We start from the raw sequence: 48,102 nt of genomic DNA, 5'->3' as shown, positions 1-48,102 counted from the left end.
GAGCGAAGTCGAGAAACGATATGTCAGCTCTCCGCATTTCTCGACTTCGCCCGAAACGAACGGAGGCGGAAGATGAGGCAATTCTCCCAACTGCTCGACGGCCTCGTCTACACCCGTTCCCGCAACGGAAAGCTCGACCTTATCGCCAACTATATGGCGTCCGCGCCCGATCCGGATCGCGGCTGGGCGCTTGCCGCGCTCACCGGCAATCTTGATATCAAGGCGGTCAAGGCCTCCGCCATCGGAGAGATGATCCGCGCCCGCACCGATCCCGTCCTCTTCGAAATGAGCCGCGACTATGTCGGCGACCTTGCCGAAACCGTCGCCCTCCTCTGGCCCAAGCGGGAAGACCAGCCGGCCGAGATAGATGACGGATCGCTCACCCTGTCCGCCATCGTCGATCGCCTGCACGGCGTCAGCCGGGCGGCCGCCCCGGCGACGCTCGCTCAGATGATGGACCATCTCGACGCCTCCGGCCGCTTCGCCCTGCTGAAGCTCGCCACCGGCGGCCTGCGCGTCGGCATCTCCGCCCGCCTTGCCAAGACCGGCTTTGCCCAGGCCTTCAACCTGGACGTCGACGATGTGGAGGAATGCTGGCACGCCCTGACGCCGCCCTATGCCGCCCTGTTCGATTGGGCCGAGGGCAGGTCAGGCCGCCCCGATCCGGCTGGCACGCCCTTCTTCCGGCCGTTCATGCTCGCCCATCCGCTGGAGGCGGACAGCGTCGACCTGGCCGACTATGCCGCCGAATGGAAGTGGGACGGCATCCGCGTCCAGATCGTCGGCACCGGCCGCGAAACCCGCCTCTACAGCCGCGCCGGGGACGACATCACCGGCAGCTTCCCGGAGATCGCAGAGGCCTTCACCGCCCACGCGGTCCTTGACGGCGAACTGCTGGTCAGGGGCGAGTTCCAGGGCGGGGAAGCGGCCAGCTTCAACGCGCTTCAGCAGCGGCTGGGACGAAAGGCGGTGACGGCGAAGATGATGAGCGACTATCCCGCCTTCGTCCGCCTGTACGACATATTGCTCCACGCCGATGAAGACCTGCGCGCCCTGCCATGGGAACAGCGCCGCCCCCGTCTGGAGGCTTTGGTCCCAGCGCTAGACCCCGATCGCTTCGACCTTTCCGCCCTTATCGAAGCGACCGATTTCGAAACCCTCGCCGACATCCGCGCAGGGGCGCGCGACGCCGCGATCGAAGGCGTGATGCTCAAGCGGCGCGACAGCCCCTATGTGGCCGGGCGCAAGGCGGCGCTCTGGTACAAATGGAAACGTGATCCGCTGACGGCGGACTGCGTCATGATGTATGCCCAGCGCGGCCACGGCAAGCGTTCGTCCTTCTATTCGGACTATACCTTCGGCTGCTGGACGCCGGATGGCGAGTTGCTGCCGGTCGGCAAGGCCTATTCGGGCTTCACCGACGAGGAACTGAAATGGCTCGACCGCTTCGTGCGAACCAATACGGTCAACCGCTTCGGCCCCGTGCGAGAGGTGGAAAAGTCGCTGGTGCTGGAAGTCGCCTTCGACAGCATCCACGACAGCAAGCGGCACAAGTCCGGCCTCGCCATGCGCTTTCCCCGCATCGCGCGCATCCGCCGCGACAAGCCCGCCAGCGAAGCCGACACGGTGGAAGGATTGAAACGGCTCGTCAGTTGATGGGCCAGCCGGGTCAGATCTTCCCCACTTCCTTCCAGCTCAACAGCCGCGCGACGCTCGCCCGCCGGGGGAGCCATGCGCGCGCCTTGCGATCGCCGCCGGACGGCAGGCCCGCCTCCGCCCGTTTCCAGGACCGGCGGGCGGCAAGATATTGCGGGTCGAGCAGCGACAGCATCGTCAGCGGCAGCGCGATCCTGGGCCAGCGTATCTGCATCAACCGCCGCCGATATTGCAGCCTCGCACGCCTGTCGCAGACAACAGAACCGGGCACTTCCATCTTCAGCAGCCTGTGCGCGGTCAGCAGTTGCGTCCGCGCCGCCGCCCGTGCGTAGCCGGTTGCGAACAGCCGCTCCAGCCGCTCCCATTCGGCATCGCCGAACCCCGCCGCCAGCGCCTGCATGTCCAGCAGGTGCCGAAGGTCGATCCGTCCCCTCAGATAATCCCGGCCCTTCAACTGATCGTGCAGCAGCAGGATGGCCATGCTGGCGACCGGCGAGGGTAGGATCACGCCGCCGCGCTCCAGATGCCGGAGCGACCCGTCGGCAGCTACATCATCATGGCAGAAGCGCAGCGTCGTCGCCCCGCCATATTCGCCGTGCAGGTCGACCGTTCCCGCATCCTCCGGCCGCAGAAGCACAACGGGTATGCCGGAGCGCACCAACTGCGTGTCCAGCCTGTAGCCCGCGCAGGTCAATTGCTCCACCGCGCGGCCGAAATCGCGCGCCGGAACCATCAGGTCCAGGTCGGTGATCAGGCGGTCCGGGCGTTGCGCTGCATCCACGCTCGCCAGCCAGGCAGTTCCCTTGAGCAATGCGGGCTGCACGCCGATCGCATTCAAATGCGCCGCCGCCTCGTCCAGTTGCTCGAAAAGCCGCCGGTTCCTTTCCGCATTGCGCGACTGGATTTCCCGCAGGAAGCGTTGCAGGTCATCGGGCAGCGCGGAAAAAACTCCGGCCTGCTGCAACCGGCTCGCCACCATCGGCGTGCACAGCGCATGATTGGCGATCTGGATGATGCCCGTCCAATCCCGGCTTTCCGGCATCTCTCCATTCAGGCAGGCGAGCAGGCCGCGCAGATGATCAAGCCGGTTCATCGTCGCACATCAGCTTCAGCAGCCGCGACGCATCGTCAAGCCGTGTATAATGAAGTTCGCAGCACCGTGCTGCGGCGGCGGCCGCTATCATGACGTCGAGCGACGGACGGGCCATGCCCCGGCTGCGTGACGTCGCTTCGGCCAGAAGATGTTTCAGCGCCACCGCTGAAGGCATCTCCTCAAGCCGCGCGGGACCGGAGCGGGATCGGCGCAGCTTCACGATCCAGCCGATCCTGGCAGGCGCGCCGCCAGCCATTTCGCGCGGCGCCGGAAAGCGCACGCGCCTGCGGTCGGGGCGGACATGCACCGGCAGGCGCGACAGATCCTCGTAAACCGGGGCCAGCAGCTTCCACGCGCCAGACTTCACCGATGGCAGGAAGGGCAATCCCGTCACCCTGCCATCGTCACCGGCCACGGTGATGTCGTCGCCGCCATAAACGAAACCCTGCCCCGTCAACCACGAGGTAAGCGTCGTCTTCCCCGCCCCCGGTTCTCCCAGGATCAGCAGGGCCTTGCCGTTCCGGTGCAGGCAACCGGCATGAAGCGCCAGCAGCCAGACCGGGGATTTCAGGATATCATCGGCGATCCTGGCCTTGATGACGGGCGCGGCCTGCGCCACTTGCATGACGGATGCGGGCTCGCCATCGCGGCTGAGGCAGGCCATGCCGTCATCCTGCCACAGGTCATAGGTGATGGCGGCGGCGTCGCCGCCTGTTTCCAGATGGGTGAAAAGCGGGGCCACGCGCGCGGCGAGGACCCGGTCGTGATGGCGCAGCGCGAAACGCACGCCGCCAATAGCGATGCGCTGCACGGACAAGGGCCGGGACGATGGCGGCGGGTCGCACGCATTCACCAGCCCGCGCAGGGACCAGTTCGCCAGTACCGCGCGCAGCATCGCCCGTGGTTCGGCAAAGCCGCGTTCCAGCACCTCCTGCGCCAGTTGGGCGAAGGGAATGCCTTCCTCCAGCCGGCATCCCACATAGCCAGCAATCTGGTTCATCCCCAGCAGCGACTGGCTGCCGGAGGAAAAGATGAGCGGCTGGCCGTCGATGAAGACGATGGATGTGCCATGGGACAAACGCAGCATCATCCGCACCGGCCGTCGAACCAGGGGGTCATTCAGCGCTCAACCTGTTTGCGATTGCCGGGATTGCCGGGGCTGGTGCCCGGCCCGTCGTTGATCCGGGGGTTGCCGGGCGGCTGCGGGTCAGGGCCGTTGCCCAGGCCATTATTACCCTTCGGACCGCCCCCGCCGCCACCACCGCCGGACTTGGCGATCGCTTCGGAAGACAGCGACATCGACAGCAATATGGTGACGGCGGGCGGAAGGGTGACGGCAAAACGCCCGCAACTCTTCAGGAAATCGCGCCTGTCTTCTGCGCCTGAAATGGGAGTGGGTTCCTCTGACAAGGCGGCCTCCTTCGCACTGTGGAAGGCGAAGCTATCATGGCGCGGATCAGGGCCGCACTGCTATCAAGGGGTATATCCTTGGCCATAACCGGCCATTCCGGGGGAGCATAAGCCCTAAGCTGCACCGGCGAAAAAGGAAAAGCCGGACATTTCCCCCTTCTGGTCCCACGCGGCGCATCATTTCCCTTGATTGCCGCTGGCCCATGGCTCTCTATTCGCGTCCAGATATGAGAGGAGCTTATAAATGTCCTACGCCGGAAGCTGCCATTGCGGCGCTGTCACCTTCACCGTGACCGGTGACGCGCCGGACGAGGCGATGAGCTGCAACTGCTCGCACTGCCGCCGGAAGGGCTTTCTGCTGACCTTCGTGCCCGCCGATCAGTTCACCCTCGAAAGCGGCGGCGACGGGCTTACCAGCTATCAATTCTACAAGCACAAGATCACGCATCAATTCTGCGCCACCTGCGGCGCTCAGGCCTTTGCTTTGGCAGAATCCCCCAACGGCCCCATGCGCGCCATCAACCTGCGCTGCGTGCCGGACATCGACATCGATGCGCTCAGGATCAACAGGGTAGACGGCGCGAGCTTCTGACCGCTCAGCCATTCTTGTGCTTCACATCGCGCCGCACGCTGATTTCATATGATCGAACTGGCGCTGTAGAAAACGGCCGAACGACATGGAGTAGTTGGGCGTCAGCCGGTATGCTTCCTCCTGCGCGCTGGTGATATATCGCTGCACGAAGCCGCGCTCGATCATCATTTTCAGCATCGCCCGGCTTGTCTCGATCGACTCGTCGGCAAAGTCGATTACCCGTTCAAGGCCGGTTTCAACGCCATACTCATCATTGATGAACAAGCCGATCGAAATCCAGAACGGGCCGTCCCCGTCCACCAATTCTTCAAGATGATAGCGGCGGGATCGGACAAGCGTCAGCAACAACTCCGCGGCGACAAGCGGCCTGCGATCTGCGCCGGTATCCGCCTTTCCGGGATCAGAATGGATATCTGGCATCTTGCTGCACTCCACAGCTTCAATTCGCCGCTTGTCGAATCGTTCCGGGTTCCTCTGGCGTGCGGATTGATTGATTGATGGCGTTGATTTGCCCGGCGCGGGCGGATGGCCAGCTTCGCCTCATGTCTGACTTTGCGCTGTAACGCTGACTCCCTATATGGGCGCTTTCGCGCATCCGGCGCGGTGCAGCTATGGAGCAGGTAATTGAGCAAGGTTCTGGTCATTGGCGCGGGCGGCGTTGGTTCTGTCGCGGTTCACAAGATGGCGATGAACCCTGATATTTTCAGCCATATCACCCTCGCCAGCCGCCGCATCGTTTCCTGCGAGAAAGTCGCCGAATCGGTGAAGGCCCGCACCGGCGTCACCATCGATGTGGCCCAGGTCGATGCCGACAATGTCGAAGAAACCGTCGCCCTGATAGAAAAGGTCCAGCCCAGGCTGGTCGTGAACCTCGCCCTCCCCTATCAGGACCTGGCGATCATGGACGCCTGCCTTGCGACCAAGACGGACTATCTCGACACCGCCAATTACGAACCGCGCGACACCGCCAAGTTCGAATATAGCTGGCAATGGGCCTATCATGACCGCTTCAAGCAAGCGGGCATCATGGCGCTGCTGGGCTCCGGCTTCGACCCAGGCGTGACGAGCGTCTTCGCGAGCTACATCAAGAAGCATCTGCTCGACCGCATCGACACGCTCGACATTCTCGATTGCAACGGCGGCGACCATGGCCAGCATTTCGCCACCAACTTCAACCCGGAAATCAACATCCGCGAAGTCACCGCGCCTTCGCGCCACTGGGAAGGCGGCAAGTGGGTCGAAGGCCCCGCGCTCAAGCACAAGCAGGTCTTCGATTTCGATCAGGTGGGCGAGAAGAATATGTACCTCATGTATCATGAGGAACTGGAAAGCCTTGCAAAATTCTACCCTGAAATCAAACGCATACGCTTCTGGATGACCTTTGGCGACGCCTATCTCAAGCATCTGGAAGTTCTCCAGAATGTCGGCATGACCCGCATCGATCCAGTCATATACAACGGTCAGGAGATTATCCCCCTCCAGTTCCTCAAAACCGTCCTTCCTGAACCGTCGAGCCTGGGTTCCACGACCAAGGGCAAGACCAACATCGGCGACATCGCCACCGGCCAGAAGGACGGGCAGCAGAAGACCGTCTATGTCTACAATGTCTGCGATCATGAGGACGCCTATGCCGAAACCGGCAACCAGGCGGTCAGCTACACCACCGGCGTCCCCGCGATGATCGGCGCTGCGCTGATGCTGACCGGCGCATGGAAGGGCGAAGGCGTGTTCAACATCGAACAGTTCGATCCCGATCCCTTCATGGACATGCTGAACAAGCATGGCCTGCCCTGGCAGGTGAAGGAATTGGACAAGCCGCTCGATTTCTAGCTTGCGCCAAATCCGTTCGCCCTGAGCGAAGTCGAAGGGCCAGCCTGAGCCCCGGCTAAGGCATTTCACTTGCGTTCGATGAAGGGCTCGGCCCGGACGGAGATATTATGGAAACCAAAGCAGGCGATCCCGCCGCATTCGCGCATTTCGACCTGCACCGCGTGCCCTCGCCCGCCTTCGTGGTGGACGAGGCCGCGATACGCCGGAACCTCTCAATCCTGGCCGGCATCCGCGACCGGGCGGGCATCAAGGTGCTGGGCGCGCTCAAGGCTTTTTCCATGTGGTCCCTTGGCCCCGTGGTCGCGCAATATCTGGACGGCGTCTGCGCTTCCGGCATCTACGAAGCGCGTCTGGGCCGTGAGGAATATGGCGGGGAGGTCGCGACCTATTGCGCCGCCTACAAACCGGACGACCTCGCCGAAATCCTCACAATTTCCGACCATGTGATCTTCAACAGCCCCGGCCAGATCGCGCGCATGAGCGATGTGATCGAAGCCGCCCGCGCTGCTGGCCATGACTTCGACATCGGCCTGCGCATCAACCCCCTCCATGCCGAGGGAGAGGTCGCGAAATACGACCCCTGCCAGCCGCACAGCCGCCTGGGCTTTCCCATCGACCAGTTGCGGCCCGAACATCTGGACGGCGTTTCCGGCCTTCACATGCATTCCTTGTGCGAACAGGGTTTCCTTCCGCTCGAACGTACCTGGGCCGCGATCGAATCGCGCATCATGCCCCATGTAAGCGGCCTTAAATGGCTGAACTTCGGCGGCGGCCATCATGTCACGCGGGCGGATTACCAGCGTGATGACCTCATTGATTTCCTGAAGCGCGTCAGGGCCCGGACCGGCCTTACCCTCTATCTCGAACCGGGCGAAGCGATGGCGCTCGACGCTGGCATCCTGGTCGGAGAGATACTCGACGTTATCGACAACGGCATGGCCGTGGCGATCACCGACATTTCGGCGACCTGCCACATGCCTGACGTGATCGAGGCGCCCTACCGCCCGGCCATGCTCCATGAGCAGGCGGACGGCCCCGTCACCCGACTCGGCGGTCCGTCCTGCCTCGCCGGGGACATCATCGGCGACTATCGAGTCCCCGGCGGCGCGACTCCGGGACGGCGGATCGCCTTCCTCGACCAGGCGCATTATTCGATGGTGAAGACCAACACTTTCAACGGCGTACCCCTGCCCGGCATCTGGCTGTGGAATTCGGATACCGACGAACTCAAGGAAATCCGCCGCTTTTCCTACGCGGACTTCAAGTCCCGCCTCTCCTGACGCACGCTTTGTGCCCTTGCGCGCAACAAAATTTACACGCGCGCTTTACAGGGGGGACCCCTACGCATATATCGCCCTTCCGCTGCCCCATGGGACTTCCACCGCAAGGCAGCTTGATTGCCACGACTACACTGGAGGTCCCTTGAGTTGCACAAGCATCATAGCGCGCTGGGGGTAGCGACCGCCCTCAAACCGGCAGCACCGGTAACGCTTATTCGTCCCCAGGCAGCAGCCCGGGCCGCTCGATTCTTCGCTCAGAAGTTTCCGGGCCGCTCGCTCTATGCGGTCAAGGCGAACCCTTCGGCGGATCTTATTCGCACGCTGTGGGATAGCGGAATCACGCATTATGACGTTGCGTCGATCGCGGAGGTTCGCCTCGTCGCGGAAACGCTGCCCGATGCGAAGCTGTGCTTCATGCACCCGGTCAAGGCCGAGGAAGCGATCGCGGAAGCCTATCATGTGCATGGCGTGCGCACCTTTTCGCTCGACACCATGGACGAACTGGAAAAGATCGTGCGCGCCACCGGTGGAGCGGCCGACCTGGAACTGTGCGTCCGCCTGCGCGTCTCTTCGGAGCATTCCGAACTCAGCCTGGCGTCGAAGTTCGGCGTTGAACTGGGTGAAACCAGCGAACTGCTGATGGCGACCCGCCAGGCGGCCGACGCGCTGGGCATCTGCTTCCATGTCGGCAGCCAGGCGATGAGCCCGCAAGCCTATAGCGACGCCATCGAACGCGTCCGCGCCGCCATCGTCGATGCAGCGGTGACGGTGGACATCATCGATGTCGGCGGCGGCTTCCCGTCGGTCTATCCCGGAATGGAGCCGCCCGCGCTGGAAGCCTATTTCGACGCAATCCATCGCGGCTTCGAAAGCCTGCCGATCAGCTATTCGGCGGAACTGTGGTGCGAACCCGGCCGCGCGCTGTCGGCGGAATATAGCTCCGTCATCGTGCGGGTCGAACGCCGCCGGGGGACCGAACTCTACATCAACGACGGTGCTTATGGCGCGCTGTTCGACGCGGCGCATATCGGCTGGCGCTTCCCCGTGGCGCTGCTGCGCGAGGAAGAGAGCGAGGCGGAACTGACCGGCTTCTCCTTCTACGGCCCCACCTGCGACGACATGGACCATATGGCCGGCCCGTTCATGCTGCCCGGCGACGTGCAGGCGGGTGACTATATCGAAATCGGGATGCTGGGCGCTTATGGCGCGGCGATGCGGACCGGCTTCAACGGCTTTACATCGGAAGCGATCATCGAAGTGGAGGACGAGCCGATGACCAGCCTCTATGCCGATCCGGTTCCCGCACGCCGTCGCGCAACTGTCATCAAGCTGGGCTAATCAAGCTCAAGCTCCCCCCATGGAGAGGATGCCTGTCCCTCGCCGTAACAGCGGCGGGGGACAATTTTCATGAGCGCCGGAAAGTGCCCGCCAGTTCGACATGGGTCGACCAGCGGAACTGCCCCACCGGCTTGACGCTCGCCAGCCGATAGCCGCCCGCAATCAGATGCGCGGCGTCCCGTGCGAAGCTGGCCGGATTGCACGAGACATAGGCGATCACCGGCACTGACGAGGCGGCAAGTTGCATCACCTGCTCCCGCGCGCCCGCACGCGGCGGGTCAATCACGATGGCGGCAAAGCGGTTCAGTTCCTGCGGCGTGAGCGGGCGGCGGAACAGGTCGCGATGATCCACGGCCATCCGCCGCTGCGCCCGATTCGCGGCGCTCTTGAGCGACAGCACCAGATCGCGCGCCGCTTCGGCCGCATAGACGGGCCGCGCCTCTCCCAAAGCAAGGGCGAAGGTGCCAAGCCCGCAGAACAGATCCGCTATCGCGCCCTGGGGCGGTAGGGCCTGCCGCACTACCTCCACCAGAGCCGCTTCGCCATCGGGCGTGGCTTGCAGAAAGGCGAATGGCGGGAAAGCAACAGGAACGCCGCCGAAGCTGACCGTCACCGGCTCCGGCTCCCAGCGCGCTTGTTGCCCATCGCCCTCATCGATCGTCAACCGCGCGAGCTTATGCGCGGCGGCGAACTCCAGCAGCGCCTCGTCAGCGGCAAGGCCCTCCACCCGAACGCCTTCCAGCAGCAGGTCGACGCCCTGATCGGTCAGCGACATGCGGACATGGGCCGCACGCCTGTCCGGCAGGATCAGGTTGAGCAGCGGCCGCAGCGGGGCAACCAGCGCGAACAGCCGGGGGTCCAGAACTTCGCACATGGCAAGGTCGATCAGCACATGGCTGCCCGATTCGGCAAAACCGATGGTGACTTTCCGCCCCTGCCGCGCCGCACGCAGCGATGCGCGCCTTCTGGTGCGGGGTGGAGACAGATGCGGCGGCAGCAGTTCGGCGGCCTCCACGCCCTGACCCGCAAGCGCCCCGGCGACGCGCGCGCTGACGAAATCGGCCAGGCTAGCCTCATCGACATGCTGTAGCTCGCACCCGCCACAGGCCGGGAAGTGGACGCACGGAGATGCCGCATGATGCGGCCCATGGAGCAGCGCGCCATCAGCCGTCAGCCGGTCGCCCGGAGCGGCCAGGGCGACATGCCGTCCATCGGCGGTCACGCCATCGCCCTTCGCGGCGATGCGGACGATCAGGTCATTGTCAGCGGACGTCACAAGCGGCAGGCGATAGCGGCTGGCAGTCGCGCGATCAAATCGTCCGCGATGAAGGCGGGCCCCGCCCGGCGCGCGGCTTCGCCATGCAGCCATAGCGCCTCGCACGCCGCCCGGAACGGATCGCCCGTCACGGCCAGCCGCCCCGCCACGAGGCCCGCCAGCACGTCTCCGGTCCCCGCGGTGGAGAGCCAGGAGGACGCCCCGGATGCGATCGCAACCCGGCCATCAGGCGCGGCAATGACGCTATCGGCGCCCTTGTAGATGACGACAGCGCCACAGCGCCGCGCCGCTTCGGCCGCCCTGTCGATCTTGCTGCCGGGCAGATCGCCGAACAACCGGACGAACTCCCCTTCATGCGGCGTCAGGACCGAACCCGCAGGCACGGCAGGATCGCCCCCATCGCCCAGCAGCGTCAGCGCATCGGCATCCAGCACAAGCGGGCGGCCGCAGGCCAGCACCGCTTCCAGCCTTGCCCGTGCCCGGTCGTCCCTACCCAGTCCCGGCCCCGCAAGCACCGCCGCCAGACGCCGGTCACGCAGCAGTGCGGCCAGTTGATCAGGCGCTTCGCCCTTCAATTCCACAAGCGCATCGGGACCGCGTCCGGGCTGCCCCAGGCCGATATGACGCACCATGCCAGCGCCCGACCGCGCCGCTGCATGACTGGCAAGGCTGCTCGCCCCCGCCATGTCTCCGCCGGCCACCGCCACCAGCCCCCGGCTATATTTATGCGCGGACGGAACCGGGCTGCTCAGAACAGGAGCCGCAAGCCGGTGCACCTTATCGGGCGCGTCCACGCCGATATCGGCACAGACCAGCCGGTCGAAACAGGATGCGGCGGGATAGAGGAGATGCGCGGGCTTCAGCGCGCCCAATGCGATGCAAATGCCAAATCGCGGCACCTGCGAAAGCAGCGCCCCACTATCCGTTTCCACCCCGCTCGGCAGGTCGATCGCATAGCTGAAACTCGCCTGCCCGGTCAGCGCGGCCAGTCTGTCGGCAACATCCTTGTCCAATCCGCGTGTCAGGCCCGTGCCGAACAGGGCATCGACAATCTGCGTGGCGGGGGCAGCCGTTGCGAGCGGTTCGACAGGACCATCCCACGCCGCGCGCGCCGTGCGGCTGCATTCGGTGCGGCTCTCACCCAGCGCCGCCACACGCACCGGAACGCCGCGCGCGCGCAGCAGCCGCGCGGCGACGAAGCCGTCCCCGCCATTATTGCCCGGTCCGCACAGGACCAGCAGATCACGCTTGCCGCCCGCACGCCAGACGATCTCCGCTGCCGCAGCCCCCGCCCGTTCCATCAGCCTGTATTCGTCCACGCCAGCGGCGATCGCGGCCTGTTCGGCCCGGCGCATCTGCGCCGCCGTCACCACCGGGCAGGGTGTCACGGCTTGGCCGCTGCGGCGATCGTCGCGGGCAAACGATAGCGATCTTCGCCGATGCTGAGTTCGATCTGGTCCTTGCCCAGCACGGTGACCGCCGCCTGCTCCGACCCATCGGCCGCCACCAGCCCGCGCCCGTCCGTCACGACATGAAAACGGCGAAAGCCGCCGCCGGGATGGCGCAATGTCAGCAGATCGCCGGATCGCTCGACCGCACAGCTACGGCTCCACGCCGCCCTTGGCCCAATGGCGCAATCGGCCATGCCACCCGTGCCGTCCGATACCGCCGCCGTCTCGGGAAGAGCGGATGCGGGGTCCCTGCCACTGTCGCAGGCTGCAAGGGCGAGGCACAGAAGCCCCGCCCCCGCCAAGGTCTCAGATATCCGCATAGACATGGGTTTCGGCCTTTGCTCCGGGATGCGTTACCGCTCCCTTGTAGGCCGGTCCCACATTCTGCGCATAGCGCCAAAGCGCGCCGGACTGATAATCATTCTGGCGCGGCCTCCAGTTCTTCTGCCGTTCCGCCAGCACCGATTCGGAGACCTTCAGGTCGATCGTGCCCGCTTCCGCGTCGATCGCGATGATGTCGCCATTCTCCACCAGCGCGATCGGCCCACCCTCGGCCGCTTCGGGGCCGACATGGCCGATGCAGAAGCCGCGCGTCGCGCCGGAGAAGCGGCCGTCAGTGATCAACGCCACCTTCTCGCCCATGCCCTGCCCGTAAAGCGCCGCCGTGGTCGCCAGCATCTCCCGCATGCCGGGGCCGCCCTTTGGCCCTTCATAGCGGATGACGATCACGCAGCCTTCGGCGATATCCCGCGCCTCGACCGCCGCAAAAGCATCTTCCTCGCATTCGAAGACCCGCGCTGGCCCTTCGAACTGGAGCCGGTGCATGCCCGCGACCTTCACGATCGCGCCATTGGGCGCGAGCGTGCCTTTAAGGCCGACGACGCCGCCGGTCGGGGTGATCGGCGACTTGACGTCGTAAATGACCTTCTGGTCGGGATTCCAGGTCACTTCCTCAATATTCTCGGCAATGGTCTTGCCCGTCACCGTCATGCAGTCGCCATGCAGCAGGCCGTTGTCGAACAGTGTCTTCATCAGCATGTAGACGCCGCCTGCGTCATGCATGTCCTTGGCGACATATTTGCCACCGGGCTTGAGGTCGGCGATATAGGGCGTCGACTTGAAGATCTCGGCCACGTCGAACAGGTCGAAATCGATGCCGCACTCGTTCGCCATGGCGGGCAGGTGCAGCGCGCCATTGGTTGAACCGCCCGTCGCTGCAACGATGCGCGCGGCATTTTCGAAAGCCTCACGCGTGCAGATGTCGCGCGGACGGATGTTCTTCGCCAGCAATTCCATCACCTGGCGCCCCGCGGCAACAGCGACTTCTTCCCGGCTCTTGTACGGCGCGGGCGCCATGTTGCTGTTGGGCAGCGACAGGCCGATCGCCTCACCGACGCAGGCCATGGTATTGGCGGTGTACTGGCCGCCGCATGCGCCATGTCCGGGGCAGGCGACCTTTTCCAGCGCGATGACGTCCTTGAGCGGACAGGCCCCCGCCGCATATTTGCCCACCACTTCGAACACGTCGACAACGGTCACGTCGCGATTTTCGAACCGGCCCGGCAGGATCGACCCGCCATAGACGAAGATCGACGGCACATTGAGCCGCAGCATCGCCATCATCATGCCCGGCAGCGACTTGTCGCACCCGGCAAAGGTGACCAGCGCGTCATAGCAATGGCCCCGCACCGACAGCTCGACCGAATCCGCGATCACTTCGCGGCTGGCGAGCGAGCTTTTCATGCCCTGGTGGCCCATGGCGATGCCGTCCGTCACCGTGATGGTGTTGAACCGGCGCGGCATGCCGCCCGCCTCGTTCACGCCCTGGCGGCACCAGTCGGCCTGCATGTCCAGCGTCGTGTTGCACGGCGCGCTGTCATTGCCTGCGGACGCAATGCCTACGAAGGGGCGGCCAATCTCTTCCTCGGTAAGGCCCATCGCATAATAATAGCTGCGATGCGGAGCCCGCTCTGGACCGACCGAGACATGACGGCTCGGCAGTTTCGACTTGTCGAACGTGTGAGACATAAACCTACCCTTCTTGCGCGGGCCTCTTTTTCAAAAAGGCGCGAGTCACGCAAGGCTATTGCGGCATTCCAGCACCACGGGACCCAATATGTCCGCAAAGCGGCGCTGCCCAGCCTCGTCGGCGACCAGGTCCTGCCGCATCTCGATGCCCAGATAAGGGATGCCGTTCGCTTCGGCATGGCGGTTCATCGTCGCGTTGAGCAGCTTGCCGGAATAAGGCTGCTGGTCGCCGACGATCAGCCCGGCCTGCTCCAGCAACGGGATCGCGATGCACGCGGCACGGTCATCCTGATTGTAGAGGATGCCGATGTCCCATGGCCGATGCTGCTGCGGATCGCTGGCGAGCCGCGGGGTGAAGCTGTGCACGGACAGGATGAAGGCGTTCCCCATCCCCTCCAGAACGCGTTCGATATGATGATGATAGGGGTGATGGAAACGCATCATGCGATCGGCAAGGTCAGCATGGCGGTTGCCGGGGATGGCATGACCATCGCTCATCACCGGCAGCAGGCCCGGCGCGTCATCCTCCCGGTTGAGATCGATCACCAGCCGCGACACCCCGCCCAGGATGGCGGTGCATCCCAGCTGCCCGGCAAGCAGACGGCTGACCCCGGCCACGCCGATGTCCACGGCGATATGGTCCTTGAGCAGCGCCGGATCGATGCCAAGGTCGATATCCTCTGGAACATGCGCCGAAGCATGGTCCGCGATGATCAGCAGGTTGAGATCGCCGCCGTCAATCTGGGTGAAAGCCTCGCTCACGCCGCCCTGATCCTTGTTTCCATGACCCACCAGCCATCGCGCCGCCGCTTCAGGGCGGCAGCGGCGGCCTGCGCCTCCGCCTGCGTGCCGAAAAGGGCAAAGCATGTCGCGCCCGATCCCGACATGCGGGCAAGGCGGACGCCCGCGCATTGCCTCAGGTCCGCCAGCACATCCGCGATCACAGGCGCAATCCCCACGGCCGCCGGTTCCAGATCGTTGCGGCCGTCAGCAATCACGCCGTCCAGACTGCTGGCGTTCAACACGCCCCGATCCACCTGATCCCAATCGGCGAAGACCTGCGCCGTCGAAACCCCAACACCCGGATTGACGAGCAGCATGGGCGTGCCCGGCAGCCCCGCCAGATCTGCGCGCTCCAGCACCTCGCCGCGTCCGCGCACCATCTGCGCCGTGCTGGCGAGGCAGGCGGGCACGTCCGATCCGAGCGACAAGGCAATCCGCTCAAGCTCCGGCTGTGGGACACGCGCATCCCACAACCGGTCCAGCAGGCGCAAGGCGGCGGCGGCATCGGCCGATCCTCCGCCGATGCCGGACGCCACCGGCAGATTCTTGACCAGCCTCAACGCCGCGCCGCGTCCCTGCCCCACATGGTCCAGCATGGCGCGCGCGGCCTTCATGACCAGATTGCCTTCCCCCGCCTCCAGCCCCGCCGCAAAAGGGCCTTCGATGCTCAGGCTGAGCCCGTCGGCGATGCGCCCGGTCAGCACATCGCCATCCTGCGCGAACACGAACAGGCTTTCCAGCGCATGATAGCCATCTGCCCGCCGCTCCCGCACATGGAGCGCGAGGTTGACCTTCGCATAAGCGGTCTCGGTCAATTCTCCCACGCCGGGCGCGACGCCGGGCGGCATGTCCGCATCAAGGGGCGGCATATTCCGGTTTCAATCCTTCCCGTGTCTTGGCCTTGAGCCGCGCCGCCGCCTCGCCCTCCGCAAAAACGGCCGCCGCCTTCCAGGCATATCGCGCCTCGAACCGGCGGCCCGCCGTCCAGAGCGCATCGCCCAGATGCTCATTGATCGTCGCATCGCTTGGAGCGCCCGCCGCCGCACGCTCCAGCACGGGCACGGCTTCCGTCACATTGCCGGTCACGAACTGCGCCCACCCAAGCGAATCCATGATCGACGCATCTTCGGGCTTGAGCGCGCTCGCCTGTTTCAGCAGCGCCAGCGCCTCCTCCACATTCTGCCGCCGCTCGATCTGCGCATAGCCCAGATAGTTGAGCACCACCGCCTCGCCCGGCGCTGCCTTGGCGGCCCGCTCCAACACGGCCCGCGCCTCATCCCAGCGCCCCGCCTGTTCCAGCGCGCTGCCTTCGAACAGCAGCAGCGCCCAGGGCACGGCGCCGGGCGCATAGCCCGCCTGCGCCGCGCGAAACGCCTCGGCGGCCCCGCTGAAATCCCCGGCATTGGCCAGCAGGCGGCCCAGCCGGACATGGCGCTCCGCACTTGCGCCCGGCGCGGCGGCCAGGCTGCGCGCCAGGCGGATGGCCGCTTCCTTGTCGCCCGCCTGCGCCAGCGCATCGGCGAGGGCGGCCTGCCCCAGCACGCCGAACCAGCCATCGGCCGGAACCTTCCGCGCCTCATCGATGGCGTAGCGGGAATATCCCGCCTCGCTCAGCAACTGCGCAAGGACGATGCGGCCGTCCACGCCGGACGGATTGGCGAAGCTGCCGATCCGGGCAAGGCGGATGCCCAGAATGCGCGTCGCGTCATCCGTGCTCACATCCGTCGCAAGCCGCGTCAGAAGCCGCCCAAATCCCTGTGCCGGGGTGAGCGGCTTTCCGGCGTCACTCCGCCCTTTCCGGGCATTCAGATCATCGCGCGCCCTGGCATAGTTCGCCTCGCCAGCGGGAAGAAGGGCAAGCGCCTGTTCCTTTGCGCCGCGCGCCGCCAGTTGCGCGGCGAAAAACAGCCGCAATTCGGTGAGGTCGGCCGTGCGCAACGCCAGCGCGCGATTGACGGCTGGCCCGGCTTCCTTGACGTCGCCCCGCGCCAGCGCCTGCAACGCCGCATGCTCATCGGCATAGCGCTGCACCAGTGATGCGAACCGATCCGTCCCTTCCACTTCGGGAGCAGCGATCCTGCCCTCTCCCTGCGCGATCCAGCTGCGCAGGATGGGCGCGAGGAAGGCGAAATTGCCCTCCGAAACGAGGCGGTCGGTCCACTGGCGCGCGGCCTGCCAGTCCTTGCGGCTGAGCGCGCCGGAAAGGAACAGCAGGGCGCCGTCCCTCGGCAAGACGCCCTGTTGATCCAGCAAGGCGGCGGACCGCATCGCCAGCGCCATGTCCCCGCTGATCAAGGCATGGAAATAGGATCGCCGCGCGATATCCATCTGATCCGGGTCAGCGGCCAGCGCCTGGCGGTAATTTTCCAGCGCGATCGCCGCCGCCCCATTGCTGTCGGCCAGACGGCCCCGCGCATAGGCGTGGAGCGCGCTGGTCCGGTCGACCGATGCGCCGGCAATGCCCGGCAGCATCAGCAACGGAACGGAAGAAAGGAGGATCCGCCTACATATTGGGATAGTTCGGCCCTCCGCCGCCTTCCGGTACGACCCAGTTGATATTCTGGGTCGGGTCCTTGATGTCGCACGTCTTGCAATGGACGCAATTCTGGGCGTTGATCTGGAAGCGCGGCGCGCCTTCGTCCAATCCCACCACTTCATAGACGCCCGCCGGACAATAACGTTGCGCCGGTTCGTCATAAAGGGGCAGGTTATAGCTGATCGGGATCGACGGGTCCTTCAATTGCAGGTGGACCGGTTGATCCTCCTCATGATTGGTGTTCGACAGGAACACGGAGGACAGGCGGTCGAAGCTGATGACGCCATCGGGCTTGGGATAGTCGATCTTCGCGCACTGGCCCTTGCGCCAGATCTTCTCATTGTCGGGCTTGTGCTTCATCGTGAAGGGCAGGCCGATCTTGAGCGTGCGCATCCACATATCGATGCCCGCCAGCAGCGTGCCGATAGTGCCGCCAAACTTGGCCAGCAGCGGCTCGGCATTCTTCACGAGCTGCAACTCCTTGGCGACCCAGCTCGTCCGCAGATTATCCTCATAATCCTGCAACACGTCGCCGCCGCGCTCCGCCTTGATCGCCGCGAAGGCCGCTTCGGCCGCCAGCATGCCGGACTTCATGGCCGTATGCGTGCCCTTGATACGCGGCACGTTGACGAAGCCGGCCGAGCAGCCGATCAGCGCGCCGCCGGGGAAGGCCAGCTTCGGAATGGACTGCCACCCGCCCTCGTTGATCGCGCGCGCGCCGTAGGACACGCGACGGCCGCCCTCCAGATATTTGCGGATTTCCGGGTGCTGCTTCCACCGCTGGAATTCCTCGAACGGGTAGAGATAGGGATTGCGGTAGCCAAGGCCCACGACGAAGCCCAGCGCGACCTGGCCGTTGGACTGGTGATAGAGGAAACCGCCGCCATAGGCGTCCGTCAGCGGCCAGCCCTGAGTATGGATGACCAGGCCCGGCTTGTGCATGGCGGGATCGATGTCCCACAATTCCTTCATGCCGATGCCGTAGACCTGCGGCTCGCTATCGGCATCCAGATCGAATTGCCGTTTCAATATCTTGGTCAGGTGCCCGCGCGCGCCTTCGGCGAAGAAGGTATATTTGGCGTGCAGTTCAAGCCCCGGCTGATAATCGGGCTTGCGATTGCCCTCGCGGTCGATGCCCATGTCGCCGGTCGCGACGCCCTTTACCGAACCATCCTCATTGTAGAGGATTTCAGCGGCGGCGAAGCCGGGGAAGATTTCGACCCCCAGCCCCTCTGCCTGCTCGGCCAGCCAGCGGCACAGATTGCCAAGCGATCCCGTATAGGTGCCCTTGTTGTGCATCCAGCGGGGCAGAGCGATGTGCGGCATGGAAAATTTGCCGCGCTTCGTCAGGAACCAGTGCTGATTGTCCGTCACCCATGTTTCGGCAAGCGAACAGCCCATGTCCCGCCAGTCCGGCAGCAATTCGTCAAGCGCCTTGGGATCGATGACAGCGCCGGACAGGATGTGGGCGCCGATTTCCGACCCCTTTTCCAGCACGCATACCGCCAGTTCCTGCCCCGCGTCGTTCGCCAGTTGCTTCAGCCGGATCGCCGCTGACAGTCCCGCCGGGCCTCCGCCGACAATGACGATGTCATAAGGCATCGATTCCCGTTCGCTCATATGTCCTCCATCAGGCGTCCGGTGGTTCCCTCATCCTCAGTCCGGTCGCCGTATTACGTAAACGTTTTGCCATCCGTGCCGATGAAGATTCTTGACCACGGCGTCAACCTCTGGCCCTAGAAGATCGATGCGGGGAATATTGCAGGCAGATGCGGCGGCCGCCGCCAGCGCCTATCTGGCGTGGTGGGACCTTGCCGGCGTCGATTGCGCGACGGCGGAGGATCCGGTGGACTGGCTGCGGCCAGCGGGCCCGGCGCAACCGGCCGCGCCCGCCATTCAAGCGCCGCAACAGGAAAAACCCGCAAGCCTGGAAGGGTTCCACGACTGGCTGGCGAATGATCCTCACCAGCCGGAACGGCGCTGGCCCGGCGCGCCCATCCTCCCGCAGGGCAAGGCGCAGGCGTCGCTGATGGTCGTCACCGACATGCCGGACCCTGCCGACATGACGGCCGGGACCCTGCTCGCCGACCGGGCGGGGCAGCTTTTCGACGCGATGCTCGCCGCGATCGGGCTTGTCCGGGCCGACATTTATCTGGCGTCGCTCTTTCTATCGCGTCCGCCAGGCGGGATGGTCGAGGCTGCGGATCTGGGCGCCGCCGCTGTCCGCATGCGCACGCAGATCGCTCTGGCGGCGCCCCGGCGGCTGCTGATATTGGGCGACCGCACGGTGCGGACCTTGCTCCCTCCCCCGAATAGCATGACGGGCGAAGGAGCGCGCATGATAAAAGATTTGCAGTTTTTTAACCATGATGGCGGCAATGTGCCAGCCTTCGCCACTTTCCATCCGCGGCTGCTGCTGGGGCAGCCCGCGGCAAAAGCGGAATGCTGGCGGACCTTGCAGCGCCTGATCGAGGAAGAATAACGGTGATTCGCGTCCTGACCCGCTCGTCTTGCCTGGCTCTGGCTGCCATGGGTGCGCTCGCGGCCCTGCCTGCCTCGGCTGACACGACTTCGGCGGCGGCCATCCCGGCCAGCCTGTCCCGCTCCATCCTTGATCTCAGCGATGGAGACAAGGCGCGCTACGCCGCGATCTTTGCAGCGCTGTCGGATCAGAAATGGGCCGATGCCAAGGCGATGATCCTGGCGCTTGGCCCGGACGATCCGGTTCGCCCCGTGGCGCTGGCGCAACTCTATCTGGCGAAGGATTCGCCGCGCGTCGAACTGTTCGACCTTCTGGACCTCATCAACAAGGCAGCCTGGCTGCCCGACGCCGATCAGCTATCGCGCCTCGCCCAGAAGCGCGGCGCGACGATCCTGCCCGTCCTTCCGCAGGTGCAGAAGATGGTCTGGCTGGGCTCCGCTCCCCGCCGGGAATATGTGCCCACGGTCAAGACCGATCTGCTCGCGCAGGCGCTGGTGGCGCAGATCACCCCCTATATCAAGAATGACGATCCGGCGGGCGCGGAAGCGCTGCTCTCCAGCAGGGAAGCAGGCTTGTCGCCGGAGGGGCTGACGGAGGCGCGGCAACGCATCGCCTGGTCCTATTATATCGAAAATGACGACAGCAACGCCCGGCGCATGGCTGCGCGCGCGCTGGAAGTGCGCGCCGGTGGCGACTGGGCGGTGCAGGCGCATTGGACGACCGGCCTTGCATCATGGCGGCAGAATGACTGCACCACGGCGGCGCCCGCCTTCGCCAACGTGGCTGCGCTGGCGGGCAATGCTGACATGCGTGCGGCGGGCGCTTATTGGGCCGCGCGCGCCTATATGGTTTGCGGCCAGGCCGAAAAGGTCGAAAATCTGCTCAAGACCGCCGCGCGCAACGAAGACAGCTTTTATGGCCTGCTCGCCCGCGAAACGCTGGGCATGCCGCTCGGCGGCGCGCGCGTGGCCCCTCATTTCGGCGCGTCCGAATGGCGGCAGATCAAGGACAGCCCCAACATCCGCGCGGCCGTCGCCCTCGTGGCGATCGGGCAGAGCGGACGGGCCGAGGAGCTTATCCGGCATCAGGCGAAGCTTGGCGGCGCGGCTGAATATGATGCGCTGCTGAACCTCGCCGGAGCGCTCAACCTGCCCGCCACGCAGCTTTGGCTCGCCCATAACGGCCCTGCCGGAAAGAAGCCGGGCAGCTTCGCCCGCTTCCCCACGCCCGACTGGCGGCCCGATGGGGGCTGGCGCGTCGATCCCTCGCTCATCTTCGCCCATACCCTCCAGGAATCGGGCTTTCGCAGCGATGTCGTGAGCAGCGCGGGGGCGCGCGGCCTGATGCAGGTGCTGCCCGGAACAGGCGGCGACATGGGCCTTTCCTCCCCGGCGCAGCTATTCGTGCCGTCGACCAACATGGAATATGGCCAGCGCTATCTGGAAAGCCTGCGGGACATGAGCGCGACCGGCGGGCTGCTGCCCAAGGTGATGGCCGCCTATAATGCGGGTCCCGTGCCGGTCGAACGCTGGAACAGCGAGGTCAAGGACAATGGCGACCCGCTGCTTTTCATCGAATCCCTGCCTTATTATGAAACCCGCGCTTATGTGAACACTGTCATGCGCAACTATTGGATGTACCAGATCCAGGCCAAGGGCGAGGCGGAGTGCCTGACCGGCATGGCGCAGGGCATGTGGCCCGCCTTCCCTACGGCCAAGGGCGTTCGGATGGTCCGCCTGACGCAAAAGGGCCAGATCAACGCCCCGGTGATCGCGGGCGGCTCCGACTGATGCCCATTGATGAAAGCCGCCCTTTCCTGCCGGTGCGGATCGCCCTTCTGACCGTATCCGACAGCCGGGGCCTCGCGGAGGACAGGTCCGGCGACGCCTTGGCGGACAGGATAGAGGCCGCCGGGCACATATTGGCCGATCGCCGCATCGAAAAGGATGATCGTTCCGCGATCGTGGCGCGTCTTCATGCCTGGATCGACGATCCGCAGGTCGACTGCGTGATCACCACCGGCGGCACCGGAGTCACTGGCCGCGACGTGACACCCGAAGCCCTGGCGCAGGTGCAGGACAAGGAAATACCCGGCTTCGGCGAACTGTTCCGCTGGCTCAGCTATCAAAGCATCGGCACCTCCACCATCCAGTCCCGCGCCACCGCCTGCGTTGCGCGCGGCACCTATATCTTCGCCCTTCCCGGCTCGACCGGCGCGGTGAAGGATGCTTGGGACGGCATATTGGCAAGCCAGCTCGACAGCCGCTTTCGTCCCTGCAACTTCGTGGAACTGATGCCCCGGCTGCTGGAGCGCTGATCAACGGGATTGCAAATTTGTTCTTCTTATGTTCTAAGCAGCCATGGCTGTGGAGAAGGGCAGAGGCGCAACGTTGAACGGCGAAAGCCGCCGCTTCAACCTGTCCGAACATATTGCCGACGGCGACTGGCTCGACGCCCTTGAACAGGTGGACGGCCCCTCCCCGAAGCTGCGCACGCAGGTCACGGTTGAACATCCCCGCACCATCATCGCGCGCAACAGGTCGCCCGACATCGGCTTCACCCAATCAATCAACGCCTATCGCGGCTGCGAGCATGGCTGCATCTATTGTTTCGCGCGGCCGACCCATGCCTATCACGACCTGTCGCCGGGGCTGGACTTCGAAACCCGCCTGTTCGCCAAGCCCGATGCCGCCAAGCTGCTGCGCGAGGAATTGTCGCGCAAGTCCTACCGGGTGGCCCCGATCGCCATGGGCACCAACACCGACCCTTATCAGCCGATCGAACGCGACTGGAGGATCACGCGTGAATGTATCGAGCTGCTGGCGGAATGCCGCCACCCCCTGTTCATCACAACCAAGTCAGACCGGGTGCTGCGGGATCTGGACCTGTTGACAGGCATGGCGAAGGATCAGCTGGTGGCGGTCATGATCTCCGTCACCACGCTCGACCCCAAGGTCGCGCGCACGCTTGAGCCGCGCGCCGCTCATCCGCTCCGGCGCATCGAGGCGATCCGGCGGCTGACGCAGGCAGGCGTGCCGGTCACCGCCAGCCTGTCGCCCATCATCCCCGCCATCACGGATCATGAGATTGAGGTGATCATCGCTCGCGTCGCCGCGGCCGGGGCGCGTGACGCGGCTTTCATCCCGGTCCGCCTGCCGCACGAGGTCGCGCCCCTGTTCCGCGCCTGGCTCAAGGAACATTATCCCGACCGGGCCGGAAAGGTGATGGCGATCATCCGCGACATGCGCGGCGGGCGCGACAATGATCCGGGCTTCGGCACCAGGATGCGCGGCCAAGGCGTGTGGGCCGACCTGATCCGCACGCGTTTCCTGAAAGCCCGCAAGCGCGCCGGTCTTTCAAGCGAGCGGCTGACGCTGCGGACCGACCTGTTCCGTCCGCCGGGGCAGCAGGGACAGCTGCGGCTGCTGTGAGGAAAAGGCAGGCGGGTCAGCCCGCCCCCCTGTTCCGGTCGGCTCAGCGCGAAGCGAGTTGCTGCCGCTTCGCCGTCAAGGCCCAGCGCTGGGCCGTGGCATCGGGCGCATTTTCGCGCACGAAGCACTGGCCGCGTTGCGCGCGGATGCTGCGGCACAGCGCCACTGCTTCGGCCCGGTCGCCAAAGCCGCTCACCGCCAGGCGGGAGAATGTCGCGCCATTGACCTTGATCTGGCTGGTCAGGGCAGGACGCGCGGCGATCGCAGTGTTGCGGCGCGCCAAGGCGAACCATTTTTCCTTGGCGATGGCCGCATTGTCATAGGCGCCGAGCTGGACGACCCAATTGCTCACCGGGCCAGCCTGACGAATGGGCCGGGTCGCCGCAGCCGCACGGGGCTTAGGCGCGGGCGCAAGCGCGGCGCTGCGGACAACAGGCTTGGGCGCGGCAAAGGCCGGAGCAGGGACCGGGGTGGCGGCCGCCACATCAGGCAAAGTCTCGTCGACCGCAGGCGCATCGGTGGTATCGGCGCTGGCCACGGCGATCTCAGGAGAAGGCGCTGCGGCATCGCTCGCGGCCACGTCCACGGCATCCTGCCGGGGCGCAAGAGCAAGCGCGACCGGCTGTCCGGCATCTGCGCCGTCGATGCTCACGCCCATGAACAGGGCGATGCGCTGCGCGGTATAGACGGGGGCGGCGCTTTGCGCCCATTGCGAGATGCGCTGATTCGCGGCCAGCGGTTCAAGGTCGAACCCGGCCATCATGCGCGCGTCCTTCCACCGGCCTGCCAGAGCATAGGCATAGGCCAGGTTCTGCCGCGTCTGCGCGGTGGCTGACGGATCGTGGATCGCTTCGGACAGGATGCGCACGCCTTCCTCTGCGTCGCCCGCCATCGCCATGGCCAGCCCATAATCACCAGCGGGCACGACATCGGCATTGGCGCTCAGCAATTCGCGCGCGGCCTCATTCTTGCCCAGAGCGGCTTTCACCAGCGCAAGGCTGACGATGGTGCGCGCATCGTGATTGCCCAGCGTCATGGCGTCGGTCAGCGCCGTCTCGGCCGAAGCGAAACGCCCGCTCGCCACATAGGCGCGGCCCAGCAGTTGACGATAGGCCGCGTTGCGCGGATCGGCGCTTACCGCCGCTTCCGCCGCCTTCACTGCCTTTGCGCCATCGCGGCTGGCCAGAGCCTTTTCCGTGGCGGCGGCGAGCGAATCGCGATCCTGCCGGTGCTGCGGTGCAGCGGCCGAAGGGCGGAAAGCCGATCCGGCGCAGCCCACCATGGTCGTTGCCAAGATCAGCGACGAAACCGCCGCCTTGGCGAAAGCCGTGCGTTTCATGCCGTGGTCCTTCTTCTTCAATGCGTGTCGCGTTCGCCCGGCACCTGCTGCGCCAGACGGTCGATTTCCGGCAGCGTGGCCAACAGCGCGTCCAGCGCATCGGTCACGATCTGCTGAGCCGATCGGCCGCTGACCGCGCAGGCGAGCCGCAGCCGCAGATGCCGTTCGGAATCCAGCCGCAGCGTGAAAGCCGCCTTGCGTCCTTTCGGCACGGTGCGGGTAACGGGCGCGGCGGCTGCGACGGCGTCCTTCACGCGCTCCGCCAGTTCCACGCGCTCCACCACCACCGGGGGAACGGGCGCGGCGGTCACCGGCGTGGTCATGGGCGTCAGGCCCACCACCGATCGGGGTTCGGTCGGAGCAGGTTCGGGCTCCGTCACGTCAAAGCCCATGTCGTTCCAGCCAAGGTCATCCTGCATCATCGCCGCGGCGGCCTGGCCGCCAAAGCCCATGACGGGACGGCGCATCGCGGGCTGGGCCGCTCCCTTGCGGGCGAGAAGGCCTGAGGTCAGGGAGGCGAGCGGTTTGGGTTCGGCCATGTCTCTTCCCTCCCTCACTGGCCCACGACGCGGCGGCCAAAGCCGCCTGACGCTGGACGAAGCGCGCCCGATGTGCTGCCGCTGTGGGGCACCGAAAATACCGTGCGCCGGAAATTCTTTTCCAGGCGGTCGGAAACATAGCTCCAAAGCTGTTCGACCTCCCCGGCGGAGCGTCCCTTGGGATCGACCTCCATCACCGTGCGGCCGTCGATCATGGATGCGGCGAAATCGGTGCGATGGTGCAACGTGACCGGCGCGACCGTGCCATGCTGGGAAAGCGCGACGGCGGCTTCCGACGTGATGCGCGCCTTGGGGGTGGCGGCGTTCACGACGAAGATCAGCGGCTTGCCCGCCCGTTCGCAAAGGTCCACGGTCGCGCCAACGGCGCGCAGGTCGTGCGGGCTGGGACGGGTGGGAACGACGATCAATTCCGCCACGGAAATGACGCTCTGGATCGCCATGGTGATGGCGGGCGGCGTATCGATGACGGCCAGCTTGAACCCTTGCTGGCGCAATATCTCCAGATCGGCGGCAAGGCGCGCCACCGTCGTCTGGGCAAAGGCGGGGAACTCCGCTTCCCGCTCGTTCCACCAGTCGGCAAGCGACCCCTGCGGATCGATGTCGATCAGGACGACAGGCCCCGCCCCGGCCATTTGCGCCTGCACGGCCAGATGCCCGGACAATGTGGTCTTTCCAGAACCACCCTTTTGCGATGCCAAAGCAAGTATGCGCACGCAATTTCCCCCAGATTTTCAATCGTCCGGGAAATTGCCACGCAGGCGCCTAAAATTTGGTTAACGCGGCGCATGGGCCTTCCGGCGGCTGGAATGGGGGGGCATCGGCGGGCCTATAGTTAATGTTGCTAAGTTGCTCTTAACCTTGTTCGATCATAGGCTGCTGCAAAGCGATACGCTGGGAGCATGTCAGATGAAGCAGATGTGGGCCGCGCTGGCCGCGGGAATGATGGCCGCCCTTGCGCAACCGGCGGCGGCGGACGTCAAGACTGGCGTCGATGCATGGCAGCAGGGCGATTATGCCAAGGCCGTTGCGGAATGGCAGCCGCTGGCCCAGGCGGGCGATCCCGACGCGCAGTTCAACATGGGTCAGGCCTACAAGCTGGGCCGCGGCGTTTCCGCCAATATGGCCACGGCGATCCAATGGTATCGCAAGGCCGCCGAACAGGGTCATGTGCGGGCGGAGGATAATCTGGGCCTGCTGATGTTCCAGCAGGGCGACCGGGCGAGCGCCCTGCCCTATCTGGAACGCGCCGCCAACCGGGGGGAGCCGCGCGCGCAATATATCGTCGGCACCGCGCTATTCAACGGCGACCTGACGCCCAAGGATTGGGTGCGCGCCTATGCTCTGATGACCCGCGCGTCGGCCGCCGGGCTGGCGCAGGCGACCGCCAGCCTCAAGCAGATGGACAAATATATCCCCGCCGCGCAGCGTCAGCAGGGCGCCGCCATGGCGAATGAGGCAGGCCGCAAGGATCTCGCCGCGCTCGATCAGGACGACCGCCGCGACAAGAAGGGGGCCTCCGTGCCAGCCACTGCCCCAACTCCGGCGAGGAAGGAGGCATCGCCCCCGGCGGAAAGCAAGCGGACCGCCGCGCCCCTGCCCCCCGCCGCTGCTCCCAAGCCGGTGGAGAAGGCCGCTCCCGCCAAAGCCGCTCCGCCCGCAAAACCGGCCAGCGGCCCATGGCGGGTGCAGTTGGGCGCTTTCAGTGAAGAGGGCCGCGCCCGCGCGCTCTGGAACAAGCTGAAAGGTCAGGTCGGCGGACTGTCCGCCTATCAACTCTTCCTGGTCAAGGGCGGGGCCGTGACAAAGCTCCAGGCCGGGCCACTGTCCAGCAGCGCGGAAGCCGCCCGCCTCTGCGGCGCGATCAAGGCTGCGGGCGCTGAGTGCATGCCCCGGAAGATGTGAGGAAAAGCCGGGCTGCTGACGGGCGTCAGGCTTGGCTTTTCTCCGGCAAGAGGCGATAAACCGTGCTCAACCGGAGCGCGCCATGAGCAATGGAAATATCCCCGCCCTCATCCGATCGTCTTTAGGCGAGCAGGCCGCTGACGAGGCATTGGCCTCGCTCGCCATCGATCCGCAACTGCTGGGGGAGCAAGGTCCCGCCATTTCACGCGCCGCCTTCGCCATGGCGATGAACGTCCTCTTGTTCCACGGGCTGCTGCAAAGGGTCCCTGACGGAGCGGCCTATGTCGCCAATGTGCGTGCGCAGGGAAAAAGGATCGTCTTCGACCATGGCGCGCTGCGCACCGTGCGCCTGCCCCACGGTCCGACCGGCGCCTTGCCAGCGGGCGAGGACGCCTTCACCCGCATATTCCTGCCGCTGGGCTATGAGATGGCCGCCGTCTATCCGCTCGACCGGTTGAAGATGACCGGCCGCGCCTACCGGCACAAGGACGCGCCGGAAAACATACCCCAATTCTTCCTGTCGGAACTGCATGTCGACCGTTTCGACGCTGAATTCCAGGAAGCGGCCAGCCGCCTGTTCGGAACGTCGCGTGACCCTCTCGACGCCGATTGCCGGGACCTGCTCGCCCGCTACTCCGCCGGAGAGCCGGTAACGTTCGATAAGGCAGCGGCGGTTCTCCCTGTCATCGTCACCGCGTTCGACAGGCATCATGACCCCGTCTCCCTTTCGGGCTACGAACTGCTCTTGTCCCGATCCCATGAGGCGGCGTGGATCGCCACGGAGGGCAATGCCTTCAATCATGCGACCGATCGCGTGGCCGATGTGGAAGCGCTGGCGGAGCGGCTGCGGCAGGAAGGCTGGCCCATCAAGGACAGGATAGAGATTTCCCGGACGGGCCGCGTGCGCCAGACCGCCTTCCGCGCCGACACGGTCGAACGGCTGTTCGCCGACAAGGAAGTGCGCCGCGTTCCGGGCTCCTTCTATGAATTCATCAGCCGCGATATCGACCCGGCGACAGGACGCCTGGACCTCAGCTTCGATACGGGCAACGCCACCGGCATTTTCGCGATGACCAGCGCTCAGCCGTCACCGCAGCCTTAACGGCTTGATCATGCCGGCCGTATAAGGCAACCGCTATCGCAATATTGGCGGAGGGGTTTCTTGAACAATCCGGCTGTTCCTTCCTGGATACTGACGCTCGTCTGCGCGGACCGCGTCGGCATCGTCGCCGCCGTCAGCCAGTTCCTGGCCGAAAGAGGCGGCTTCATCACTGACAGCCAGCAATATGCCGACCGGGAAGCCGGGCGCTTCTTCATGCGGGTCGCGTTCGAAGCGACCGATGATCGCATGGCCGATACGGACCGGCTTTGCGCCGAGTTCGCTGGCATTGGCGCTCAATTCAGCATGGATTGGAGCCTGACGCCGTCGAACCACCGCCCGCGCATGCTGATCGCCGTATCAAAAGGATCGCATTGCCTGGCGGACCTGCTCCATCGCTGGCAGACCGGCATGCTCGCCATCGACATCATGGGCGTGGTGTCCAACCATCCCGACATGCGCCGGATCACCGAATGGCACGGCATCCCTTATCATGAGCTGCCGCCCAATGGCGACAAAGCCGTGCAAGAGACTAGTTTACTCGATATTTTCGACCGGACACGCTCCGATTATCTCATCCTCGCGCGCTATATGCAGGTGCTGTCGGATGCGCTGGTCACGCGTATCGCGGGCCGGTGCATCAACATCCATCACAGCTTCCTGCCCAGCTTCAAGGGCGCGCGTCCCTATCACCGCGCGCATGATCGCGGCGTGAAACTGATCGGCGCGACCGCTCATTTCGTGACGGCTGAACTCGATGAAGGACCAATCATCGAACAGGCGGTGGAGCGTGTCGATCACCGCGCCACGGCGGAGGATATGATCCGTATCGGCCGCGACATCGAAGCGCAGGTACTGGCACGGGCGGTCGGCTGGATCGCGGACCGCCGCGTGCTGCTGAACGGCGGAAAGACCGTCGTCTTCCGCTGATCAGATACCCAGCCTCGCCCAGAAATCATCCGGCGCGATCGATGCCGCAGCCGTTGGCCGCTGCACGCGCGACCAGCTTGAATGGGGGATATGAATCGCGGCCTGCCGCGGTGAATGCCGGGGCCGGGCGCGTCTGCTGGTTCTGCTGGTCATCGTCTTCTCCTTGCTCGGAGGAACACGATACCTTGCGTCGTCGCGTCAGTGCCGTGCGCTTTAGCCGTTGTTGACGCGGAGCAAGCTGTCATCCTTCAAAAGCCGCGGAGCCTGGGCTCAGGGCTTCTCTACTCTGCGCGTGGAGAAAGGAAAGATAGCTTTGCTTTAAGGCTGCGGATGATCTTTTGTCCCGACCCGCAAAAGTCTCCAGCAACTCCTATAGCGCTGGCACTCAATTCGCCCCGACCCGCTGCTCGAACGCGCCACCTGCCCCGTTCGAATATGGAAGCAGCAGTCGATGCCCTCCGGTGTGGAGAAAATAAAGCCGCCGGCACCACGCCTGCCGCTGCACAAGCTCCGGATGGATGAAGGTTAGATAATGCAGATGAGATGCACGATAGCGCGCGACAGCCTGGGACCCATATGGCCAATCAACTATGGACAACGGCTCGCATGATCGCAGCCGGTATGAAAAGAAGCTCGCGTCAACGCCTCGTCGAAATTAGAGGCCCAGGACGTTCAGAATGCAACGTTGTAGATGAACCACCCCATGATCAGCAGGCTGGTGGCTACACATAAACGATCGCCAAAAATATCGATCCGCGACATTGTTGAGCATCCTTCCTTAAGGCGATCTTTGTCGCCTGATAGAAAGTATAAACGACCGACGCGGAAAAAGGAACCGTCAAAGCAGGGGAAACTGCCCACATAATGGCATTTTTTAACGATAAACGTCCACCAAGCGCCTAAAAGCCTGCCTCACGGCAGTTCAAGCCGCGCCTTCACGCCGCCGCAGGATGGATTGCGTCGCTTCCACCGGCCCGCGATAGGCCTCCTGAAACTCCGCACTCCAATATTTCAAGTCATCCAGGTCGATTCGCTCACCGGATACGGCGCAAAGCACGAACTGCCCCGGCCGCACGACATCGAAATGCGGCGTGTGATAGCTCAGCACGGCAAGACCTTGAATATCGGCCATCAGTCGCCCGTCAGAATGCGATCGACCAGCTGTTTGACGGTGGGCACGAACCCGTTGGAATAGAATGGGTCTTGCTTGAACTTGTAGGCGCCATGCCCCGCGAACAGCAGATTCTTGTCCAGATCACCGCCATGGACCGCTTCCTGCAATGATTTTTGAATGCAGAAGCTGCGCGGATCGGCGAGACGCCCGGTCGAATTGGTCTCGCTGTCCATCCAACTGGAAAAGGCGCACTGGCTGAGGCAGCCCATGCAATCGGTCTGGTCCTTGCGGATTTCCGCCTTCTCCTCTTCCGTGACGAAGACGAGCGTGTTGTCCGGCGTCTTGAGTGCGGAGGTGAAGCCTTGCCCCACCCACTCGCGCGCGCGCAGCAGGTCGCCGCGCGTCACCCAGAAATTCTTGCCTTTGACGCCCGCGTCGAGCTGATGCGTATGATCGCCCGCCTGCTCGGTGCTGAACGGAATCTGGCGCTCCGACCGCGCTTCCAACTGGCGCAGGAAGGGGTTGCGCACCGCCGAACTGTAAAATCCGGTCGGCGAAAAGCGGTGCAGCAGGACGTCGCCGGGCTCAAGCTGCGTCAGCCGCTGCTTCCATTCCTGCGGGATAGGGCTTTCCTGCGTCAGCAAGGGTCGCGTGCCGAACTGGAATGCGATCGTGCCGAGTTCGGGATTGTCGATCCAGTCGTTCCAATCCTTAAGGTGCCATACGCCGCCCGCCATCACGATAGGCACCTCGTCCGAAATGCCGCCTTCGCGCATGGTGTCGCGCAGCGCCTTGACGCGGGGATAGGGATCCTGCGGCTCGCGGGGGTCCTCCGCATTGGACAGTCCGTTATGCCCGCCTGCCAGCCAGGGATCTTCATAGACCACCGCCGCCAGCCATTCCGACGCTTTTGAATAAGCGCGCTTCCACAGTGCCCGGAATGCGCGGCCGGAACTGACGATAGGCAGATAATTGACGCCATAGGAAGCGGCGATTTCGCTCAGCTTGTAGGGCATGCCAGCACCGCAGGTGACACCCGCCACCATGCCGCGCGTCTTTTCCAGCACGCCATGCAGCACGCGCTGCGCGCCGCCCATTTCCCACAGGATGTTGATGTTGATCGCACCCTTGCCGCCCGCAATCTCGAACGCGCGTTTCACCTGCTCGACCGCACCGTCGATCGCATAGGCGACCAGTTCTTCATGGCGGTCGCGGCGGGTGCGGCCATGGTAGATTTGCGGGATGATATTGCCCATGCTGTCATAGCTGTCGGCATTGACGGCGGACACGGTGCCGATGCCGCCTGCCGCAGCCCATGCGCCGGAACTGGCATGGTTGGAAACGGCCACGCCCTTGCCGCCTTCGACCAGCGGCCACACTTCACGGCCACCGTAAATGATGGGCTTCAAACCCTTGAACAACGCTATCTCCCGCGCAAATCAGCCGCGTCTGCGGGCAATTTCAAACCTGCCCTATAGCAGCTTTGGCCCGCATGACGAAAGTTACGCGCGCGCCCTACCGCAAAATATCCGGGCTGGATAGTGCCCGTCCGTATAGCGCCGCATAAGCATCCACCATGGAGGTCTCGTCAAAATCGCGCCGGGCACGCAGCCGGTTGGCTTCCCCCAGCCGCGCGCGCAACCCCGCATCGGACGTGAGGACAGCCAGCGCATCGGCCAGAGCATGCTCATCCTTGACCACGAAGCCGCGATTTTCAGGCGCCACCATCTGCATGACGTCGCCCACGTCCATGGACGCGACCGGCAGGCCTGCCGCCATTGCCTCCACCAGCGAAATCGGGAATTGCTCGCTGTCGGAAGACAGGGCGAAAATGTCCAGCAGCCCGATATAGCGCCATGGATCGGGCAGGAAGCCCGCCAGATGCAGATCGCTGATACCCTGTCGCCCTGCTTCGGCAAGGATGGCGTCCTTCTCCGGGCCCTCTCCCACGACGACCAGTTGCAACCGCTCCTTGTGGGGAGCGATCGCCCGGACCAGCCGGGGAATGTTCTTGACCGGGCGCAAACCGGCAAGCGTGCCGGCCAGCAGCTTGCCCGGCGAGCGAACAAGGCCGGGAATTGCCTCTGGAGCGGGTGGAACCGCATAACGCGCCACATCGATGCCGTTGCGGATGAGCCGTACCTTCCGGTCAGGCTGCCGCCACACACTCTGGGCAATGCCCTCCAGCTTCGTCGAAGGGACGACGATGGCGCAGCTGCCCTGAAAGGCAATGCGGCGGTACAGGTTCCGCTCCGGCTTGAGGCCAGCCGCCTCATCCACATTGAAGCCATCCTCATGATGGATGAGCGGCGGCAGGCGCATGAACGGCGCGCAGATGCGATGCGCCATGACCGCGTCCATCGCCCCCCAATTATAGGTGAGGATCAGGTCGAAACCCGGTAGGAAGCGGGCGATGCTCCGAAAGCGGGCCAAACCGGGCCGCCCCTTCAATTGCGGTGGCGAAGGATAGTCCACCCGGATGGCAGGATCGATCGCCGCGCGCGCGTCCATGGCATCGGGATCGGCGCTGACGATGCTATGATGCGCGCGATCGCCCCACAGGTTCATGAGGCGGACGGCGCGTGCCTCCTTGCCGCCCAGGCTGAAACTGCCATGGATGTGGAGCAGCCGCGGCCGTCGCCCGGTGAAGTCAGCCATGGAGGACGCGCGCCAGCAACTGGTCGATGGCGCGCGCCGCTTCGGGCTCATCCAGCACCGGCGCATGGCCGACATTCTTCACGGTGACCAGTTCAGCCCCGCCGCCCATGTCCCGCACCATCCGTTCGGCCGTTTCGACGCTCAGAATATCCGAACGCTCGCCGCGCAATATCAATGCCGGAATGCCGCAAAAAGCCGCCATGGCGGGCCACATATCGACCCCGCCCTCCGCTCCGGCCACCCGCAAGGGTTCGGCGATGCGCATGTCGTAGTCGAGCACGATCCGGCCTCCGCTGTTCAGGCGATACAGGCGCTTGGCCATCGCCAGCCATTGCTCCAGCCCATAGGCCGGGTAGATGTCGCGGTTCGCTTCTTCCAATGCGCGCGCCGCATGAACCCAGCTTGGATGCGACTGCCCCGTGCCGACCTGCGCCCTGATCCGCGCAAGGCCCGCCTGCTCAAGCGTGGGACCGATATCGTTCAGCAAGGCCCCGGCCAGCCATTCGCGATGGGTCGCGGCGATCAGCATGGTGATGAAGCCGCCCAGCGACGTGCCGACTGCCACGAAACGGGTGATCGCAAGGTCGCCGAGCAACCGGCTTATATCCTGAAGATAGTTGAAGGGGACATAGGTCATCGGGTCCTTGGCCTGCGCGCTTTCTCCGCGCCCGCGCATTTCCGGGCAGATCAGCCGCCACTCCCCGGCAAGCCTTTGCGCAAGCGGTTCGAAATCCCTTGCATTGCGGGTCAGCCCCGGCAGGCAAAGCAGTGGCGGCCGCCCATCCGATCCGCCATCATAATCGCGATAGTGAAGGCGGAGGCCGTCAGGGGACCACCAATATCCGTCCGTGAAGTTGCTCAACGGCCCTCTATCCTCAGCATGATCAAGCGCCCCATCTCCGGCTTGCCCGATGGCTCATATCGCTCCACGGGCAGCAGCCGCAAGTCAAAGAGATGAAGCGCCGCCGCTCGACGGACAGGAGCGTATCAAACGCATCTCGCTCCCTTCCCTAAAGCGCCGTTATCCTCCATATCGGCGCTATGTCCGCATCCCTGACTTCGATCGAACCGGCTACCGGCGCCCTCCTGTGGCAAGGCGCCGCAAGCGACGTGGAGGCCGAGGTCGCGCACGTGCGTGCCGGATGGCCGCGCTGGGCCGCGCAACCTGTTGCCTACCGCATCGAAACGCTGCGCCGCTTCGTCAATGTCGTCCGCGCCAATGAAGATGCTCTGGCCGATCTGATCGCACGCGAAACCGGCAAGCCGCTGTGGGACGCACGCACGGAGGTCGCCGCCGTGATGAACAAGGTCGACATTTCCGTCGCCGCTTATTCGGAACGCACCGGCCAGCGCCGTCTGGAAGCCGCGATGGGCGCCCGCCAGTCCGTCCGGCACAAGCCCCATGGCGTCATGGCGGTGCTTGGCCCTTATAATTTCCCGGCGCATCTGCCTAACGGGCATATTGTCCCGGCGCTGCTCGCGGGCAATGGCGTGGTCTTCAAACCGTCCGAACAGACTCCGGCGGTAGGCGAAATGCTGGTCCGCCTCTTCCATGAGGCAGGGGTGCCGCAGGACAGCCTGCGCCTCGTTCTGGGCGGGCCGGGTGAGGGGAAGGCGCTGACCGCGCACCCGGACGTGAACGGCATCCTCTTCACCGGCTCCGCGCAAACCGGCATCGCCATAAACCGGCAGTTCGCGGCCAATCCCGGCAAGATACTGGCGCTGGAGATGGGCGGCAACAATCCCATCATCGTATGGGATACACCGGACATTGCCAGCGCCGCCGTGCTCGTCGTCCAGTCCGCTTTCCTGTCGAGCGGCCAGCGCTGCACGGCGGCCAGCCGCCTGATCGTCAAGCAGGAGCTGGCCGATATGCTGATTGCCGAGGTCAAGAAGATCGCCGACCGCCTGATCGTCGATCATCCCCATGCCGACCCCGCGCCTTTCATGGGGCCGGTCATCGACAACCGGGCGGCGGACCAGTTGACCGAAAGCTTCCTCTACCTGATGAGTCATGGCGGCCGCCCCATCAAACATATGGTGCGCCCCGTGCAGGATCGCCCATTCCTCAGCCCCGCGATCATCGATGTGACCGCCATGGAAGAACGGCCCGACATCGAACTGTTCGGGCCGCTGCTCCAGGTCATCCGCGTGCCGGATTTCGCCGCGGCCATCGCGGAAGCCAACAACAGCCGCTACGGGTTGTCGGCCTCGCTGGTCGGGGGATCGCCGGAACAATATAACCAGTTCTGGGCCAATGTCCGCGCGGGCATCGTCAACTGGAACCGCCCGACCAACGGCGCATCATCCTCCGCTCCGTTCGGCGGCCTCGGCATTTCGGGCAACCATCGCCCCAGCGCTTATTACGCGGCGGATTATTGCGCCTATCCCGTCGCATCGGCGGAGATCGAGCAGCCCCGCGCGTCCATTGGCGTTGGCCTCAAAGAAATCGATACCAGCGCCATGGGGGACTGATCCTTGGCCCCCCGCGCTCCCCGAAGGCAGGAGCCGGTTCCGAGCTCTGTCACCCCCGCGCAAAATTTTCCTACGCGGCTGGCAAAGCATTCTGAATTGAAAGGCGAATGCGCTTCCGCCATCTGGCCATCATGGCTGACATTGCACCTTCCACCGTTTACCTCGTCGGCGCGGGTCCTGGCGACCCGGAGCTGCTGACGCTGCGCGCCGCCCGGCTGATCGGCGCGGCGCAGGTGATCGTGCATGATGGACTGGTGTCGGGCGAGATATTGGCGCTGGCCTCGCCACAGGCGGAACTGATCTCCGTCGCGAAGCAGCGCAGCCGCCATTCCATGCCGCAGGACCGGATCAACGCCCTGCTGGTCGAACTGGCGCTGGCCGGGCGCTGCGTGGTGCGGCTGAAAGGCGGCGATCCCTTCGTATTCGGGCGGGGCGGCGAGGAAATGGAGGCATGCCGGGCCGCTGGCGTGCCGGTGGAAATCGTACCCGGCATGAGCGCGGCGATCGGCTGCGCGGCGCAGGCGCAGCTTCCGCTCACCCATCGCGATGCGGCGAGCGCAGTGACCTTCGTCGCTGGCCAGTGCAAGGGGCTGACGGATCAGGACTGGTCCGGCCTTGCGGGTCATGGGCGCACGCTCGTTATCTACATGGGCGTGGCGACGGCGGCCGACATTGCCGACAAGCTGATCACTGACGGCGTTTCGCCCGCCATTCCGGTGGCGGTGCTGGAAAACGGCACGCGTGCAGACATGCGGATCTTGCGCACCTTGCTTGCCGACCTCGGCGACATGGTTGCGCGGGAGAAGGTGAGAAGCCCGGCGCTGATTGTCGTGGGCGACGTGGCGGCCTATGCGCTGGCGCAGGACGTGCTGCCCGGCTGGGCCGCGCAGATGAATAATGGGGCGGAGATGCATTCGTGAAGATTTTGACAGGCAATGACCTGGGCACCGGAGACGTCATCTGGTGGGCGGGCGATGGCTGGTCGCGGCATGTGGGCGATTCGGTCGACGTCGCGGACAAGGGCGAGGAACTGGCGCGGGCCGAAGAAGCCGCGCTGCGCGTGGTCGCCCCCTACGTGATCGACGCCACCGTGACGGACGAAGGCGTGCGGCCCGCGCATATCAAGGACCGCATACGCGCTCTCGGCCCCACCGTGCGCCCAGACCTGACACTGAAACCGAATGACGCCGACACCGGCAATTGGGTGATCTGAAATGTACCGTTACGACAGCTATGACCAGTCCATCGTCGATGCCCGCGTCGAGGAGTTTCGCGATCAGGTGCAGCGCCGCCTTGCAGGCCAGCTGACCGAGGATCAGTTCAAGCCGCTGCGGCTGATGAACGGCCTCTATCTCCAGCTGCACGCCTATATGCTGCGGGTCGCCATCCCTTATGGCACCCTCAACGCGCGGCAGATGCGCAAGCTGGGCGAAATCGCGCGCAAATATGACAAGGGCTACGGCCATTTCACCACGCGCACCAACCTGCAATATAACTGGATCAAGCTGGCTGACGCGCCCGACATTCTGGCGGAGCTGGCGACCGTCGAGATGCATGCCATCCAGACGAGCGGCAATTGCATCCGCAACATTTCGTCTGACCAATATGCGGGCGTCGCGGCCGATGAAGTGGCGGACCCCCGCCCGTGGGCGGAACTGCTGCGCCAGTGGTCGACCTTCCACCCGGAATTCACCTATCTGCCGCGCAAGTTCAAGATTTGCGTGATTGCGAGCGAGGAAGACCGTGCAGCGATGCGCCTGCACGACATCGGCCTCAAGCTGGTGCAGCGCGACGGACGGATCGGCGCGGAAGTCTATGCCGGTGGCGGCATGGGCCGCACCCCCATGGTCGGGCCGCTTATCAAGGACTTCGTGCCCGAAGATGAGATTGTGTCTTATCTGGAGGCCTGCCTGCGTGTCTACAACCGCTATGGCCGCCGCGACAACAAGTTCAAGGCGCGGATCAAGATCCTGGTCCATGAACTCGGCGTCGAGGAATATAAGCGCCAGGTGGAGGAGGAGTTCGCCCATATGCGAACGCTCGGCCTCAACCCGCCCACGGAAGAACTTGACCGCATCCGGCCCTACTTCGCCAATCCGGCCTATGAGCAAGGGCTGAGCGACGAGATCGACCGCAGTGATCCGGCCTTCGCCCTATGGGTGGACCGGCAAGTCGCGGCGCACAAGCAGCCCGGTTACGCCATCGTCAACATCAGCCTGAAACCGCGCGGCGGCATTCCGGGCGATGCTTCGGCCGAACAGATCGAGTTGGTGGCCGACCTTGCGGAGCGATATTCGATCGACGAACTGCGCGTCACCCATGCGCAGAACCTCGTCCTGCCGCATGTGAAGAAGGCGGATCTTTACGCCATCTGGCAGAAGCTGGATGAAGCCGGACTGGCGGAGGCTAATCTGGACCTGATCGGCGACATCATCGCTTGCCCCGGTCTAGACTATTGCAGCCTTGCCAATGCGCGGTCGATCCCGCTGGCGCAGAAGCTGTCGGATCGGTTCGGATCGCCGGAGCGGCAGAAGGAACTCGGCGAATTGAAGCTCAAAATCTCCGGCTGCATCAACGCCTGCGGCCACCACCATGCCGGGCATATCGGCATTTTGGGCGTGGACCGGAAGGGTGTGGAGAATTTCCAGCTGCTGCTGGGCGGATCGGGCGCGCAGGATGCCTCGCTGGGGCAGATCACCGGGCCGGGCTTTTCGGAGGACGGCGTGGTCGACGCCATTGAAAAGGTGACCAACGTCTATCTCGCTGAGCGTGAAGAAGGCGAACGCTTTCTCGACACCTATCGCCGTCTTGGCATGAAGCCCTTCAAGGAGGCGATCTATGGTTGAGTTCCTGACCTTCCGCGAAGGCGAAGCCGCGCAGGAACCGGCGGTGACGGTCGAATCTTTCACCGGCCAGTCCAATTCGACCGCCGTGCGGATCGAAGCGGGCGAGGATGCGCGCGAACTTCTGCCCTATCTCGACCGGCTGTCGCTGGTCGAGGTGAACTTCCCTGCCTTTGGCGACGGCCGCGGCTATTCGGCGGCGCGCATCCTGCGCGAGGCGGGGTATCAGGGCGAATTGCGCGCGGTCGGCGACGTGCTGGTCGACCAGCTGGTCGCCATGCGGCGCTGCGGGTTCGACAGCTTCCGGCCCGACAAGGCGCTGGATGATGCCGCAGTGGAACGCGCCCTTAATCGTTATGCCGACGTCTATCAAAAGACTGTCGATGGCCGCAGCCCGGTCTGGGCAAAGCGGCACCCGGAGAATGTGAATGGCTGAACCTGCCCGCCAGCTTGACGTGATCGACGCGCGGCCCGCCTTTACCCAGGCGGACGCGGACGCCATCAATGCGCGTTTCGAAGGCGTCGATACGCTGACGATGTTGAAGACCGTCTTTTCCGAAGGGCTGGCCGGGAATGTCGCGGTCGTTTCGTCCTTCGGCACGGAAAGCGCCGTGCTGCTCGACCTTGTGGCCAAGGCGGACAGGAATGTGCCCGTGATCTTCGTCGATACGCTCAAGATGTTCGGCGAGACCCTGGCCTATCGTGACACGCTGATCGACAGCTTCGGCTTTACCGACAGCCGCACTGTCACGCCGCTAGCCGATGTGCTTGCCAAGAAGGACGAGACGGGCCTGCGCTGGTCCTATGACCCCGATGGCTGCTGCGAAATCCGCAAGGTGGAGCCGATGCATCGCGCCAAGGAAGGGCTCGACGCGTGGATTTCGGGGCGCAAGGCTTTCCAGTCGGTGACGCGGCAGAACCTGCCCCGCTTCGAAATCGAGGACGGCCGGTTAAAGATCAACCCGCTCGGCGACTGGACCAAGTCGGACCTGGAAGCCTATTTCGAGGAGCATCAACTACCCCGCCATCCGCTCGAAGCACAGGGTTACCTGTCGATCGGATGCGAACCCTGCACGTCCAAGGTTCTGCCCGGCGAGGACCCGCGCGCAGGCCGCTGGCGCGGCTGGGACAAGGTGGAATGCGGCATCCACTCGCCCGTGACGCCAATTCCTGCGCCTGTGGCCGATCCCGAAGACCCGGCCAACCAGCCTGTCTTCTAAGCTCAGGCAGTTTGGAATAAGCGCAACGTGATCCTGCAAAGGCAGGAGCCCAGTTCAGCGGCGGGACTGGGCTCCTGTCCGCGCATGAACACGACCGGGTCGACCAAAGGCTTTGGCAGTCGCCCTCCCCAAAGCCGGACTTGCCCCATGGCTCCATAGCCGGTTACGACATGCCTCCCAAGCATGATGACGCAAGGCCCAGCCGGGCCTAAGGCTGACATCTGCTTTTCAACAGGGGAATGCCATGGCTGTCGAACTCACGATCCTTGCCTGGAGCTGCGTGCTTCTGCTGGTCCATATCTTCGCCGCAGCGCACATCAAGACGAAGCAATATGGGACAAAGTGGAATATGGGCGCACGGGACGAAACGCTGCCGCCGCTCGATCCGGTGGGCGGACGGCTCGTGCGCGCGCAGGCCAATTTCCTGGAAACATACCCCATCGCCATCATCTGCCTTTTGGGCGTGGTGATCGCCGGCAAGACGAGCGGCCTTACGGCTGTTGGCGGCTGGCTGTGGCTCGGCGCGCGCGTCGTCTATCTGCCGCTATATGGCATGGGCGTGCCGGTCGTCCGCACCCTCGTCTACGGCGTCAGCATGATCGGACTGGCGCTGGTCTTTCAGGCGTTCGTTTCGGGCTGAGCCACGCGGCGGGGCTGCCCCCTACTCGTAATCCGCCATATATCCGCCTTCGGCCAGATCGGAGAAGCGCGTGATCTTGGCATCGAACTTCATTCGGATGCGCCCGGTGGAGCCGTGACGCTGCTTGGCGACGATCAGTTCGGCCAGGCCGTAGATGCGCTCCATCTCCTGCGCCCATTCCAGATGCTCGGAACTTTCCTTGTTCCCCGGCTCCTTGGCGGCGACATAATAATCCTCACGGAACACGAACCAGACCATGTCCGCGTCCTGCTCGATCGATCCTGATTCGCGCAGGTCCGACAGTTGCGGGCGCTTGTCCTCGCGCTGCTCGACCGCGCGGCTTAGCTGCGACAGCGCCAGAACCGGAACGTTAAGTTCCTTCGCCAAGGTCTTCAAACCACGGGAAATTTCCGAAATTTCCTGAACGCGATTGTCGCTGCCCTTGCCCGTGCCTTGCAGCAGCTGGAGATAATCGACGATGACCAGACCAATGTCATGGCGTCGCTTCAAACGGCGCGCGCGCGTGCGCAATGCCGCGATCGTCAGGCCGGGCGTGTCATCGATGAACAGCGGCAGTTCCTGAAGCTCACGCGCGGCGCGGGACAGGTTCTGGAAATCCGCGCGGCTGATCTTGCCCATGCGCAGCGCTTCGCCGCTGATGCCTGATTGTTCCGCGAGCACGCGGGTCGCCAACTGGTCGGCCGACATTTCCAGACTGAAAAAGGCGGTCTTCGCGCCCATATTCTTTTCCGGCGGAATACCATCGGCATGATCACGCATCCAGCGGGAAGCGGCATTATAGGCGATGTTGGTCGCCAGCGACGTCTTTCCCATGCCCGGCCGTCCGGCCAGGATCATGAGGTCCGAATTGTGAAGGCCGCCGATCTTTTCATTGAGGCTGTTAAGCCCGGTGGTGATCCCCGACACGTGGCCGCCGCTGTTGAGCGCGCGTTCGGCCACCTGCACCGCCATGGTCGTCGCCGTGGCGAAGCTCTTGACCGAGCCGACTTCGCCTTCCCCTTCGGACACCTTGTAAAGCGCGACTTCCGCCTGCTCGATCTGCTCGCGCGGGTTGACGTCTTCGCTTGTATCCAAAGCATTTTCAACCAGTTCCCGCCCGACATTCACAAGCTGGCGCAGCAGGGCAAGATCGTAAATCTGGCTCGCGAAATCACGCGCGCCCAGCAGGGCCGCGCCATTGCCCGTCAGCTGCGCCAGATAACCGACGCCGCCCAGTTCCTTGAGCGCCGGGTCCTGCTCCAGCAACGGTTTCAGAGTCACCGGGTTCGCGACCATGTCGCGCTCCACCAGCTTCATCACCGCTTCGTAGATGCGGCCGTGCAGCGGCTCGAAAAAATGTTCCGGCTTCAGCTTGAGCTGCACATCCTCAGCAATGCGGTTGTCGATCATCAGCGCGCCCAGCAGCGCGGCTTCCGCCTCGACATTGCGGGGGAGTTCAGTAACGCCAGTTTCCACGGCGGGGTTCATCTGCACCAGTTCGACCATGCGCTCCTCATCGCGCCAGCAGCCCGCCAGCGCAAGCGGGAAGCTGTGCCGCCACGGGCAAAGCTGTGGAGAACTCCCCTTGCTTTTCGCCGCCGCCCGCCGCACTGACCATAGGCTTAATGGCCGACCCGCGCATCATCGATATCACGCTGGACGAGCGGACGATCCTGTGGCGCAGCGCCGATGTCGAACAGGAGCGCCGCATCGCCATATTCGATCTGCTGGAGGAGAATTTCTTCGCTCCCCAGCGCGTCCATGCCGACGGCTATGCGGGCCCCTATCGCGTGCTGCTGCGCGTCGAGGAGGGGCGGCTGGTGATCGAGATCAAGCGGGAGGATGGCGAACCGCTGGAGGCGATCATCCTCAGCCTCGGCCGGTTCCGCAGGCCCATTCGCGACTATTTCGCCATCTGCGACAGCTATTATCAGGCGATCAACAACGCATCGCCGCAGCAGATCGAAACGGTGGACATGGCCCGCCGCGCCATCCACAATGACGCCGCGGAAATGCTGATCGAACGGCTGGACGGCAAGATAAAGGTCGATTTCGATACGGCCAGGCGCCTGTTCACGCTCATCTGCGTGCTGCATATCAAGGGGTAAGGGGGCTCATCATCCGTCAGCTTTCAACAGGCCAGTATCTGGCCCGCTTTCTGGCGGGCGCGGCCGTCCTCGCCCTGCTGGCGATGGCGCTGTGGCTCTATGCGCGCGGGTGGGCGCCCGACCGCAGCGTCTATCCGGTGCAGGGCGTGACGATCAGCGCCGATAACGGCGCTATCGACTGGGGGACGCTCGCCGCCAACGGCGTGGATTTCGCCTATATCCGCGCGGCGAAGGGGGCTGATGGGCGCGATCCCGCCTTTGCCCGCAACTGGTCGGCCGCGCGGTCGGCGGGTCTGCGCTACGGCGCTTCGCTTGATTTCAGCCTGTGCAAGCGCGCGGCCGAACAGGCGACGCGCTTCGTGACGACAGTGCCGCGCGACAATGCCGCCCTGCCCCCGGTCATCCGGCTTTCTTTCGACCCGTCATGCAGCGCCCGGCCGGAGCGGGATGCCGTGCTGTCGGAACTCAATACGCTGGTCAATCTGGTCGAAAGCAATGCGCGCAAGCCCGCGCTGCTCAACATCTCGCCCGATTTCGAGGAGCGCTACGACATAGCATCGGGCATCAATCGCACGCTGTGGCTGGACGGCAATTTCTTCCCGCCTGACTATGCGACACGTAAATGGGTGATGTGGACAGCCAATGACATGCGGCATATCGACGGTGTCGAAGGACCCGTCAGATGGGGTGTCGTCGCGCCATGAGTCGAGCAGAAGGCCCGATCAGCCAGTTGATCGAAGCGGCGCGCATGGCCCGGAACAATGGCTATGCGCCCTATAGCCGCTTCACCGTTGGCGCTGCCGTCCGCCTGACGGATGGCGAGATCATCGCTGGCGCCAATTTCGAAAATGCCAGCCTTGGCCTGTCGCTCTGCGCCGAAACCGTGGCGCTGGCCGCGGCAAACGCCCAGGGCCGCCTGGCCGATGTCGAAGCGATCGCGGTGACAGGCGGACCCGCCGATGCCCTGGATGGTCCGGTCATCACGCCCTGCGGCCGGTGCAGGCAGATATTGAATGAAGCCGAACAGGTAGCGGGCCGCTCCATCTCCATTTATTGCGCTGATGGAAAAGGCAGCACGGTGGTCGAACATAGCGTCGCCGCGTTGCTGCCATTTGCCTTCAACCCCAATGACTTGGGAACCACTTCTCACAGGAAAGCTAGATAGTCATGTCGATTTTGTCGGATAAGTGGATTCGCGAACAGGCCCTGTCCAGCGGGATGATCGAACCCTTTGTGGAAAGCCAGAGGCGCGATGGCTGCATCAGCTACGGCCTGTCCTCCTACGGCTATGACGCGCGGGTGGCCGACGAGTTCAAGATCTTCACCAATGTCGACAGCGCCGTGGTCGATCCGAAGGATTTCGCGTCCAACAGCTTTGTCGATCGCAAGACGGACTGCTGCATCATCCCTCCCAACAGCTTCGCTCTGGCCCGCACGGTCGAATATTTCCGGGTGCCGCGCGATGTGCTGGTGATCTGCCTTGGCAAGTCCACCTATGCCCGCTGCGGCATCATCGTGAACGTGACGCCGCTGGAGCCGGGCTGGGAAGGCCATGTGACGCTGGAATTTTCCAACACCACCCCCCTCCCCGCGAAAATCTACGCCAATGAAGGCGCATGCCAGTTCCTGTTCCTGCAAGGCAATGAGCCGTGCGAGGTCAGCTATGCGGATCGCGCGGGCAAATATATGGGACAGCAGGGGGTGACATTGCCTCGGCTGTAAAGCCGTGCGACATTGGGCCATGAAGCTCATGCGGTCGCCGCCATGTTGAACTTTCTGCGCCGCCCAAAGCCGCGAACCACGCCGTCCAGCATCGGAGAGGATGTGCGGGTCTATGCCATTGGCGACATCCACGGGCGGCTCGACCTGTTCGACCAATTGATGGATATGATCGCACAGGACGAGGCAGCGCGCCCGCCCCTTCCCCGCCTGCTGATCCTGCTGGGCGACCTGATCGATCGCGGCCCGCATTCCGCTCAGATGATCGACCGCGCCATCGCTCTCGCTCGCTCCAGCGCTAATGTCCGCTTCCTCAAGGGCAATCATGAGGAAGTCTTCGTCGCAGCGGCGCGTGGCAGCGCCCCGAATGCGGCCGCTTTCCGGCGGATAGGCGGCGCGGAAACGCTGAAAAGCTACGGACTGCCGACGCAGGAGTGCGCGGCGATGGACGAAGACGAACTCGCCCAATGGATGCTGTCTCACGTGCCGCGCGGCCATGTCGATTTTGCCGATGATTTCGAAGACATGGCCATCGTTGGCGATTATCTGTTCGTCCATGCCGGAATTCGCCCGCGTGTCCGGCTGGAAGCGCAGGCTTCTGCCGACCTGCACTGGATCAGGAGCGATTTCCTTAAATATGGCGGCGATCATGGCCGCATGGTCATCCACGGTCACAGCATCACCGATGATGTGGACGAACGGTCCAACCGCATCGGCATCGACACCGGCGCATGGCGAAGCGGCAAGCTGACCGCCATCGGCCTGCAAGGCACGGAACGCTGGTTCCTCCAGACCCGAACGCCTTTAATAAGGAAAAAGGCCAGCCATCCGATGGACAGCCGACCTTTTCAAAAGCCCTGAAAGCTGATGGATCAGGCGACCTTGGTCGCCACCTCCATCGCTTCGTCTGGATCGCGCAGCACATAGCCGCGGCCCCAGACGGTCTCGATATAATTGTCGCCGCCGCACGCCAGCGCCAGCTTCTTGCGCAGCTTGCAGATGAACACGTCGATGATCTTGAGTTCGGGTTCGTCCATGCCGCCATACAGGTGGTTCAGGAACATTTCCTTCGTCAGCGTCGTGCCCTTGCGGAGCGAAAGAAGCTCCAGCATCGCATATTCCTTGCCGGTCAGGTGGACGCGATTGCCATCGACCTCCACCGTCTTGGCGTCAAGATTGACCGCCAGCTTGCCGGTGCGGATGACCGATTGCGAATGGCCCTTCGACCGGCGGACCACCGCATGGATGCGGGCGATCAGTTCTTCGCGGTGGAACGGCTTGGTCACATAATCGTCCGCGCCAAAGCCGAAGGAACGAACCTTGCTGTCCATCTCCGCGATGCCCGAAAGGATCAGCACCGGCGTCTGCACCTTTGCCGCGCGCAGCTTCTTGAGCACGTCATAACCGTGCATGTCCGGCAGGTTCAGGTCCAGGCAGATGATGTCGTAATCATACAGCTTGCCCAGATCGAGGCCCTCTTCGCCCAGATCGGTGGTGTAGACATTGAAGCCTTCGGTCGTGAGCATCAGCTCGATCGCCTTGGCGGTAGTCGGTTCGTCTTCGATTAGCAGAACGCGCATGTGAAGCCCCTGTCCTTGCAGATCCCGTCAACCCCTCAGAACGGCGTCTGCTCCAATTCATTAACCAAAAAACTTCTGAAGGACAAAGGTTAATTTTTCGCTAACCCGCAGGAATCCGCGAGTCGCGCTGTTTTGAATCTGTTTACAATAAGTTGGCGCGAAAGAGATTCAGATGACGCAAGCGGTAAGTTGATCACAATCGGCCTCAACAGCCATGGTTGGCCGCGATGAAGTCGAGCAGCGCATCGACACGCGCCGGGCGCAATCTGGACGGCGGCGTCACCAGATGGAGGCCTAAGGGCGGAGCCCGCCAGTCGATCAGTATCTCCTCCAGATCGCCCGCCGCCATGGCCTCGCCGACGATGAAATCGGGCAGCCGGGCGATCCCCACCCCGGCGAGCAAAGCGGGCAGCATCGCATCCCCGCTGTTCACCGTCATCCGCGCGCGCACCTGCACCGCCACATTCTGCTCCCCCGGCCCCGAAAAGCGCCACACGTCCGGCGTGGTGACGTTCGAATAGCACAGGCAGTCATGATCGCTGAGGTCCGCGGGATGGACCGGACGGCCACGCTCCTCCAGATAGTTCGGCGACGCGACCAGATGCACCCTGACATCCCCCAGCCGCCGCGCACGCAGTGAACTGTCCGGCATGTCGGCGATGCGGATGGTGGCGTCCAGACCCATTTCGATCATGTCGATCAGGGCATCGGACAGGTGCAGAAAAACGTCCACACCCGGATGCTGTTTGGTGAATTGTGCGATCAGCGGCGCGACCCGCAACAACCCGAACGTCATCGGCGCGCCCAGACGCACCGTGCCGGACAATTCCTCGGTATCCTGCCGCGCGGCTTCCTCCGCCGCTTGCCCTTCCGCCAGGATGCGGGCGGCATGCTCCGCCAGCCGCTTGCCGCTTTCGGTCAGCGCCAGGCGGCGGCTGGTGCGGTTGAACAGGCTGGTCTCCAGATGCTGTTCCAGCCGGGTCACCGCCTTCGACACTGTGGCCTTCGACACGCTGAGCGCCTTGGCTGCGTCGGTGAAGCTGCGATGCTCCACCACGGCGGCGAAGATGGCCCAGGCTTCCAGATCAGGGAGACGCATGAAGGAAACAATCCGTTTCGATGCTGCTTATTTCAGAAACGACCCTGATGCCTAAATTAGCGGAAAGCAAGCCGGAAGCTCCGGCAACGCATTGAAAGGCACAGAAGATGAGCAACATCGTGCAGACGCATGTAGAGCGCCGTCCGTTCAACTCCCTGGGCCATGCAAATCATGGCTGGCTGAACGCCCGGCATCATTTCTCCTTCGCGGACTATCATGATCCCGATCGCATGGGCTGGGGCGCGATCCGCGTATGGAATGACGATGAGATCGCCGCCCAGTCCGGCTTCCCGCCGCACCCGCACCGCGACATGGAAATCATCACCTATGTCCGCACCGGCGCGATCACGCATCAGGACAGCCTCGGAAACAAGGGCCGTACGGAAGCAGGCGACGTTCAGGTGATGAGCGCCGGAACCGGCATTCGTCACGCCGAATATAATCTGGAAGACGAAACGACGACACTGTTCCAGATTTGGGTCATCCCAACGGTCGCGGGCGGATCGCCAAGCTGGGGCGCCAAGCCCTTTCCCAAGGGCGACCGGTCGGGAAAGCTGGTCGTTCTGGCCAGCGGTCATGACGAGGACAAGGAAGCGCTGCGCATCCGCGCCGACGCCCGCCTGCTGGGCGGCACCGTCAAGGCGGGCGAAAGCGTGACCTATGAAAGCGCGGAGGGACGTCACATCTATCTGGTGCCCGCGACCGGCCGGATCGAAATTGACGGCCAGCTTTTCGAAGCGCGCGATGGCGCGGCGATCATCGGTGGCAAGCCCATTACGATCACCGCGCTGGAGGATGCGGAGATCGTCCTGGTCGACAGCCAATAGGCCCGCTGCTCCCTGAGCGGGCTGGCCGCTCGCCTCTTCTCCCCCTCCCTCCTTGGGGCGAGCGGCCACCTTTTTCAGAAACCATCCTTGGATCAAGGCATTACAGTGAATGGAGATCGCGATATGACGAAGGTGCTGGTTCTCTACTACTCGTCCTATGGGCATATAGAGACAATGGCGAAGGCCGTTGCGGAAGGCGCTGCCTCGACCGGGGCGCAGGTCGACATCAAGCGCGTGCCTGAAACCGCGCCGCTGGACGTCGCGAAAAATGCCGGGTTCAAGCTGGATCAGGAAGCGCCGGTCGCGACAATCGCCGAACTTGCCGACTATGACGCGATCATCATCGGCACCGGCACCCGTTTCGGCCGCATGTCCAGCCAGATGGCGGCGTTCCTCGATCAGGCAGGCGGCCTGTGGGCGCGCGGCGCTCTGAACGGCAAGGTGGGCGGCGCCTTCACCTCCACCGCCAGCCAGCATGGCGGGCAGGAAACCACGCTATTCTCGATCATCACCAACCTGCTGCATTTCGGCATGGTGATCGTCGGGCTCGATTATGGCCACAGCGGCCAGACGGGCGTCGACAAGGTGCGTGGCGGCGCGCCCTATGGCGCGACCACCCTTGCGGACAGCGACGGCAGCCGCCAGCCCGACGAAGACGAACTGGAAGGCGCCCGCTACCAGGGACGCCGGGTCGCGGAAACGGCGATCAAGCTGCACGGATAAGCATAGCTGCGCCACGTGAAGGACGCAGCCGTCGAGCCTTGGGTCGCAAGGCGTTGGCGAGGGGCCGGCACATCGCAAGG

Annotated in this window: 48 protein-coding genes; 26 read left to right on the top strand and 22 right to left on the bottom strand. The window is 64.2% G+C overall.

The window, feature by feature from the left end:
- Positions 1–72: 72 nt before the first annotated feature.
- Positions 73–1,656: a cisplatin damage response ATP-dependent DNA ligase gene (locus tag L288_RS26935; protein ID WP_021237263.1), complete on the top strand. Its 1,584-nt coding sequence runs from the start codon at positions 73–75 to the stop codon at positions 1,654–1,656.
- 13 nt (positions 1,657–1,669) lie between these two features.
- Here L288_RS26935 and L288_RS26930 read toward each other — a convergent pair whose 3' ends face one another.
- The 3 genes from L288_RS26930 to L288_RS26920 are packed head-to-tail and all read right to left on the bottom strand — an operon-like array spanning position 1,670 to position 4,159.
- Positions 1,670–2,749, bottom strand: coding sequence for a nucleotidyltransferase family protein (locus tag L288_RS26930; protein ID WP_021237262.1), 1,080 nt, complete (start codon positions 2,747–2,749; stop codon positions 1,670–1,672).
- The gene (locus L288_RS26925) at positions 2,736–3,839 is read right to left on the bottom strand and encodes a phosphoenolpyruvate carboxykinase (ATP) (RefSeq protein ID WP_021237261.1); all 1,104 of its coding nucleotides are present in this window, start codon (positions 3,837–3,839) and stop codon (positions 2,736–2,738) included. The genes L288_RS26930 and L288_RS26925 overlap by 14 nt, the downstream gene beginning before the upstream one ends.
- Positions 3,840–3,868: 29 nt before the next feature.
- Entirely contained in the window at positions 3,869–4,159 is a 291-nt protein-coding gene (locus tag L288_RS26920; protein WP_021237260.1) for a hypothetical protein, read from the bottom strand.
- 244 nt (positions 4,160–4,403) lie between these two features.
- On the opposite strand from L288_RS26920, the gene L288_RS26915 reads away from it, so the two are divergent.
- Entirely contained in the window at positions 4,404–4,751 is a 348-nt protein-coding gene (locus L288_RS26915) for a GFA family protein (RefSeq protein ID WP_021237259.1), read from the top strand.
- 21 nt (positions 4,752–4,772) lie between these two features.
- On the opposite strand, the gene L288_RS26910 is transcribed toward L288_RS26915, so the two are convergent.
- Entirely contained in the window at positions 4,773–5,171 is a 399-nt protein-coding gene (locus tag L288_RS26910; protein ID WP_021237258.1) for a hypothetical protein, read from the bottom strand.
- Positions 5,172–5,375: 204 nt separating this feature from the next.
- Here L288_RS26910 and L288_RS26905 point away from each other — a divergent pair, with 204 nt between their 5' ends.
- The 3 genes from L288_RS26905 to L288_RS26895 all read left to right on the top strand — a co-directional run bounded on the left by L288_RS26905 (position 5,376) and on the right by L288_RS26895 (position 9,199).
- The gene (locus L288_RS26905) at positions 5,376–6,581 is read left to right on the top strand and encodes a saccharopine dehydrogenase family protein (protein ID WP_021237257.1); all 1,206 of its coding nucleotides are present in this window, start codon (positions 5,376–5,378) and stop codon (positions 6,579–6,581) included.
- Positions 6,582–6,688: 107 nt separating this feature from the next.
- Positions 6,689–7,861 carry a carboxynorspermidine decarboxylase gene (locus L288_RS26900; protein ID WP_021237256.1) on the top strand — a complete coding sequence of 391 codons (1,173 nt, stop codon included), beginning with the start codon at positions 6,689–6,691 and terminating at the stop codon, positions 7,859–7,861.
- Positions 7,862–8,008: 147 nt separating this feature from the next.
- A complete protein-coding gene (locus L288_RS26895) occupies positions 8,009–9,199 on the top strand; it encodes a type III PLP-dependent enzyme (RefSeq protein WP_021237255.1) in 1,191 nt (396 codons plus the stop codon).
- Between the two features lie 67 nt (positions 9,200–9,266).
- Here L288_RS26895 and L288_RS26890 read toward each other — a convergent pair whose 3' ends face one another.
- The 8 genes from L288_RS26890 to L288_RS26860 are packed head-to-tail and all read right to left on the bottom strand — an operon-like array spanning position 9,267 to position 18,893.
- Positions 9,267–10,475, bottom strand: coding sequence for a class I SAM-dependent RNA methyltransferase (locus tag L288_RS26890; protein WP_031304003.1), 1,209 nt, complete (start codon positions 10,473–10,475; stop codon positions 9,267–9,269).
- On the bottom strand, positions 10,472–11,830 hold the full coding sequence (locus tag L288_RS26885; protein WP_021237253.1) for an NAD(P)H-hydrate dehydratase: 1,359 nt from the start codon (positions 11,828–11,830) through the stop codon (positions 10,472–10,474). Before L288_RS26885 ends, L288_RS26890 begins: the two co-directional genes overlap by 4 nt.
- 29 nt (positions 11,831–11,859) lie before the next feature.
- Positions 11,860–12,252, bottom strand: coding sequence for a hypothetical protein (locus tag L288_RS0121320; RefSeq protein WP_031304001.1), 393 nt, complete (start codon positions 12,250–12,252; stop codon positions 11,860–11,862).
- Positions 12,233–13,954 carry a dihydroxy-acid dehydratase gene (gene ilvD / locus L288_RS26880; protein ID WP_021237251.1) on the bottom strand — a complete coding sequence of 574 codons (1,722 nt, stop codon included), beginning with the start codon at positions 13,952–13,954 and terminating at the stop codon, positions 12,233–12,235. Before ilvD ends, L288_RS0121320 begins: the two co-directional genes overlap by 20 nt.
- 45 nt (positions 13,955–13,999) lie before the next feature.
- Positions 14,000–14,716, bottom strand: coding sequence for an N-formylglutamate amidohydrolase (locus L288_RS26875; protein ID WP_021237250.1), 717 nt, complete (start codon positions 14,714–14,716; stop codon positions 14,000–14,002).
- A complete protein-coding gene (locus tag L288_RS26870) occupies positions 14,713–15,606 on the bottom strand; it encodes a 4-(cytidine 5'-diphospho)-2-C-methyl-D-erythritol kinase (protein ID WP_021237249.1) in 894 nt (297 codons plus the stop codon). Before L288_RS26870 ends, L288_RS26875 begins: the two co-directional genes overlap by 4 nt.
- Complete coding sequence (locus L288_RS26865) at positions 15,593–17,209, bottom strand: tetratricopeptide repeat protein (protein ID WP_021237248.1); 1,617 nt, start codon at positions 17,207–17,209, stop codon at positions 15,593–15,595. The genes L288_RS26870 and L288_RS26865 overlap by 14 nt, the downstream gene beginning before the upstream one ends.
- 31 nt (positions 17,210–17,240) lie before the next feature.
- Positions 17,241–18,893: an electron transfer flavoprotein-ubiquinone oxidoreductase gene (locus tag L288_RS26860; RefSeq protein ID WP_021237247.1), complete on the bottom strand. Its 1,653-nt coding sequence runs from the start codon at positions 18,891–18,893 to the stop codon at positions 17,241–17,243.
- A gap of 127 nt (positions 18,894–19,020) precedes the next feature.
- Between L288_RS26860 and L288_RS26855 the strand changes: the two genes are divergently transcribed.
- Genes L288_RS26855 through L288_RS26840 form a run of 4 tightly spaced genes read left to right on the top strand, consistent with a single transcriptional unit; the run spans position 19,021 to position 23,186 of the window.
- Complete coding sequence (locus tag L288_RS26855) at positions 19,021–19,755, top strand: uracil-DNA glycosylase family protein (protein ID WP_021237246.1); 735 nt, start codon at positions 19,021–19,023, stop codon at positions 19,753–19,755.
- A gap of 2 nt (positions 19,756–19,757) precedes the next feature.
- A complete protein-coding gene (locus L288_RS26850; RefSeq protein WP_031303999.1) occupies positions 19,758–21,545 on the top strand; it encodes a lytic transglycosylase domain-containing protein in 1,788 nt (595 codons plus the stop codon).
- Entirely contained in the window at positions 21,545–22,072 is a 528-nt protein-coding gene (moaB, locus tag L288_RS26845; RefSeq protein ID WP_021237244.1) for a molybdenum cofactor biosynthesis protein B, read from the top strand. Before L288_RS26850 ends, moaB begins: the two co-directional genes overlap by 1 nt.
- A gap of 43 nt (positions 22,073–22,115) precedes the next feature.
- On the top strand, positions 22,116–23,186 hold the full coding sequence (locus L288_RS26840) for a PA0069 family radical SAM protein (protein ID WP_031303997.1): 1,071 nt from the start codon (positions 22,116–22,118) through the stop codon (positions 23,184–23,186).
- Positions 23,187–23,229: 43 nt separating this feature from the next.
- On the opposite strand, the gene L288_RS26835 is transcribed toward L288_RS26840, so the two are convergent.
- The 3 genes from L288_RS26835 to L288_RS26825 are packed head-to-tail and all read right to left on the bottom strand — an operon-like array spanning position 23,230 to position 25,798.
- Positions 23,230–24,525, bottom strand: a complete 1,296-nt coding sequence (locus tag L288_RS26835; protein WP_021237242.1) for an SPOR domain-containing protein — start codon at positions 24,523–24,525, stop codon at positions 23,230–23,232.
- A gap of 17 nt (positions 24,526–24,542) precedes the next feature.
- Positions 24,543–25,064: a hypothetical protein gene (locus L288_RS26830; protein WP_021237241.1), complete on the bottom strand. Its 522-nt coding sequence runs from the start codon at positions 25,062–25,064 to the stop codon at positions 24,543–24,545.
- Positions 25,065–25,078: 14 nt separating this feature from the next.
- The gene (locus L288_RS26825; protein WP_030541777.1) at positions 25,079–25,798 is read right to left on the bottom strand and encodes a ParA family protein; all 720 of its coding nucleotides are present in this window, start codon (positions 25,796–25,798) and stop codon (positions 25,079–25,081) included.
- Positions 25,799–25,991: 193 nt separating this feature from the next.
- Between L288_RS26825 and L288_RS26820 the strand changes: the two genes are divergently transcribed.
- The 3 genes from L288_RS26820 (at position 25,992) to purU (ending at position 29,016) form a co-directional block, all read left to right on the top strand.
- Positions 25,992–26,987 (top strand): SPOR domain-containing protein, encoded by a 996-nt coding sequence (locus L288_RS26820; protein WP_021237239.1) that lies wholly within the window; start codon positions 25,992–25,994, stop codon positions 26,985–26,987.
- An 82-nt stretch (positions 26,988–27,069) separates the two neighbouring features.
- On the top strand, positions 27,070–28,089 hold the full coding sequence (locus L288_RS26815; protein ID WP_021237238.1) for a DUF1338 domain-containing protein: 1,020 nt from the start codon (positions 27,070–27,072) through the stop codon (positions 28,087–28,089).
- Between the two features lie 87 nt (positions 28,090–28,176).
- A complete protein-coding gene (gene purU, locus L288_RS26810) occupies positions 28,177–29,016 on the top strand; it encodes a formyltetrahydrofolate deformylase (RefSeq protein ID WP_408020428.1) in 840 nt (279 codons plus the stop codon).
- Between the two features lie 922 nt (positions 29,017–29,938).
- Here the strand turns inward: purU and L288_RS26805 are convergent.
- From L288_RS26805 to L288_RS26790, 4 genes are all read right to left on the bottom strand, one after another.
- Positions 29,939–30,148: a DUF2093 domain-containing protein gene (locus L288_RS26805; protein WP_021237235.1), complete on the bottom strand. Its 210-nt coding sequence runs from the start codon at positions 30,146–30,148 to the stop codon at positions 29,939–29,941.
- Positions 30,148–31,551 (bottom strand): NAD(P)H-dependent flavin oxidoreductase, encoded by a 1,404-nt coding sequence (locus L288_RS26800; protein WP_021237234.1) that lies wholly within the window; start codon positions 31,549–31,551, stop codon positions 30,148–30,150. Before L288_RS26800 ends, L288_RS26805 begins: the two co-directional genes overlap by 1 nt.
- 94 nt (positions 31,552–31,645) lie before the next feature.
- Positions 31,646–32,788 (bottom strand): glycosyltransferase family 4 protein, encoded by a 1,143-nt coding sequence (locus tag L288_RS26795; protein WP_031303994.1) that lies wholly within the window; start codon positions 32,786–32,788, stop codon positions 31,646–31,648.
- A complete protein-coding gene (locus tag L288_RS26790) occupies positions 32,781–33,650 on the bottom strand; it encodes an alpha/beta fold hydrolase (RefSeq protein WP_021237232.1) in 870 nt (289 codons plus the stop codon). Before L288_RS26790 ends, L288_RS26795 begins: the two co-directional genes overlap by 8 nt.
- 179 nt (positions 33,651–33,829) lie before the next feature.
- On the opposite strand from L288_RS26790, the gene astD reads away from it, so the two are divergent.
- The 7 genes from astD (at position 33,830) to L288_RS26755 (ending at position 39,966) form a co-directional block, all read left to right on the top strand.
- Positions 33,830–35,263 carry a succinylglutamate-semialdehyde dehydrogenase gene (astD, locus tag L288_RS26785; protein WP_021237231.1) on the top strand — a complete coding sequence of 478 codons (1,434 nt, stop codon included), beginning with the start codon at positions 33,830–33,832 and terminating at the stop codon, positions 35,261–35,263.
- A 131-nt stretch (positions 35,264–35,394) separates the two neighbouring features.
- Complete coding sequence (gene cobA / locus L288_RS26780; protein ID WP_031303993.1) at positions 35,395–36,183, top strand: uroporphyrinogen-III C-methyltransferase; 789 nt, start codon at positions 35,395–35,397, stop codon at positions 36,181–36,183.
- Positions 36,180–36,476 carry a DUF2849 domain-containing protein gene (locus L288_RS26775; RefSeq protein ID WP_021237229.1) on the top strand — a complete coding sequence of 99 codons (297 nt, stop codon included), beginning with the start codon at positions 36,180–36,182 and terminating at the stop codon, positions 36,474–36,476. The genes cobA and L288_RS26775 overlap by 4 nt, the downstream gene beginning before the upstream one ends.
- A 1-nt stretch (position 36,477) precedes the next feature.
- On the top strand, positions 36,478–38,109 hold the full coding sequence (locus L288_RS26770) for a nitrite/sulfite reductase (RefSeq protein ID WP_021237228.1): 1,632 nt from the start codon (positions 36,478–36,480) through the stop codon (positions 38,107–38,109).
- Positions 38,102–38,542, top strand: coding sequence for a DUF934 domain-containing protein (locus tag L288_RS26765; RefSeq protein WP_021237227.1), 441 nt, complete (start codon positions 38,102–38,104; stop codon positions 38,540–38,542). Before L288_RS26770 ends, L288_RS26765 begins: the two co-directional genes overlap by 8 nt.
- Entirely contained in the window at positions 38,535–39,326 is a 792-nt protein-coding gene (locus L288_RS26760; protein WP_021237226.1) for a phosphoadenylyl-sulfate reductase, read from the top strand. Before L288_RS26765 ends, L288_RS26760 begins: the two co-directional genes overlap by 8 nt.
- Positions 39,327–39,570: 244 nt before the next feature.
- The gene (locus L288_RS26755; protein ID WP_021237225.1) at positions 39,571–39,966 is read left to right on the top strand and encodes an MAPEG family protein; all 396 of its coding nucleotides are present in this window, start codon (positions 39,571–39,573) and stop codon (positions 39,964–39,966) included.
- 21 nt (positions 39,967–39,987) lie between these two features.
- Here L288_RS26755 and L288_RS26750 read toward each other — a convergent pair whose 3' ends face one another.
- Positions 39,988–41,472: a replicative DNA helicase gene (locus L288_RS26750; protein WP_021237224.1), complete on the bottom strand. Its 1,485-nt coding sequence runs from the start codon at positions 41,470–41,472 to the stop codon at positions 39,988–39,990.
- Positions 41,473–41,591: 119 nt separating this feature from the next.
- On the opposite strand from L288_RS26750, the gene L288_RS26745 reads away from it, so the two are divergent.
- The 5 genes from L288_RS26745 to L288_RS26725 all read left to right on the top strand — a co-directional run bounded on the left by L288_RS26745 (position 41,592) and on the right by L288_RS26725 (position 44,654).
- Positions 41,592–42,074: a UPF0262 family protein gene (locus L288_RS26745; RefSeq protein ID WP_021237223.1), complete on the top strand. Its 483-nt coding sequence runs from the start codon at positions 41,592–41,594 to the stop codon at positions 42,072–42,074.
- A gap of 83 nt (positions 42,075–42,157) precedes the next feature.
- The gene (locus L288_RS26740) at positions 42,158–42,778 is read left to right on the top strand and encodes a GH25 family lysozyme (RefSeq protein ID WP_021237222.1); all 621 of its coding nucleotides are present in this window, start codon (positions 42,158–42,160) and stop codon (positions 42,776–42,778) included.
- Entirely contained in the window at positions 42,775–43,239 is a 465-nt protein-coding gene (gene cdd, locus L288_RS26735; RefSeq protein ID WP_021237221.1) for a cytidine deaminase, read from the top strand. Before L288_RS26740 ends, cdd begins: the two co-directional genes overlap by 4 nt.
- A gap of 2 nt (positions 43,240–43,241) precedes the next feature.
- The gene (gene dcd, locus L288_RS26730) at positions 43,242–43,796 is read left to right on the top strand and encodes a dCTP deaminase (protein WP_021237220.1); all 555 of its coding nucleotides are present in this window, start codon (positions 43,242–43,244) and stop codon (positions 43,794–43,796) included.
- 42 nt (positions 43,797–43,838) lie between these two features.
- Positions 43,839–44,654, top strand: coding sequence for a metallophosphoesterase (locus L288_RS26725; protein WP_084465637.1), 816 nt, complete (start codon positions 43,839–43,841; stop codon positions 44,652–44,654).
- A gap of 11 nt (positions 44,655–44,665) precedes the next feature.
- Here the strand turns inward: L288_RS26725 and ctrA are convergent, their stop codons facing one another.
- Both ctrA and L288_RS26715 read right to left on the bottom strand, forming a co-directional pair.
- Positions 44,666–45,373 carry a response regulator transcription factor CtrA gene (gene ctrA / locus L288_RS26720; protein WP_021237218.1) on the bottom strand — a complete coding sequence of 236 codons (708 nt, stop codon included), beginning with the start codon at positions 45,371–45,373 and terminating at the stop codon, positions 44,666–44,668.
- A gap of 205 nt (positions 45,374–45,578) precedes the next feature.
- Positions 45,579–46,472, bottom strand: a complete 894-nt coding sequence (locus L288_RS26715) for a LysR family transcriptional regulator (protein ID WP_021237217.1) — start codon at positions 46,470–46,472, stop codon at positions 45,579–45,581.
- A 107-nt stretch (positions 46,473–46,579) separates the two neighbouring features.
- Between L288_RS26715 and L288_RS26710 the strand changes: the two genes are divergently transcribed.
- Positions 46,580–47,299, top strand: coding sequence for a pirin family protein (locus tag L288_RS26710; RefSeq protein ID WP_021237216.1), 720 nt, complete (start codon positions 46,580–46,582; stop codon positions 47,297–47,299).
- Between the two features lie 123 nt (positions 47,300–47,422).
- Positions 47,423–48,022, top strand: coding sequence for an NAD(P)H:quinone oxidoreductase (gene wrbA, locus L288_RS26705; RefSeq protein ID WP_021237215.1), 600 nt, complete (start codon positions 47,423–47,425; stop codon positions 48,020–48,022).
- Positions 48,023–48,102 lie beyond the last annotated feature (80 nt).

It is taken from the genome of Sphingobium quisquiliarum P25, assembly GCF_000445065.1.
Lineage (GTDB): Bacteria > Pseudomonadota > Alphaproteobacteria > Sphingomonadales > Sphingomonadaceae > Sphingobium > Sphingobium quisquiliarum.
This window is presented reverse-complemented; position numbering and strand designations above follow the sequence as displayed.

Excerpts from the sequence above, each read along its gene's own strand:
- L288_RS26815 (WP_021237238.1), top strand. The coding sequence starts at position 27,070 with ATGAGCAATGGAAATATCCCCGCCCTCATCCGATCGTCTTTAGGCGAG.
- wrbA (WP_021237215.1), top strand. The coding sequence starts at position 47,423 with ATGACGAAGGTGCTGGTTCTCTACTACTCGTCCTATGGGCATATAGAG.
- cobA (WP_031303993.1), top strand. The coding sequence starts at position 35,395 with ATGGCTGACATTGCACCTTCCACCGTTTACCTCGTCGGCGCGGGTCCT.
- L288_RS26830 (WP_021237241.1), bottom strand. The coding sequence starts at position 25,064 with ATGGCCGAACCCAAACCGCTCGCCTCCCTGACCTCAGGCCTTCTCGCC.
- L288_RS26765 (WP_021237227.1), top strand. The coding sequence starts at position 38,102 with ATGGTTGAGTTCCTGACCTTCCGCGAAGGCGAAGCCGCGCAGGAACCG.
- L288_RS26710 (WP_021237216.1), top strand. The coding sequence starts at position 46,580 with ATGAGCAACATCGTGCAGACGCATGTAGAGCGCCGTCCGTTCAACTCC.
- L288_RS26900 (WP_021237256.1), top strand. The coding sequence starts at position 6,689 with ATGGAAACCAAAGCAGGCGATCCCGCCGCATTCGCGCATTTCGACCTG.
- L288_RS26855 (WP_021237246.1), top strand. The coding sequence starts at position 19,021 with ATGCGGGGAATATTGCAGGCAGATGCGGCGGCCGCCGCCAGCGCCTAT.
- L288_RS26770 (WP_021237228.1), top strand. The coding sequence starts at position 36,478 with ATGTACCGTTACGACAGCTATGACCAGTCCATCGTCGATGCCCGCGTC.
- L288_RS26865 (WP_021237248.1), bottom strand. The coding sequence starts at position 17,209 with ATGCTGCCGGGCATTGCCGGCGCATCGGTCGACCGGACCAGCGCGCTC.
- L288_RS26885 (WP_021237253.1), bottom strand. The coding sequence starts at position 11,830 with ATGCGCCGGGCCGAACAGGCCGCGATCGCCGCTGGCGTGGACGAATAC.
- L288_RS26840 (WP_031303997.1), top strand. The coding sequence starts at position 22,116 with ATGGCTGTGGAGAAGGGCAGAGGCGCAACGTTGAACGGCGAAAGCCGC.
- L288_RS26935 (WP_021237263.1), top strand. The coding sequence starts at position 73 with ATGAGGCAATTCTCCCAACTGCTCGACGGCCTCGTCTACACCCGTTCC.
- L288_RS0121320 (WP_031304001.1), bottom strand. The coding sequence starts at position 12,252 with ATGTCTATGCGGATATCTGAGACCTTGGCGGGGGCGGGGCTTCTGTGC.
- astD (WP_021237231.1), top strand. The coding sequence starts at position 33,830 with ATGTCCGCATCCCTGACTTCGATCGAACCGGCTACCGGCGCCCTCCTG.
- L288_RS26755 (WP_021237225.1), top strand. The coding sequence starts at position 39,571 with ATGGCTGTCGAACTCACGATCCTTGCCTGGAGCTGCGTGCTTCTGCTG.
- L288_RS26915 (WP_021237259.1), top strand. The coding sequence starts at position 4,404 with ATGTCCTACGCCGGAAGCTGCCATTGCGGCGCTGTCACCTTCACCGTG.
- L288_RS26795 (WP_031303994.1), bottom strand. The coding sequence starts at position 32,788 with ATGGCTGACTTCACCGGGCGACGGCCGCGGCTGCTCCACATCCATGGC.
- L288_RS26745 (WP_021237223.1), top strand. The coding sequence starts at position 41,592 with ATGGCCGACCCGCGCATCATCGATATCACGCTGGACGAGCGGACGATC.
- cdd (WP_021237221.1), top strand. The coding sequence starts at position 42,775 with ATGAGTCGAGCAGAAGGCCCGATCAGCCAGTTGATCGAAGCGGCGCGC.
- L288_RS26740 (WP_021237222.1), top strand. The coding sequence starts at position 42,158 with ATGGCGCTGTGGCTCTATGCGCGCGGGTGGGCGCCCGACCGCAGCGTC.
- L288_RS26930 (WP_021237262.1), bottom strand. The coding sequence starts at position 2,749 with ATGAACCGGCTTGATCATCTGCGCGGCCTGCTCGCCTGCCTGAATGGA.
- L288_RS26820 (WP_021237239.1), top strand. The coding sequence starts at position 25,992 with ATGAAGCAGATGTGGGCCGCGCTGGCCGCGGGAATGATGGCCGCCCTT.
- L288_RS26760 (WP_021237226.1), top strand. The coding sequence starts at position 38,535 with ATGGCTGAACCTGCCCGCCAGCTTGACGTGATCGACGCGCGGCCCGCC.
- L288_RS26725 (WP_084465637.1), top strand. The coding sequence starts at position 43,839 with ATGTTGAACTTTCTGCGCCGCCCAAAGCCGCGAACCACGCCGTCCAGC.
- moaB (WP_021237244.1), top strand. The coding sequence starts at position 21,545 with ATGCCCATTGATGAAAGCCGCCCTTTCCTGCCGGTGCGGATCGCCCTT.
- ctrA (WP_021237218.1), bottom strand. The coding sequence starts at position 45,373 with ATGCGCGTTCTGCTAATCGAAGACGAACCGACTACCGCCAAGGCGATC.
- dcd (WP_021237220.1), top strand. The coding sequence starts at position 43,242 with ATGTCGATTTTGTCGGATAAGTGGATTCGCGAACAGGCCCTGTCCAGC.
- ilvD (WP_021237251.1), bottom strand. The coding sequence starts at position 13,954 with ATGTCTCACACGTTCGACAAGTCGAAACTGCCGAGCCGTCATGTCTCG.
- L288_RS26835 (WP_021237242.1), bottom strand. The coding sequence starts at position 24,525 with ATGAAACGCACGGCTTTCGCCAAGGCGGCGGTTTCGTCGCTGATCTTG.
- L288_RS26805 (WP_021237235.1), bottom strand. The coding sequence starts at position 30,148 with ATGGCCGATATTCAAGGTCTTGCCGTGCTGAGCTATCACACGCCGCAT.
- L288_RS26925 (WP_021237261.1), bottom strand. The coding sequence starts at position 3,839 with ATGATGCTGCGTTTGTCCCATGGCACATCCATCGTCTTCATCGACGGC.
- L288_RS26860 (WP_021237247.1), bottom strand. The coding sequence starts at position 18,893 with ATGAGCGAACGGGAATCGATGCCTTATGACATCGTCATTGTCGGCGGA.
- L288_RS26750 (WP_021237224.1), bottom strand. The coding sequence starts at position 41,472 with ATGGTCGAACTGGTGCAGATGAACCCCGCCGTGGAAACTGGCGTTACT.
- L288_RS26910 (WP_021237258.1), bottom strand. The coding sequence starts at position 5,171 with ATGCCAGATATCCATTCTGATCCCGGAAAGGCGGATACCGGCGCAGAT.
- L288_RS26715 (WP_021237217.1), bottom strand. The coding sequence starts at position 46,472 with ATGCGTCTCCCTGATCTGGAAGCCTGGGCCATCTTCGCCGCCGTGGTG.
- L288_RS26870 (WP_021237249.1), bottom strand. The coding sequence starts at position 15,606 with ATGCCGCCCCTTGATGCGGACATGCCGCCCGGCGTCGCGCCCGGCGTG.